Origin of the sequence: Streptomyces lucensis JCM 4490 (assembly GCF_014650035.1) — a bacterium.
Lineage (GTDB): Bacteria > Actinomycetota > Actinomycetes > Streptomycetales > Streptomycetaceae > Streptomyces > Streptomyces lucensis.
This window is the reverse complement of sequence record NZ_BMUE01000009.1, coordinates 1-56574: the sequence shown is the minus strand read 5'-3', so window position 1 is coordinate 56574 and position 56574 is coordinate 1. Positions and strand designations below refer to the sequence as shown.

The following is a 56574-nucleotide window of genomic DNA, read 5'->3' as shown; positions in this document are numbered from 1 at the left end:
ATCACCGCCAGGCCCGCGAGGACCGAGAAGCCGGCGTAGATGGCCTGGTCGCGGCGCGCGGGCATGTCGAGCAGTTCCAGCAGGAAGGTGCCCGTTCCGCCGTACATGCCGGCGACGAGGGCGGCGACCAGGGCACTGGCCTGGCCGAAGACGACCGCGCGGGCGGCCATCAGGGGGTCGACGCCCTTCGCGCCCGGCCGGCGCTCGCGCTGCGCCTTGAGGCGGGCGCGCAGGGAGATCGCCGTGGCGAGCAGCACCACCGCGATCAGGGCGAGGACGACGGGTGCGGCCAGGGGGACGCTGGGGAGTGTCCCGATCGAGTTCCAGAGGCGGGCGCCCGCCCAGGACAGGACGCCGGCCACGACGAACACGCCGGCCAGCACCCTGATGCGCAGCTCTCTCACGGTGTCCCTTCAGTTCCCCCGGACCATCACCGGATCGTGGTCGTCTCGACCTTAACGATTACTCGGGCAGCCGGAGTTCCAGGTCCGCGCGTGCCTCGACGCCCTCCCGGGTGACGGCCGCGAGGAGATCGGCCACGGTGCCGCGGCCGGGCAGCTGGGCCTCCGGGTCCACGTCGTGCCAGGGGGCGAGCACGAAGGCGCGTTCGTGGGCGCGTGGGTGGGGCAGGGTGAGGTGCGGATCGTCGGAGGTGACGCCCGCGTAGGCCACGATGTCGACGTCCAGGGTGCGCGGCCCCCAGCGCTCGTCGCGGACGCGGTGGAAGGCCTCCTCGACGGCGTGCGCCCGCTCCAGCAGGGAGGACGGGGGCAGGGTGGTCTTCAGCAGGACGACCGCGTTGAAGTACGAGGGCTGACTGCCGGGCTCGACGCCCCAGGGCTCGGTCTCGTAGACGGGGGAGACGGCCTTGACGCGGACGCCGGGGGTGTCCTCCAGGGCGTCGACGGCACCCTGGAGGGTCTCCAGGCGGTTGCCGAGGTTGGCGCCGATGGAGATGACGGCCCACTTGGGGTTGCTCAGCGTGGTGTCGGCGGCGTCGACCTGCTCGAGGACCGAGGCGGGCACCGGCTGGACGGTCGGGTCGCTGTGACCCTGGGTGAAAGGTCGGGTCATACTCGGCTCCGGGTGATGGTGACGGTCACGTCGTCGAAGGGCACGGTGATCGGCGCGTCCGGCTTGTGGACGCAGACCTCGACCTCGTGGACCCCTTCGTGCTTCAGGCAGGTCTGGGCGATCCGCTCGGCGAGTGTCTCGATGAGGTTGACCGGCTCGCCCTCGACAACGGCCACGACCTCCTCGGCCACGATGCCGTAGTGCACGGTTCTCGCCAGGTCGTCGTCGGCCGCGGCCGGCCGGGTGTCCAGGCCGAGCACGAGGTCGACGATGAAGGTCTGGCCCTCCTCGCGCTCCTTGGGGAACACACCGTGGTGCCCGCGGGCCTTGAGGCCGCGCAGCGCGACACGATCCACGCGAATCACTCCTGCAATCGTCGGGAACGACCGGTCGGCACCGCGTGCGGGCGGTACACCGGCCTCAGTCGAATCTACCTGCGGGCACCGACAGGGCCGGGCCGCGGGGGCCGTGGGCCCGGCCGCGATCCGGAGGGTTCACTCCGCGTTTCCCCAGGGGAGCCCGGGGGCGTCACGGGGTGGTAGCCGCTCATACCCGGCGGTAGGTGATTCCAACCACTTCGTTGACCCGGTCAGGCGAGGGGCTCGTCGTCCGGGTTCACGCCGTTCACCCCGCCGTTGTCGTCGTCGCCGTCGTCGTCGGTCTCCGCCAGGACGGGGGAGGCGTGGTGCGACCAGAGCTTCCAGCCGGTGGGCGTGCGCCGGAAGACGTTGGTTGCGACGACGAGCTGGCCGACCAGCGGACCCAGATCCGAGCCGTCGGCGGGGGCGGGGCCGCCGCTGAGGATGTTCTCGGTGCAGGTGACCAGCGCGGTGTCGCCGGTGACGGAGACGTGCACGTCGGTGAGGAAGAACTGGATGTAGTCGGTGTTGGCCATGATCAGGGCGTACGACCTGAGGACCTCGCCGCGGCCGGTGAGCACGGGCCAGCCGGGGTGGACGCAGGAGATCACCCCGGTGTCCGCCGGATCGTGGTACTCCTCGTCCACGCCCAGGTCGGAGGGGCTGAGCCAGAGCGTGGAGACCTCCTCGAAGTCGCCGCGCTCGAGTGCCTCGTAGAAGGCGGTGTTGGCGGCCTCAACCTGCTCGACGTCGGTGTGGGGGGCGCTCACCGGGTTCCTTCCGCCCCGCGCTCGTCCGGCGTGGCCGGCGCGGCCGTGCGCGCCCCTTCCACGGCCCGGGCGACCCGTACCGCGTCCGCGGTGGCGCGTACCTCGTGGACGCGCACCGCCCACGCGCCGGCGTGGGCCGCGAGCGCGGAGACGGCGGCGGTGGCGGCGTCGCGCTCCCTGGCCGGTGGGGGCGATCCCTCCGGCCCGGCCAGGACCCGGCCGAGGAAGCGCTTGCGGGACGCGGCGACCAGCAGGGGGTGGCCGAGGGCGCGCAGGCGGTCGAGGTGGGCGAGGAGGGTGAGGTCGTCACCGGCCTCCTTGGAGAACCCGAGACCGGGGTCGACGACGATGCGGTCCGCGGCGACGCCGCCGTCGAGGACGGCGTCCACGCGCGCGCGCAGTTCGTCCGTGACCTCGGCGACGACGTCCTCGTAGACGCCCTTGACGTTCCCGCCCTGGAGGAAGCCGCGCCAGTGCATGACGACGAACGGGGCGCCGGCGTCGGCGACGACCGGGATCATGGCGGGGTCGGCGAGGCCGCCGCTGACGTCGTTGACGAGGACGGCGCCGGCCGCGAGGGACTGCTCGGCGACGGAGGCGCGCATGGTGTCGACGGAGACGACCACACCCTCGGAGGCGAGCCCCCGGACCACGGGGATGACGCGCCGCAGTTCCTCGGACTCGTCCACACGGGTGGCGCCGGGGCGGGTGGACTCGCCGCCGACGTCGACGAGGTCCGCGCCCTCGGCGACGAGGCCGAGGCCGTGTTTGACGGCGGCGGTGGTGTCGAACCAGCGGCCGCCGTCGGAGAAGGAGTCGGGGGTCACGTTCACGACCCCCATGACGGCGCACCGGTCCCATGCCGGAAGGCCCGTCACCCGGCCGCGCCCGCTGAGGTTGTTCATACGTTCAGCGTAGGCCCAGGAGGGCGCCGGGATCGCGCGGCGGCCCGGGCGGAAGCCCCGGGCCGGAGAGGGTGGGTCTTCCGCCCGGGCCGGTCCTGGGGGCCGCGGGCCGCGCTGGGCGCGGGGTCCGGCTCTTTCCACGCCGGGCCGCTCGGACGTCTCGTTCGGCCCTCGTCAGGCCGCTCGGACGTCCCGTTCGGCCACGGCGTGCGCGCACGGGCGCTCGGCGGCCGCCCGGCGCCGGCGCAGGAAGCGCGGGATCGGCAGGGCCAGGTCGACGAAGCCCTCCGCCTGCATGGCGGCGAAGCCGATGCGGGGCAGGTCGGCGGAGGCCCGGTAGACCACGAAGCGGGGTTCCCAGCGCGGCTGGAACTTGGCGTTGAACTTGTACAGCGACTCGATCTGGAACCAGCGCGAGAGGAACACCAGCAGTCCGCGCCAGGCGCGCAGCACCGGACCGGCGCCGATCTTCTCGCCGCGTGCCAGGGCGGAGCGGAACATCGCGAAGTTGAGCGAGATCCGGGTGATGCCGAACCTGGGGGCGGCCTGCAGGGCGGCGACGATCAGCAGTTCGTTCATGCCGGGGTCGGCGCTGCGGTCGCGGCGCATCAGGTCCAGCGAGGCGCCGTCCGCGCCCCAGGGCACGAAGTGCAGGATCGCCTTCAGGTCGCCGTACTCGCCGGGCTCGTCGTCCTGCTTGTGGGCGGTGGCGATCAGGCAGTCGGCGTCGGCGGGGTCACCGATGCGGCCGAGGGCCATGGAGAAGCCGCGCTCGGTGTCGGTGCCGCGCCAGTCCTCCGCCGCCCGGCGGATGCGCCACAGTTCGGGCTCGCCGAGATCACGGATGCGCCGTACCCGGGTTTCGTAGCCGGCCCGCTCGATGCGCTTGACCATCTGTCGGACGTTGCGCATCGCGCGTCCGGCGAGCGAGAAATCCGCGACGTCCACCACCGCCTCGTCGCCGAGTTCCAGGGCGTCCAGGCCGGTCTCGCGGGTCCACACCTCGCCGCCGGTCTCGGAGCAGCCCATGACGGCGGGGGTCCAGGAGTGGGCCTTGGCCTCGTCCATGAAGCGTTCGATGGCGCCGGGCCAGGCCTCGACGTCGCCGATGGGGTCGCCGCTGGCCAGCATCACGCCGGAGACGACGCGGTAGGTGACCGCGGCCTTGCCGCTGGGGGAGAAGACGACGGCCTTGTCGCGGCGCAGCGCGAAGTGGCCGAGGGAGTCGCGGGCGCCGTGCCTGGCGAGCAGGGCGCGCAGCCTGGACTCGTCCTCCTCGGTGAGGCGGGCGGCGGGGTGTTCGGGACGGAAGGCCAGGTAGATGGTGGTGACGGCGGTGATCCAGCCGAGGGCGCCCAGGGAGAAGGCGACGGTCCAGGAGGTGTTGCCCTGGTAGTCGACCGGGCCCTCGAAGCCGAACAGTCCGTAGACGACGTGCGTCAGCCGGTCGGCGAGGCTCGGGTCGCCGACGGTCCGGTTGGGGTGGACGTTGACGATGACGAGTCCCAGGCCGAGGGAACCGGCGCTCATCAGGACGAAGTTGGCGAGCGCGCGCCAGCGGCTGCGCGGGTCGGGCAGTGCGGCGAACTCGGTCCGGTGACGCAGCAGCGGTATGAGGAGCGCGACCGCGATGAGCACGCCGAGGACGGAGTGCCGGTAGGCGAACTGCGCCGCGGCGCCGGCCGGCAGGAGTACGACGGCGGCGCGCCACGCCCGGCGCTTGCGGCGCTTGAGTCCGTGCGCCAGCAGCAGCAACAGCACGCCGGCGCTGAGCGAGAGTGCCGCGGCGAAGGGCCCGAAGGAGCCGGGCAGCACCTCGGCGATGGCGTGCATGCGGCTGTGGCGGAAGCGCGGGAACACGCCCGCGGCGATGTCGAGGAGGCCCACGACGGCTGCCGCCCTGCCGACCAGGGCGGGGACGGCCTCGGGGCGCGGGCCGCGCAGGATGCGCCGCGCCCGGCTTGATCGACCCGGAACCTCGCCCGACATTTCCCCATCTATCCTGACAGACATCGCATCCCGTAGTTCTGCGAGAGACCTTGAACCCGGGCCCGGTCGGGCATCCGGCGACATTGCGCCCTCTAGGACGGTGTCTCGGGGAAAGAGGTTCACTCCCCATCGGAAAGTCGGGTCAAAGGCAAAGGAAAGCCCCGGGCAAGCCCTTGCGAAGAAGTGTGGGCGCGGTACGGGCGGAAAGCGCAGGCAGGTAACAGCCCATGGGTCTCACGAGCAACAACATGCTGGTGCTGGCGATGGCGGTCGCCGCCGTGCTGTTCGTCGGCACGGTGTGGCTGTGGCCGCGTCTGGCACGGCAGAACTGGCGCACCGTCAGTGGACGGGTCGGCCTGCTGCTGGCCACCCAGGTGGCGCTCTTCGCGTGCGTCGGGCTCGCCACCAACCAGGCCTTCGGCTTCTACGCCAGCTGGGCGGACCTGTTCGGACAGGAGACCGAGCAGGGGATAGTGGTCGACCACTCGGCCAACGGCAGTTCGGGCGGCCCACTGCAGGTGGTCTCCTCGTTCGGCGTGCCGGGTGCGCCCGACGCGCCGCCGGAGACGGGCGGGCGGGTGCAGAAGGTCGACATAGTGGGCCGTACGACCCGCCTCGTCGCTCCGGCGTACGTCTACCTGCCGCCGGAGTACTTCCAGCCCCGGTACCGCACGCGTACGTTCCCGGTGGCCGTCGTGCTGACCGGGTACCCGGGCACGGCGGAGTCGCTGGTGGACAAGCTGAACTACCCGCGTACGGCACAGCAGCTGGCCAAGGACGGGCGGATGCAGCCGATGATCCTGGTGATGCTGCGGCCGACCGTGGCTCCGCCGAGGGACACCGAGTGCGTGGACGTCCCCGGCGGCCCGCAGGCGGAGACGTTCTTCGCCAAGGACCTGCCGGAGGCCGTGCTCGCGCACTACCGGGTCGGCAAGCGCCCGGGCAGCTGGGGTGTCATCGGCGACTCCACGGGCGGCTACTGCGCGCTCAAGTTCGCCATGCACCACCCCGACGTGTACGCGGCCGGCGCGGGCCTGTCGCCGTACTACAAGGCGCTGCTCGACCCCACGACCGGTGACCTCTTCCACGGTGACAGGAACCTGCAGAACCATGCCGACCTGTGGTGGTTCGTCAAGCACCGGCCGGCCCCCGACACCTCGCTGCTCGTCACCAGCAGCAAGGTCGGCGAACACAACTACAAGTCCACCCTGAACTTCATACAGGGTGTGCAGGCCACGAACCTGACCCGGATCTCGTCGATCATCCTCCCCAGCGGCGGGCACAACTTCAACACCTGGCGGCGCGAGATCCCACCGGCGCTGCAGTGGCTCAGCGGGCGTCTCACCGACCGCTGAGCCGTCCCGCCCTGACGCCCCGTGAAGGCCCGCGACGCCGCGGTGTTTTTGCGGGGCGGGTTTTTGCGGGGCGGGGGTCCGCGAATCGCCTACGCGCGGTAAGTTTCTGGCCATGCCACGTGGACGCCACCGCCATTCCCCGCCTCTGCACCGGCTGCTGCCCCCTTCGGTGATCGCCGGTGTCTCCGCCGTCTGCGCGCTGGGTCCCTGGGTGTTCTCCGAGGCCACGGTGTTGCGTGCCCTGGCCGGCGCCGCCGCGGCGACCGCGGCCGCCGGCGCGGTCGTGATGCGCCGCTGGGACACCCAGGCGGGCAAGCAGGTCGCGGACCTCACCCGCGCGCGTGCCAGCGACGAGTGGCGGTACGAGGAACGGGTCGCCGAGCTGGAGACCGATCTGGAGGAGTCCCGCGAACTGCGGGTGAAGCTGGAGCAGCGGCTGCGTGCCAAGCGGACGGAGCTGGCCGGCCTGCGCAACGAGCACGCGGCCCTGCTGCGCCGCTACGCCACCGCGGAGACCCAGCGCGCGAGTGCCCTGGAGGGGCGGCGCCTGCTGGAGATCGAGGCCGCCGTGCCCGCGCTGCCGCCCGCGCGGAGCGCCGAGCGGGAGGCGATCGAGGCGGCCCCCGCCGGTGCCCCGGCCGCCGCGGGCGCCGAAGCCCCGGAGGACGCCGGGACTTCCGAGGGCTCCTCGGGCCCGGGGAGCGCCGAGGACACCCCGAAGGCCTGTGCCGTGTTCTCCCCCGAGGGGTCCCGGCTGTACCTGCGGGCCCTGACGGCCCTCGCCCGGTTCGGACAGGACCCCGCGACCGGGACCGCCACCGACGACGCCGCCACCACCGCCTCCGGCGACGCCGGGACCACCTCCGGCGACGCCGGGGCCGCCCGGCCCGAGGCGGCGGACCGGCCGGACGCCCCCGACGGGGAGACGGCGGAACCCGGCGCCGTCGCCAAAGGAGAAGGCGCCGCGGACGGCGTGAAGAACGGGTCCGACGCTCCCGCCCGAGGAGAGGGCGGTGTGCCGACCGCCCGGAAGGGCGAGGACGAGGCCGTTTCGGGGGACGAGGAGCGGGTGCGGACCGCCGCCGCCGACGAGCACGCGCGCGGGACCGCCACGACGGTGCCCGCCGAGCCCGCCAAGACCGCGGGACAGCCGCCCGCCGGGCACTTCACGGTGCCCACCGCGGTGGCCGTCGTCCCGGCGGCGCCCGCGCGGCGCCCGGTGGTCGAGGGCGGTTTCGACTTCTTCGGCACCCAGAAGAGCGCACCCGCGGCCGCGCTGGACTCCGTGCAGAACGAGGACCTCGCCGACGTCGTCGGCCAGGAGGCCCTCGCCGTGCACAAGGCCGAGCGGGAGGCCGCGTTCAAGCCCGCCGACGAGCGGTCCCGCGGGATCGGCCAGGTCATCGACCTGACCGCGCACGACGAGACCGAGCAGATCGACGTCCAGGGGCTGCGCAGCGCGGCCTCCTGAACCTACGCGCAGCGGTACCCGCCACGCACCGGGCCCGGCCTTCCCGAGCAGGGAGCCGGGCCTTCGTGCGTCAGCCGGTCATCCAGCGGTCCGGGCGGGCGTTGCGGCGGCCGGTACGGGAGCGCTCCGCCTGCTCGCGCAGCAGCCGTGCGGCCTCCCCCGCGTCCCGCAGCCGGGCCGTGACGGTCTTGCCGGCCCCGGTGTCCACGTGCACGTCGGCGAGCCCGTTGCGGCGCTCCCAGGGCCCCTGGGTGAGCCGTACGCTCTGCACCTTGGCGTGCGGAACCAGGGAGAGCCTGCGGCACAGCAGGCCGCCGCGGGTGACGAACACCGCGCCGGTGACCGCGAGGAGGTGTCCGCGCCACCACATCGGCACGCACCACCGGGCCCGCCGTGGCGGCCGCGACAGCTCGTGCGGCACCGTCACGCCGGGCAGCACGCGCGCGACGACCGACTCGGCGAGCGAGCGCGGGGCGACCGGGATCAGCACCGAGTTCTCGGACCCGGCCACGTCGAGCTCCACCCGGACCCAGTCCAGCCGCCGCCACAGCAGCGGTTCCACGATCCGCACGGTCTGCACCCGGCCGGGCGGCACCGTCTCGTGCGCACGGTCGAGCAGCCCGTGGTCGATGCGCAGCCCGTCCGGGGACTCGCTCACCGACCAGTCGAACTCGGAGACGAACCGTCCCGCGCTGCTCGCACCGGCCCCGCCGAGCAGCGGCACGGCGGTCGCGAGGACCGTCCACAGGCTGTGGGTGGTGAGCCACAGCACGGTCGGCACGACGATCGCGGCGGCCAGCGATCCCCAGGTGGCGCCCGTCAGTGCCAGGGCGCGGGCCAGCTCGCGCGGGGGCACGCGCACCAGCTCGCGCGCCGGCGCCTCGCCCACTTCGCGCGCCGTCTCGGGCGCGAAACCGGCGGCGCGCGCGAGCAGCTCCGCGCGCAGGGCACGTGCCTCCCGCTCGCCCAGGAAGGCCAGCTCGTCCTTGTCGTCGGCGCCGACGACGTCGATCCGCAGCTTCGCGACACCCGCCACGCGCGCGAGGAGCGGACGGGAGACGTCCACGGCCTGGACGCGCTCCAGCCGGATGTGCGCCGTGCGCCGGAACAGCAGCCCGGTGCGGATGCGCAGTTCGGTGTCGGTGACCGCGAAGTGCGTGAACCACCAGGACAGGAAGCCGTAGAGGCCGGCCACCGGCACCACCACCGAGAGGCCCAGCAGGAGCATCGTGGTGGTCAGCCGGGCCAGCTGCTCCTGGGCCCCGTTCGGGTCGTGCACCGCCCAGCCGGCCAGCACGGCGACCGGCGCCCACGCCCGGCGGAAGGGCGTGACCGGGTGCAGCCGGCGCTCGGTGACGGGCGGGCGCTCCGGTATGTCCCCGCCGGGGCCCGGGGAGGTCACAGGCCCGCCGATCGGGCCTCGCCCAGCTCGGTGAGCCGGTCGCGCAGCCGCTCCGCCTCGGCCGGGTCCAGGCCGGGGATCGTCGCGTCGGTCGCCGCGGCCGCCGTGTGCAGCTGCACGGTGGCCAGCCCGAAGCGCCGCTCCACGGGCCCGGAGGTCACCTCCACCAGCTGCATCCGCCCGTACGGCACCACCGTCTCCTCGCGCCAGAGCACCCCACGGCTGATCAGCAGGTCGTCGGCGCGCTCGGCGTACCGCCACGAGCGCCAGTTGCGTTCCAGCAGCCGCCAGCCCCACGCGGCGAGGGCGGGCGGCAGCAGCGCGAGGGCCGCCCACGCGGGCCCCGCCAGCAGGCCCAGCAGCAGCCCCGCGGCGACCGCGAGCACCCCTGTCCACACCAGCACCAGCAGGCGGCGCACGCGCAGCAGGGCCGGCTGCACCCCCCGCCACACCGGCTCGTCCGCCGGTGTCCCCGTCTCTTCCCGGCTCCCCGTTTCCATGGGACCAGCGTACGTAGGGGAAACTGGGGCCATGACTCCTACGACGGAGACCACGGTCGGGATCGGCGGCGCCGCGGAGAGCACCGACATGGTGCTCAACATCGGGCCCCAGCACCCGTCCACGCACGGCGTGCTGCGGCTCAGGCTCGTGCTGGACGGGGAGCGCATCGTGCACGCGGAGCCGGTGATCGGCTACATGCACCGCGGAGCCGAGAAGCTGTTCGAGGCGCGCGACTACCGGCAGATCATCATGCTCGCCAACCGCCACGACTGGCTGTCGGCCTTCTCGAACGAGCTGGGCGTGGTCCTGGCCGTGGAGCGGATGCTCGGCATGGAGGTCCCCGAGCGGGCGGTGTGGACGCGCACGCTGCTCGCCGAGCTGAACCGGGTGCTGAACCACCTGATGTTCCTCGGCTCGTACCCGCTGGAGCTGGGCGGGATCACGCCGGTTTTCTACGCGTTCCGGGAGCGCGAGGTGCTCCAGAACGTCATGGAGGAGGTCTCCGGCGGGCGCATGCACTACATGTTCAACCGCGTCGGCGGCCTCAAGGAGGACCTGCCGGCCGGCTGGGCAGCACGCGCGCGTGCCGCGGTCGCCGACGTGCGCTCCCGCATGGACGTCTTCGACGACCTGGTGCTCGGCAACGAGATCTTCCGGGGGCGCACGCGCGGGGTCGGAGCGCTCTCGCCCGAGGCCGTGCACGCCTACGGGGTGAGCGGGCCCATCGCCCGCGCCTCGGGCGTCGACCTCGACCTGCGCCGCGACGAGCCGTACCTGGCGTACGGCGACCTCCAGGACACCCTCAAGGTGGTCACCCGCGCCGAGGGCGACTGCCTCGCCCGCTTCGAGATCCTGCTGGAGCAGACCCACAACGCGCTGTACCTCGCGGACGCCTGCCTCGACCGGCTCGCGGAGCTGGCGCCGGGCCCGATCAACCAGCGGCTGCCGAAGGTGCTGAAGGCACCCGAGGGACACACGTACGCCTGGACCGAGAACCCGCTCGGCATCAACGGCTACTACCTGGTCAGCAAGGGTGAGAAGACCCCGTACCGGCTGAAGCTGCGCTCGGCGTCGTACAACAACATCCAGGCCCTGACCGAGCTGCTGCCGGGGACGCTGGTGGCGGACATGGTGGCGATCCTGGGCTCGATGTTCTTCGTGGTCGGGGACATCGACAAGTAGGCGGGCGTCAGGCGCCGGACCCGGCGAGCGGGTCGGGGATCCCGGCCGGCTGGACCAGCCAGCCGAAGTCGCCGAGGCCGCCCGGGGCGGTGAGTTCGGCCGCCTCCCCGGCACCGGCGAGGGCGCGCACGTAGGCGGCGGGGTCCGTGGAGGCCAGCGCGAGCGGCGGGCGTGCGCCGGTGATGTCCAGGGCGCGCAGAGCGGCGCGCTGGGTGAGCAGGCGCGCGGCGGGCAGCGTGCGCGCCGCCGGGCCGCCGGGCGTGGCCGGCGGGCTCGCGGGCGCGTGGGCCGCGGCCGCGCACGCGTCCAGGGCCACGTGGGCCGTGATGTCGCAGGAGCCGTCCGGGACGGGAGCCGTCTCACGGCCTTCCCGGAAGCCGGTGAGCGTCCCGAACGGGGGGCGTGCGCCCACGGCGTGCGCGTAGTCCACGGCCACGGCGAGGCCGCGCACCACCCGCTCGACGGCGGACGCCCAGGCCCGGTCCCGGGGCAGCCCGATCTCCGCCCGCAGCCCCTCCTCGGCCGGCAGCGGCCACCAGCGCGCCAGCCAGTCCGCGTCCTCGCCCGACACCGGCTCCCCGAGCCGCTCGGAGCCGTCCGGGGCGACGAGCACCAGCCGGGGCACGCCCGAGGCGTCCACCTCGACGACGTCCACGGGCACGTTGTCCAGCCACTCGTTGGCGAACAGCAGTCCGGTGACCGCCTCCGGGGGCTCGTCCAGCCAGCTGATCCGCCCGTCCAGGCCGGCGGGGCGGCCGGCGATCTCGACGGCGTGCACCCGCGCGCGAGCGGCCACCTCCGGAGGCAGGACGGCGAGCACCCCGGCGGCCAGCTCGCCCCGCCCGGCCCCCATGTCAACGAAGTCGAGGGCCTCAGGCCGCCCCAGCGCCTCGTCGACCCGGCACAGCAGCCGGGCCACGGCCCCCGCGAACAGCGCCGAGGCGTGCACAGAGGTACGGAAGTGGCCGGCCGGACCCTCGGGCCGCCGGTAGAAGCCGCCGGGCCCGTACAGGGCCGCTGCGGCCGCCGTGCGCCAGCCGCACCGGCCGCGCTCGCCGCTCGGACTCCCGGCCGTCGTCCCATCCGTCACCGCACCAGACTAGGCGCACAGGTGATCACCTCCTCCACCTTGGGGAGTACGTGCGCCGGGCGCGGATCGGCCCTCCGGTTGACCCCTGCACACATCCGGTTTCCCTACGCTGGGTTACGTGCAGCGCCTCTACGACTTCCTCCGCCGCCACCCGACCTGGGTCGACACCTTCTGGGCCGTCGTCCTGCTCGGGCTGTCCGCGCTGAGCGTGGTCAGTCTCCGAGGGGTGCGCGGTCACCACGGGAGCCTCGCCGCCGGAATGGCCGTGTCCACCGTCCTGTGCGTCGTCGTCGCGCTGCGCCGCCGCTTCCCGGAGGCGATGCTGCTGCTCGCCCTCGCGACCGGCCTGGTCCAGCTGGTCCTGGACGTCGAGTCGACCGTCGCCGACTTCGCGATGCTGGTGATCACCTGCACGGTCGCGGCGGTCGGCGCGCACTGGGCCTCCCGGCTCGCCCTCGCCGTCAGCCTGTGCGCGGCCGTCGTTGCGCAGATCCGCTGGCCGGCCGAGCACACCGGCTTCCTCGGGCAGGCGGCGATAGCCGCCTTCCAGACGGTGCCCTTCGCCCTCGCCTGGGTGCTCGGCGACTCCATGCGCACCCGGCGCGCCTACTTCGCGCAGCTGGAGGAGCGCGCCGCCCGTCTGGAGAAGGAGCGCGAGGCGCAGGCCAAGGTCGCGGTCGCCGCCGAGCGCGCCCGCATCGCGCGCGAGCTGCACGACGTCGTCGCGCACAACGTGTCGGTGATGGTCGTGCAGGCCGACGGCGCCGCCTACGTCCTCGACGCCGCCCCCGACCAGGCCAGGAAGGCCCTGGAGACGATCTCCTCCACCGGCCGCCAGGCCCTCGCCGAGATGCGCCGCCTGCTGGGCGTGCTGCGCACCGGCGAGCACCAGGAGAGCGGGGAGTACGTCCCGCAGCCCGACGTCGAGCAGATCGACGAGCTCGTCGAGCAGTGCCGCACCTCGGGTCTCCCCGTCGACTTCAAGGTCGAGGGCACCCCGCGCCCGCTGCCCAGCGGCGTGGAGCTGACCGCGTACCGGATCGTGCAGGAGGCGCTCACCAACACGCGCAAGCACGGCGGCCCGAACACGGGTGCGAGCGTCCGGCTGGTCTACTTCGACGACGGACTCGGCCTGCTCGTCGAGGACGACGGCAAGGGGGCGCCGCACGAGCTGTACGAGGAGGGCGGCGCCGACGGGCAGGGGCACGGCCTGATCGGCATGCGCGAGCGGGTCGGCATGGTCGGCGGCACGCTGGACGCCGGACCGCGCCCGGGCGGAGGATTCCGCATCAGCGCGCTCCTGCCGCTCAAACCGGCGCACTGACGTCCGTACGTGCCCGGTGGGGCGCCCGTCACGCCCCGGTCGTGACACGCTTCGGACCGCACCCCTGATCGTCCGCCCCGACCGCCCCCCTTGTCCGCCCGCCCCGAACGAAAGAGACCCGATGCCGATCCGCGTGATGCTCGTCGACGACCAGATGCTGCTGCGCACCGGGTTCCGGATGGTGCTCGCCGCCCAGCCGGACATGGAGGTCGTCGCGGAGGCGGGCGACGGCGTCGAGGCCCTCCAGGTGCTGCGGTCCACCGCGGTCGACGTCGTCCTGATGGACGTCCGCATGCCGAAGCTGGACGGCGTGGAGACGACCCGGCGGATCTGCTCCGGGCCGAACCCGCCGAAGGTGCTGATACTGACCACGTTCGACCTGGACGAGTACGCCTTCTCCGGGCTCAAGGCGGGCGCCTCGGGCTTCATGCTCAAGGACGTGCCGCCGGGCGACCTGCTGGCCGCCATCCGCGCCGTGCACAGCGGTGACGCGGTGGTGGCGCCCTCCACCACCCGGCGCCTGCTCGACCGCTTCGCGCCGATGCTGCCCTCCGCCGGCAAGGAGCCCCAGCACAAGGAGCTCCAGCGGCTCACCGACCGGGAGCGCGAGGTGATGGTGCTGGTCGCGCAGGGCCTGTCGAACGGCGAGATCGCGGCCCGGCTGGTGCTGAGCGAGGCGACGGTGAAGACCCACGTGGGCCGCATCCTGACGAAGCTCGGCCTGCGCGACCGGGTGCAGGTGGTGGTGCTGGCCTACGAGACGGGCCTGGTGCGGGCGGGCGGCCACGGCTGACGGCTCCCGCACCGGGAGCGCCCGGCGCGCACCGGGCCCCGGCCGACCGCCGGGCCCCGTCCGGCTACGCCTGATCCGGCAGCCGGTCCACGAATTCCCGCACGGCCGCGCGGACGTCGTCGGGCGTCCATTCCAGGCCGTCGGCACGGACGGCGACCTCCGTGCACGCGATGCCGGGCGCCGCGTCGTGCCAGGGGTTCGCGAAGAGCATCACCGCCGTCTCCTCGGCCTGGCGCACGGCGGCCTCGGCCACCGCGTCGGCCCCGTACGGCAGCCAGACCTGGAACTCGTGCGTGTGCGGCACCTCGGGGTGGACACGCGCCCAGGGCACCCCGGCCGCGGCGAATCCCTCGCGCAGCGCGGCCGCGACCACGCGCGCGTGCCGCACGTACTCGGGCAGCCGGGGCAGCTCGCGGTCCAGCCCGACGAGCGCGGACAGCGCGGTCGGGAACTGCTGGAAGATCTGGCCGCCGTACCGGTGCCGCCAGGTCCGCGCCTCCTCGATCAGCGTCTTCGGACCGGCGAGCGCGGCGCCGCCGAAGCCGTCGAGGGACTTGTAGAACGACACGTAGACGGTGTCGGCGAGGGCCGCGATCGCGTCCAGCGGACGTCCGAAGTGTTCGGTGCACTCCCACAGCCGCGCGCCGTCGATGTGCACCACCGCGTCGCGCTCCCGCGCCGCCTCGACGACCTCGGTCAGCTCCTCCCAGGTGGGCAGCACGAAGCCGGCGTCCCGGAGCGGCAGTTCCAGCATCAGGGCCCCGAAGGGCTCCTCGAAGTCGCGTATCTCGGCTGCCGTGGGGTGCCGATGCCCGCCGCCCACACCGACCGGGCGCAGGCCGCTGACCTGGCTGAAGGCCTGCCGTTCGTGCACCGCCGGGTGGGCGAGCGGGTGCAGCGCCACCGTCGGGTTGCCGGTGCGGGCCGCCCAGCAGCGCAGGGCCACCTGCTGGGCCATCGTGCCCGTGGGGAAGAACGCGGCGGCCTCGGTGCCGAGCAGCGCGGCGACCCGGTCCTCAAGGGCGGCCACGACCCGGTTGCCGTAGATGTCGGCCGGTTCGTCCAGGTCGTACGCCTCGGCCGCCGCCTCCGGCAGCCGGGCGAGGCGCTCGCGGAGCGTGCCGCCCCAGCTCGCGCGCGACAGAGTGCGCCGCACCTGCCGCTGGGCGGCCGCGCGCCGCTCCCGCAGCCCCTCCTGCCGTGTGCGTCGCCCGTCCTGCCCGGTGCCCTGCTCAGCCATGTCCGTCATGCCGCGGATCATGCCGTGCCGGACCGGTCCGGGGCACCGGGATTTCCGCCCGGCGGAGCCGCCCGGACGGCGTGGCGTAACCCACAGCCTGTGGACGGCCGGCCGCCGCCGGACCGGATAGCGTTAACATGACGAGAAATCGTCCGGTACCCAGAGCGGACTGGAACGGGAAGGCCTCCGTCGCGTGAGTACAGTCCACCAGCCAGACCTCAAGGACCGCCCCGCGCGGCTCGCCGTCGGCGTCGTCGGCGCCGGCCGGGTGGGCCCCGCGCTGGCCGCGTCCCTCCAACTCGCCGGGCACCGCCCGGTGGCCGTCTCCGGAGTCTCCGACGCCTCCCGCAGGCGGGCCGGTGCGATGCTCCCGGGCGTGCCGCTGGTGTCCCCCGCCGAGGTCCTCCAGCGCGCCGACCTGGTGCTGCTCACCGTCCCCGACGACGCCCTGCCCGGCCTGGTCGCAGGGCTCGCCGAGACCGGCGCGGTACGGCCGGGACAGCTGCTCGTGCACACCTCCGGCCGGTACGGCACCAGGGTCCTCGATCCCGCCCTGCGCGCGGGCGCCCTGCCGCTGGCGCTGCACCCGGCGATGACCTTCACCGGCACCCCGGTGGACGTGCAGCGCCTCGCGGGCTGCTCCTTCGGCGTCACCGCGCCCGGGGAGCTGCGCCTGGCCGCCGAGGCCCTGGTCGTCGAGATGGGCGGCGAGCCGGAGTGGATCAGCGAGGAGAACCGCCCGCTCTACCACGCGGCCCTCGCGCTCGGTGCCAACCACCTGGTCACCCTGGTCGCCCAGTCGATGGAGCTGCTGCGCACGGCCGGCGTGACGGCGCCCGACCGGATGCTCGGCCCGCTGCTCGGCGCCGCACTCGACAACGCCCTGCGCTCCGGCGACGCCGCCCTCACCGGGCCCGTCGCGCGCGGGGACGCCGGAACGGTCGCCGCGCACGTCACCGAGTTGCGCAGGCACGCCCCGCAGACCGTGGCCAGCTACCTGGCGATGGCCCGCGCGACCGCCGACCGGGCGCTCGCGCACGGGCTGCTGAAGCCCGAACTGGCCGAGGACCTGCTCGGGGTACTCGCCGACGGGGACGACGGCCCGAGCGGCACCGACGGCATCGACGGCACCGAGGGGAACGACCGATGAGCACCGCCCTGCTGAGCACCGCCGAGGAGCTGCACGCGCGCGTGCGCCACGGCCGCCGGGCCGTCGTGATGACCATGGGCGCCCTGCACGAGGGGCACGCGACCCTGATCCGGGCCGCGCGTGAGATCGCCGGCCCGGACGGCGAGGTCGTCGTCACGGTCTTCGTCAACCCGCTGCAGTTCGGCGCGGGCGAGGACCTGGACCGCTACCCGCGCACCCTCGAAGCCGACCTGAAGCTCGCCGGGCAGGCGGGCGCGGACGCCGTGTTCGCCCCTGCCGTCGACGAGGTCTACCCGGGCGGCGAACCCCAGGTGCGCGTCTCCGCGGGCCCCATGGGCGAGCGGCTGGAGGGCGCCTCGCGGCCCGGCCACTTCGACGGGATGCTCACCGTCGTCGCCAAGCTGCTGCACCTCACCCGGCCCGACGTGGCCCTGTACGGACAGAAGGACGCCCAGCAGCTGGCCCTCATCCGGCGCATGGTGCGGGACCTGAACTTCGGCGTCGAGATCACCGGCGTACCGACCGTGCGAGAGGAGGACGGGCTCGCCCTGTCCAGCCGCAACCGCTACCTCTCGCCCGACGAGCGCCGTACCGCCCTCGCGCTGTCCCGGGCGCTGTTCGCCGGACGCGACCGGCACGCCGCGCAGGAGGCGCTGCGCGCGCGGGCGCGGGAAGTGCCCTCCACGAAGGCGCGTGCCGAGGCCCTGAGCGCCATAGGGGAGTCCCGCGCGGCGGCCGACGCCCACGCGGTGGCCACGGCCGCGCCCGGCGGTCAGGCGGCCGTACGGGCCGCCGCCCGCCAGGTCCTGGACGAGGCCGCCCGCTTCGACCCGCCGCTGCGGCTGGACTACCTCGCACTGGTGGACCCCGCGGACTTCAGCGAGATCGGCGACGGCTTCACCGGCGAAGCCGTCCTCGCCGTCGCCGCCCGGGTCGGCACGACCCGGCTGATCGACAACGTCCCCCTCACCTTCGGATCCCTCGGAGCCGCCTCGTGACCAGCACAGGCATACGACTGCACGCCCCCGCCCCCGGGTGGCACATCACGGCGGACGTGGTCGTCGTCGGCTCCGGGGTGGCCGGCCTGACCGCGGCCCTGCGCTGCGAGGCCGCCGGGCTCACGACGGTCGTGGTCACCAAGGCCCGCCTGGACGACGGCTCGACCCGCTGGGCGCAGGGCGGCATCGCCGCGGCCCTCGGCGAGGGCGACACCCCCGAGCAGCACCTGGCGGACACCCTGGTGGCGGGCGCGGGCCTGTGCGACGAGGAGGCCGTACGGATCCTCGTCACCGAGGGTCCCGACGCCGTGCGGCGGCTCATCGACACCGGCGCCCACTTCGACGAGTCCTCGGAGGGAGAGCTGGAACTCACCCGCGAGGGCGGCCACCACCGGCGCCGGATCGCGCACGCGGGCGGCGACGCGACCGGCGCCGAGATCTCCCGCGCACTCGTCGAGGCCGTACGCGCCCGTGGTCTGCGCACCGTCGAGAACGCGCTCGTGCTGGACCTGCTCACCGACGCCGAGGGCCGCACCGCCGGCGTCACCCTGCACGTCATGGGGGAGGGCCAGCACGACGGCGTGGGCGCCGTGCACGCCCCCGCCGTGGTCCTCGCGACCGGCGGCATGGGCCAGGTGTTCTCCGCGACCACCAACCCGTCCGTGTCGACCGGCGACGGCGTGGCGCTGGCGCTGCGCGCGGGCGCGGAGGTCAGCGACCTGGAGTTCGTGCAGTTCCATCCGACCGTGCTGTTCCTCGGCGCGGACGCGGAGGGGCAGCAGCCGCTGGTCTCGGAGGCGGTGCGCGGCGAGGGCGCCCACCTCGTCGACGCCGACGGCGTGCGGTTCATGACCGGGCAGCACGAGCTGGCCGAGCTGGCGCCCCGGGACATCGTCGCCAAGGGCATCATGCGGCGGATGCAGGAGCGGGACGCCGAGCACATGTTCCTCGACGCCCGGCACTTCGGCGCCGAGATGTGGGAGCACCGCTTCCCGACCATCCTGGCCGCCTGCCGCGCCAACGGCATCGACCCGGTCACCGAGCCCATCCCGATCGCCCCGGCCGCCCACTACGCCTCCGGGGGCGTCCGCACCGACGCGCGGGGCCGGACGACCGTCCCCGGGCTGTACGCGTGCGGGGAGGTCGCCTGCACCGGCGTGCACGGCGCCAACCGGCTCGCCTCCAACTCCCTCCTCGAGGGTCTGGTCTACGCCGAGCGCATCGCCGCCGACATCGCCTCGGCCCGCGAGGAGGACGGCCTCCACGCGCGCGTGCCCGCACCGGTCCCGGATCCCGGGCGGCCCGCCCACCCGCTGCTCGCCGCCGAGTCGCGGTTCGCCATCCAGCGGATCATGTCCGAGGGCGCGGGCGTGCTGCGCTCCGAGGAGTCCCTCGCCAAGGCAGCGGACCAGCTCCAGCGACTGCACGGCGAGGCCCGCGACGCGCTCGACGAGAACGGCAAGACCTCCGAGCCCGGCGTCGACACCTGGGAGGCCACCAACCTCCTGTGCGTGGCCCGGGCCCTGGTGGCCGCCGCCCGGCTGCGCGAGGAGACCCGCGGCTGCCACTGGCGCGAGGACCACGCCGAACGCGACGACAGCGGCTGGCGCCGCCACATCGTCGTACGGCTCGGTCCGGACCGGTCGCTGGCCGTGCACACCACCGAGACCGCAGACTTCCCCCCTGTCCGGCAGAACCCGCGCCCCCAGGAGCAGTGACAGACGTGAGCACCGACGACCTTCCCCTCGCCCCGACCGGCGGCTGCGGTGACGGCTGCGCCTGCGGCGCGGAGGGCGACGAGGAGTACCTGGAGTGCGGGCTCGACCCCGCGCTCGCCGAGCTGCTGGCCGCCGCGGGACTCGACCCACTGGAGGTCGAGGACATCGCCAACGTCGCCATCCAGGAGGACCTGGACGGCGGCGTGGACGTGACGACCGTCTCGACCATCCCCGAGGACGCGGTGGCGACCGCCGACTTCACCGCGCGCGAGGCGGGCGTCGTGGCCGGCCTCAGGGTCGCCGAGGCCGTGCTCTCCGTGGTCTGCACGGACGAGTTCGAGGTCGAGCGGCACGTCGAGGACGGTGACCGGATCGAGGCCGGGCAGAAGCTGCTGTCGGTCACCACGCGCACGCGTGACCTGCTGACCGCCGAGCGCAGCGCCCTGAACATCCTGTGCCGGCTGTCCGGCATCGCGACCGCCACGCGCGCGTGGGCGGACGCGCTGGAGGGCACCAAGGCGCGCGTGCGCGACACCCGCAAGACGACGCCGGGCCTGCGCTCGCTGGAGAAGTTCGCCGTGCGCTGCGGCGGCGGCGTCAACCACCGCATGTCGCTGTCCGACGCGGCCCTCGTGAAGGACAACCACGTGGTCGCCGCCGGCGGCGTAGCCCAGGCCTTCAAGGCCGTACGGGAGTCCTTCCCGGAGGTGCCGATCGAGGTCGAGGTCGACACCCTGCACCAGCTGCGCGAGGTGGTGGACGCGGGCGCCGACCTCATCCTGCTGGACAACTTCACGCCCGGCGAGTGCGAGGAGGCCGTCGGCATCGTCGCCGGCCGGGCACTGCTGGAGGCGTCGGGCCGGCTCACCCTCGCCAACGCGCGCGCGTACGCCGCGACCGGCGTGGACTTCCTGGCCGTCGGCGCGCTCACCCACTCCTCGCCGATCCTGGACATCGGCCTGGACCTGCGCGAGGCGGAGTAACGGCCATGCTGCTCACGATCGACGTCGGCAACACGCACACCGTCCTCGGCCTGTTCGACGGTGAGGACATCGTCGAGCACTGGCGCATCTCCACGGACGCGCGCCGCACGGCGGACGAGCTGGCGGTGCTCCTGCAGGGCCTGATGGGCATGCACCCGCTGCTCGGCGAGGAGCTGGGCGACGGCATCGACGGCATAGCGATCTGCGCGACCGTCCCCTCGGTCCTGCACGAGCTGCGCGAGGTCACCCGACGCTACTACGGCGACGTACCCGCCGTGCTGGTGGAGCCGGGCGTGAAGACGGGCGTCCCGATCCTCACCGACAACCCCAAGGAGGTCGGCGCCGACCGGATCATCAACGCGGTCGCCGCCGTCGAGCTGTACGGCGGTCCGGCGATCGTCGTCGACTTCGGTACGGCGACGACGTTCGACGCGGTCTCCGCGCGAGGGGAGTACGTCGGCGGCGTCATCGCGCCCGGCATCGAGATCTCCGTGGAGGCGCTCGGCGTCAAGGGCGCCCAGCTGCGCAAGATCGAGGTGGCCCGGCCGCGCAGCGTGATCGGCAAGAACACCGTCGAGGCCATGCAGGCGGGCATCGTGTACGGCTTCGCCGGGCAGGTCGACGGCGTCGTCAGCCGGATGGCGCGGGAACTGGCCGACGATCCGGACGACGTCACGGTGATCGCCACGGGCGGGCTCGCGCCGATGGTGCTGGGGGAGTCCTCGGTGATCGACGAGCACCAGCCGTGGCTGACGCTGATCGGCCTGCGGATGGTGTACGAGCGGAACGTCGCCCGCCTGTGAGGTGACCGGCGCCCCGGCCGGGTGGTGGCCCCGGCCGGGGGAAGCGCGGGAGCGACACGCGACCGCACGACATCCGTTTCCGTCGCTTTTGTCCGATTAGCGATAGCGTCACCGCATGCCCACGCCCTACGGATCCCGCGGCGGCATGGCGTTCGGTGTGGAGGAGCTGCGTGTGCTCCGCCGCGCCCTCGCCCTCGCCCTTCACCCCGGCCGAGCGTCCGCCGAGGACGTCCAGGACTGCCTGCGCCTCGCCGAGTCGCTCGACGAGGCGATGACCGAGAGCGCAAGGCTGCGCGCCTTCCTGGTGGCCGACCTCGGGCGCTATCGGGCCGCGCTGCCGGGGACCGCCACCGGCTACTTCGCCCTCCTGGAGGAGGCGCTGGGCGCCGGGCACCGGCCGACACCGGACGACCTCGCCGCCCTCCGGGCGCTGCGCGGCAACCGCGTGGCGGCGGCCCTGCTGGACCGCTGCCAGCTACTGGCCGAGCAGGACGTGAGGGCCCGGTTCGCGCAGGGCGGGCGCAAGGTGCCCGCACCCGCCGTGCCGCCCGCCCGCACCCGCCTGCTGGCACTGGCGGGCGGCGCGGGGCGGTCGGCGGCCCACCAGGCCGGTGAGCCGCGGAAACCCGCGCAGAAGCCGCCTGCGCCCCCCACGCCGGCACCCCCGGAACGCCCCGCGGCGGAGCCGCCCGCGCCGAAGCGGCCGGTACCGACGCCGGGAGAGGTGTTCCCCCGCCGTAAGCCGGCGCCTCCGGCGGATCCGCCCGACAGCTCCCGCCTGGCCGCCGGCTGAATCCCCGCCCCCGGCTCGGCCGCCGGCCGCCGCCCTGGCCTCCCGGCCTGGTCGATGGCCGCCGCGCCGGCCCCCCGGCGGGGTCGTCGGCTGCCGGCCGGACGGGCTCTGGCAGCCGACCGCCGCCCGGTCTGGTCGTCGGCTGCCTCCCGGCCCCCGCCCTGCCCGCCGGCCGAAACACCGGCCCCCGCCCTGGTCGCCGGCCGAAACACCGGCCCCGCCCTGGTCGCCGATCGAAATGCCGGCCCCCGTTCCCCGCTCGGCTGCGCCGTCCGGCCTCCCACTCCCCGCCCTCAGGGCACCTGTCCGGGCGCCCGGGCGGGTTGGACGGGAGTGCCCCGGGGCCTTGGGGCGGAGGTGCGTGGCTACTCTGGTGGCATGGACTACGTCGCCGCGCTCGTGCCCCCGGTCGTCATGGCCGCCTTCTTCATCGGTGTGGTCAGGGTGATCGTCAAGACTCAGGGCGGGGCCGCCAAGGCCAAGGAGGACGCGGCCGTGGACGCCGCTCTCGCGCGCGCCGAGGGCGCCCACCAGGCTTCCGCCGGCGGCGGCCAGATCTGAGCTCACGGCGCCCCGCAGGGCGCACCACGGCGGTGTCCAGGGGCCGCCACGCGACACGCGGCGCCGACGACCGCGCGCCGGTCCGCCCGCACGGCTTCGCGCGCCCACCCCTCCCGCCGTCCTCGCCCTTTTTGCACGTATTCGTCGGATTGGTGCGTCCGGCACGCCATTGCCGGGATCTCCCACTATTGTTCTGAGTTGTGCCTCGCCCATTGGGAGAACTCGAAGACGCGGTCATGACGCGGGTGTGGAAGTGGAACCGCCCGGTGACCGTTCGGGAAGTCCTGGAAGACCTGCAGCAGGAACGCTCCATCGCGTACACCACCGTGATGACGGTTTTGGACAATCTCCATCAGAAGGGCTGGGTGCGCCGCGAGGCGGAAGGGCGGGCCTATCGATATGAGGCCGTCTCCACGCGGGCCGCGTACGCCGCCGCCCTCATGAACGACGCCTGGTCCCAGAGCGACAACCCGGCCGCCGCTCTCGTCGCCTTCTTCGGGATGATGAGCGAGGAACAGCGCCAGGCGCTCAGGGACGCCGTACGCATCGTCCAGGGACCCGAGGAAACACGGGAACCCGCCGAAGCCCGGCAAGAGGAGATCCCCGCCCCGACGGAGGAGAACCCCGGCTCGGCGGAGGACGGCGACGGGCGATAGCGTCCGCTCATGTCAGCGCAGCGTCCCGAAGTCCCCGCAAAAGCCGTCACCGTCCGGCGGGCCCGGACCGGCGATGTCCCGGCCGTGCGCCGCCTCCTAGACGACTACACCCGTGACCGCATCCTGCTCGACAAAGCCACGGTCACGCTTTACGAGGACATCCAGGAGTTCTGGGTCGCGGAACGCGACGACAACGCCGAGGTGGTCGGCTGCGGTGCGCTGCACGTCATGTGGGAGGACCTCGCGGAAGTCCGCACCCTGGCCGTGAAGCCCGGACTCAAGGGCGCCGGCGTCGGCCACCGGCTGCTGGAGAAGTTGCTGCAGACCGCACGCTGGCTCGGCGTTCGCCGGGTTTTCTGCCTGACCTTCGAAGTCGACTTCTTCGGGAAGCACGGCTTCGTCGAGATCGGCGAGACGCCGGTCGACACCGATGTGTACGCGGAGCTGTTGCGTTCCTATGACGAGGGCGTCGCGGAGTTCCTCGGTCTCGAACGAGTGAAACCGAACACCCTGGGCAACAGCCGGATGCTTCTGCATCTGTGATCGTCATTGCCGGTGCCTCTATGTCCGAAACGCGCACGTTTCCGGGCGGAGCCGGTCCGCCGGGTCTCTCCCAGGGGTTTGTGTTTTTCCGGCAAAAGCGGTTTGCTTTCCGACGTACTGCAGTACTGCATATAACAGGGGCGGCGAAACGGCGGACGCCGCAGACCCCCTCACCCCGAACGTTATCGATGAAAGGAAATCCGGTGGCACAGAAGGTTCAGGTCCTTCTTGTCGACGACCTCGACGGCGGCGAGGCGGACGAGACCGTGACGTTCGCGCTGGACGGGAAGACGTACGAGATCGATCTCACGACTGCCAATGCGGACAAGCTGCGCGGCCTTCTCGACCCTTATGTGAAGGGCGGTCGCCGTACCGGAGGCCGTGCCTCTGGGGGGCGTGGAAAGGCGCGTGCCGCTTCCGGTGGCAACCAGGACACCGCGGCGATCCGCGCCTGGGCGAAGGAGAACGGCTACGACGTCAACGACCGCGGTCGCGTTCCGGCGTCCATCCGCGAGGCCTACGAGAAGGCCAACGGCTGATTTCGCAGCCGGAGCCGGTGGCACCGAACCGCCACCGTGTCCAGCAGCCGCACGAGATCGGGGGCGCTCCCCTCGCGTCCCACGGCCGGCAGGGCCGGCAGCGAGGCATCGGCCTCGCACCCCGGCCCGGGGGGCCGCAGCCACACGGCGGCCCCCTGCACGGAACCCGGACCCTCCCCGAAGCCGCCGGCCACGGCCGGCGCCATGGGAGCCTCCATGGAGCCACCCACCCCGAGGACCTCGAGGTCGAGGGCGACGGCGCTCCATTCCAGCCAGTCCAGCACCCCCGGCAGCTCCTCCGCACTGCCCGCGGCCACCAGCAGCCGCATCCGGTCGCCCCGCAAGGCCACCGGAGAGCCCGGCGCGAGATGCCGGAGCGCACCCGCGCCCGCCTCGGCCGGCACGTCCAGGACGTCGAACCGCACCCCCGTCAGCAGGCGCAGCGGCCGTCCGGGCGCCGTCGCCCAGCCCAGATCGTTCTCGTACCAGCACCTGACCCGGGCGGCCGGGTCGGCCGCGGGAACGCAGGGCGGTTCCGCATCCGGACCGGGGGGCCGACGGGGATGGGGTAACGAGAGGTTCCTACGGACGGAGCCAGCCATGACAAGTGCAACCTCCGAAGTGACCCGCGGGTTACGCTGGGCTCCCGGTCGAACGCACAGAGTGCGGAAAAGGGGGCGCGAGGGGCGCGGGGGAGGCGCAAGGTTGTTCGCCCATAGCGGAGTGCACAGGGGCGCGCGGCATGGAGTGTCAGTCCCGGCGGGTAAGACATGCCTAGTGGGAGGGGGCGACACGCAGCGCGGGACGTCTCACGTTCGCCATCGGCGTACTGGCGACTGGGGTAACTGTCTGGCCTGCGGGAACATCGTCTCGCACCATCGGGTTGGAGCAGATGTCGGCGTCAGGGGTCAGGAGGCCATCGACGGTGTCGGCAGTTGGAATGAGCGGTCCCCGCTTGCGGGACTAAGCTGCGGAAGGACAGGGAGGGGAAGTTCCCCCCACTGCCTGACCGCTCTGAGGAGCGATTAACGATGTTCGAGAGGTTCACCGACCGCGCGCGGCGGGTTGTCGTCCTGGCTCAGGAAGAAGCCCGGATGCTCAACCACAACTACATCGGCACCGAGCACATCCTCCTGGGTCTCATCCACGAGGGCGAAGGTGTCGCCGCTAAGGCCCTGGAGAGCCTCGGCATTTCGCTTGAGGCGGTCCGCCAGCAGGTGGAGGAGATCATCGGCCAGGGCCAGCAGGCCCCGTCCGGGCACATCCCCTTCACCCCCCGTGCCAAGAAGGTCCTGGAGCTGTCGCTCCGCGAGGCCCTTCAGCTGGGCCACAACTACATCGGCACGGAGCACATCCTGCTCGGCCTGATCCGCGAGGGCGAGGGCGTCGCCGCCCAGGTCCTCGTGAAGCTGGGCGCAGACCTGAACCGGGTGCGGCAGCAGGTCATCCAGCTGCTCTCCGGCTACCAGGGCAAGGAGACCGCCACCGCGGGCGGCCCGGCCGAGGGCACGCCCTCGACCTCTCTCGTCCTGGACCAGTTCGGCCGGAACCTCACCCAGGCCGCCCGTGAGTCCAAGCTCGACCCGGTCATCGGGCGCGAGAAGGAGATCGAGCGGGTCATGCAGGTGCTGTCCCGCCGCACCAAGAACAACCCGGTGCTGATCGGTGAGCCCGGCGTCGGCAAGACCGCCGTCGTCGAGGGCCTCGCCCAGGCCATCGTCAAGGGCGAGGTGCCCGAGACCCTCAAGGACAAGCACCTCTACACCCTCGACCTGGGCGCCCTGGTCGCCGGCTCCCGCTACCGCGGTGACTTCGAGGAGCGCCTGAAGAAGGTGCTCAAGGAGATCCGCACCCGCGGCGACATCATCCTGTTCATCGACGAGCTGCACACGCTGGTCGGTGCGGGTGCCGCCGAGGGCGCCATCGACGCGGCCTCCATCCTGAAGCCGATGCTGGCCCGCGGTGAGCTGCAGACCATCGGTGCGACCACCCTGGACGAGTACCGCAAGCACCTGGAGAAGGACGCCGCCCTGGAGCGCCGCTTCCAGCCCATCCAGGTCGCCGAGCCGTCCCTGCCGCACACGATCGAGATCCTCAAGGGTCTGCGTGACCGTTACGAGGCGCACCACCGCGTCTCCATCACGGACGAGGCCCTGGTCCAGGCCGCCACCCTGGCCGACCGCTACATCTCCGACCGCTTCCTGCCCGACAAGGCGATCGACCTGATCGACGAGGCCGGTTCCCGGATGCGCATCCGCCGGATGACCGCTCCGCCGGACCTGCGCGAGTTCGACGAGAAGATCGCCGGCGTCCGCCGGGACAAGGAGTCCGCGATCGACTCGCAGGACTTCGAGAAGGCCGCCTCCCTGCGCGACAAGGAGAAGCAGCTCCTGGCCGCCAAGGCCAAGCGGGAGAAGGAGTGGAAGGCCGGCGACATGGACGTCGTCGCCGAGGTCGACGGCGAGCTGATCGCCGAGGTCCTCGCCACGGCCACCGGCATCCCGGTCTTCAAGCTGACCGAGGAGGAGTCCAGCCGCCTGCTCCGCATGGAGGACGAACTCCACAAGCGGGTCATCGGCCAGGTCGACGCCGTCAAGGCGCTGTCGAAGGCGATCCGCCGTACGCGCGCCGGCCTGAAGGACCCGAAGCGTCCGGGTGGTTCGTTCATCTTCGCCGGCCCGTCCGGTGTCGGTAAGACCGAACTGTCCAAGGCGCTCGCCGAGTTCCTCTTCGGTGACGAGGACGCCCTGATCTCCCTCGACATGTCGGAGTTCAGCGAGAAGCACACCGTGTCGCGTCTCTTCGGTTCGCCCCCCGGCTACGTCGGGTACGAAGAGGGCGGCCAGCTGACCGAGAAGGTCCGCCGCAAGCCGTTCTCCGTCGTCCTGTTCGACGAGGTCGAGAAGGCCCACCCGGACATCTTCAACTCGCTGCTGCAGATCCTGGAGGACGGTCGCCTGACCGACTCCCAGGGCCGGGTCGTGGACTTCAAGAACACGGTCATCATCATGACGACCAACCTCGGCACCCGGGACATCTCCAAGGGCTTCAACCTCGGCTTCGCGGCCGCGGGCGACACGAAGACCAACTACGAGCGCATGAAGAACAAGGTCCAGGACGAGCTCAAGCAGCACTTCCGGCCCGAGTTCCTCAACCGCGTCGACGACGTGGTCGTCTTCCCGCAGCTGACGCAGCAGGACATCCTGCGGATCGTCGACCTGATGATCAGCAAGGTGGACGAGCGCCTGAAGGACCGGGACATGGGCATCGAGCTCTCCCAGTCCGCCAAGGAGCTGCTGTCCAAGAAGGGCTACGACCCGGTGCTGGGTGCCCGGCCGCTGCGCCGCACGATCCAGCGCGAGGTCGAGGACACGCTCTCGGAGAAGATCCTCTTCGGCGAGCTGCGCCCCGGTCACATCGTGGTCGTGGACACCGAGGGCGAGGGTGAGTCGCAGACCTTCACCTTCCGCGGTGAGGAGAAGTCCGCGCTGCCGGACGTCCCGCCGATCGAGCAGGCGGCCGGCGGTGCCGGACCGAACCTGAGCAAGGACGCGTAAGCGTCGGGGCGATCCCACGAGAGGGGCCGGTGCCTTCGGGCACCGGCCCCTCTCGCGTGCCTGGGCAGCGGCCTACGACAACTGGCCGTCGTAGTCGGGCAGTTTGAACGTCTTCTCGGCGTGGCCGCCCGAGAGGTCGGTGGCGCTGTTGCCGATGTTCGCGATGATCTTGTAGCCCTGGTTCTCGATGCCGACGCGCTGGGCGGTCTTGTAGGCGGCGACGTCCTTGAAGAGGTCGACCAGGCCACGGACGTACAGGCCTGACACCTCGTAGCCGTCGTGCTCGAGGTTGTACTCGGTAGGCCAGTAGACGATGCCCGGGCGGGCGGTCACGAAGAACAGCTTGACGCCGTGCTCCTGGGCGTAGCGGGCGACGTTCAGGACGGGCTTGTTGGCCGGCTGCGGGTAGCTGAAGCCGAAGTCGGTCTCCAGCGTGGTGTTGTCGATGTCGAAGACGATCGCCTGCTTCTCGCCCGGTCCGGCGGCGGCGATGCGGGCCTTCAGGTAGGGCAGGGCCTGGTCCATCACCGTCTGGCAGTCGTGCTGCCAGGTGGCGTAGTCGACCTTCGCGGAGGAGCTGCTCGTGGTCGCGGCCTCGGCCGGGGCGGCCAGTGCGGCCAGGGAGGCCACGGAGACGGTGGTAACGGCCATACGGCGCGCCCAGGGGCGTCGGGTCATCGGTGGGGGGTCCTCTCACGTCGGTACGCGTGCGTGCCTGAATGTCAGGGGCATGATCTGAGGTGAGGGTGGCGCGAGGGGAACCGTAGGGTTACCGACGGGTAGTCGCATAGGGGTCTGCGTCACATTTCTTCGGAACGGTGAGGGCGCGGGTCACTTTTCCGGAGGCTTTTCGAGGCCTGGGTCACATATGCCCGGACAAGCCCGAAGAGGCCTGGGTCACAAAACCCCTGCGCCGCGAATGGCCTGGGTCACACAAGTCGGCCGCAAAGCGAGAGGCCTGGGTCACATTGCGAGGCCGGGGCGGTGACATGGGGCACAGGCGAAATGTCCGGTACTACAGTGATTAGTGCAGGGATAAACGCGACAAAGTACGCATATACCGGAAGTCGCTCATGAAACGGCCAGCTCAGGGCGCCAGGGCTCTGTGGTCTATATGTCAAGAAGTGGGTGATTTCCCGGACTTCTACTAGGAAGTGCCGTAGAACACCCCCTTTGTGGCGGGTTGGGGTGTCGGGTTACCAATGAATGGCCGCCGCGGTGAATGTCTGTGCGCCGAGCGGTCCATTTGTTCCCGACTCCCACGAGGTCCACATGTTCCAGCGCGTCACGTCCCGTTCTTCCCGTACGTCCTCGCTCCGCAACCGTGTGACCGTCATGGCCGCCGGAGTCGGCGCCGCGGCCGTGCTGGGTACCGGGGTCGCGAGCGCCGCCGCGCCGTCCGCCACTTCCTGGGTCGACCCGGTGAAGAAGTACACGCTCTCCGCCAGCTTCATGCAGGCCGGCAGCCACTGGGTCGCCAAGCACAGCGGCCAGGACTTCGCCGTGCCGACCGGCACCGACGTCAACGCCGCGCACGGCGGCACCGTCGTCAAGGCCGGCCCCAACGGCGCCGGTGACGGCCCCGCGTACGGCAACGCCGTCGTCATCAAGCACGACAACGGCACCTACTCGCAGTACGCGCACCTGTCCCGGATCGACGTCAAGATCGGCCAGGTCGTCAAGACCGGCCAGCACATCGCCCTGTCGGGCAGCACCGGCAACTCGACCGGTCCGCACCTGCACTTCGAGATCCGTACGACCCCGAACTACGGCTCCGCCGTCGACCCGGTCGCCTTCCTGCACGCCAAGGGCGTGAAGGTCTGATCCACGGGGTCGTGATCCCCGCGTGACCGCCCAGGGCCTGTCCTTCCGGACAGGCCCTACCTGTTTCCCCGGGCGTGCTCGTGCGCCTGTTCGATCAGGCCCAGGGCGACCTCGAGAACGGCCTCGCGCTTCTTCACCGGGTCGCCTTCCAGGTCCTGCATGACGAACATCCCGGCGTGCAGCGTGAACATCGCGCTGACGGAGCGCACCTGGTCCACCAGGTCCGCCGCGGGATCTATGAGGATGTCGCGCAGTCCGCGCATCCGGTCCTTGAAGGAGTCGCCGATGCGCAGCTCCCGGACCGTCGCCTGGTTCTCCTGCATGAAGCGGAAGAGTGGTTCGGCGCCGGCGAGCGCCTCGCTGTAGCGCCGGACGAGCTCCTGCTTGGTCTCCAGGGTGGGCGGCTGCTGCCGGCCCCACTCGATCAGGTCCTCGATCGGCTTCGTCAGGTCCTCGAAGAGGCTGACGATGATCTCTTCCTTGGTCTTGAAGTGGTAGTACAGGGCCGCCTTGGTGACGTCGAGACGCTCGGCGATCTCGCGCAGCGAGGTCTTTTCGTACCCCTGCTCCGCGAAGAGTTCGAGCGCCACGTCCTGGATGCGCTGGCGGGTGTTGCCGCGGCGCTGTTGCTTGGTGCCGTCCATGGTGCCGCCCATCCTCGTACTCCTCGCGCTCCCACGGAAACTTACTTGACGCCCGGCTAGTAGCGGGTTACCTTCCCAGTGTAGTGAACTAGCCGGGCGGCAAGTAAGTGCCAGCCGCAGGGGGAGTGAGAAAACGATGGCGGACACAGTCGGCGGCGTCACCGAGGGCAAACAGCCCAAGAGCGTGCGCGTCGTCCTGCTCGCACTCATGATCGCGATGATGCTCGCGATGCTGGACAACATGATCGTCGGTACGGCGATGCCGACGATCGTGGGCGAGCTGGGCGGCCTGGAGCACCTGTCCTGGGTGGTCACCGGGTACACCCTGGCCACCGCGGCCTCGACCCCCATCTGGGGCAAGGTCGGCGACATGTTCGGGCGCAAGGGCGCCTTCCTCAGCTCGATCGTGATCTTTCTGATCGGCTCGGCGCTGAGCGGCATGGCCCAGGACATGGGCCAGCTGATCGCCTTCCGCGCCGTGCAGGGTCTGGGCGCCGGCGGTCTGATGGTCGGCGTCATGGCCATCATCGGCGACCTCATACCGCCGCGTGAGCGGGGCAAGTACCAGGGCATGATGGCCGCCGTCATGGCGCTGGCGATGATCGGCGGTCCGCTGGTCGGCGGCACCATCACCGACAACTGGGGCTGGCGCTGGGCCTTCTACATCAACCTGCCGCTCGGCGCGGTCGCGCTCGCGCTGGTCACCGCCGTGCTGCACCTGCCGAAGAAGCGGGCCAAGGCGGGCATCGACTACCTCGGCGTGCTGCTGCTGACCGTCGGCATCACCTCCATCGTCCTGGTCACCACCTGGGGCGGCACCGAGTACGCCTGGACGTCCGCGCGGATCATGGAGCTGATCGGCATCGGCGTGGCCGCGCTGGTCGGGTTCGTGTTCTGGCAGACCAAGGCCGCCGATCCGGTCGTGCCGCTGCACATCTTCCGCAGCCGCAACTTCACCCTGATGTCCCTGATCGGCTTCATCACCGGCTTCGTGATGTTCGGCGCCACGCTCTTCCTGCCGCTGTACCAGCAGGCGGTTCAGGGCGCCTCCGCGACCAACTCCGGTCTGCTGCTGCTGCCGATGCTCGGCGCGATGCTCGTGACCTCGATGGTCGCCGGCCGGGTCACGACCAACAGCGGCCGCTACAAGGCGTTCCCGATCGCCGGTGGCGCGCTGATGATCGTCGGCCTGTACCTGCTGTCGCTGATGGACACGGACACCACCCGGCTGACCTCCGGCATCTACATGGCCGTGGTCGGCGCGGGCATGGGCTGCCTGATGCAGATCACCATGCTGGTGGCGCAGAACAGCGTCGAGATGAAGGACATGGGTGTGGCGTCCTCGTCCACCACCCTGTTCCGGACGCTCGGCTCCTCCTTCGGTGTGGCCATCATGGGCGCGCTGTTCAACCACCGGGTCCAGGACGTGATGGCCGAGCGGGCCGGCGCGCTGGGCAAGAACATCACGGAGAAGTCGGCGCAACTGGACGCGAAGAGCCTGGAGAAGCTGCCAGCGGCGGCGCGGGAGGCGTACCAGCACGCGGTGTCCTCCGGTACCCACTCGGCGTTCCTGCTGGGTGCGGCGGTCGCCGTGCCGGTGCTGATCATGGCGTTGTTCGTCAAGGAGGTGCCGCTGCGCAGCGGGCCGCAGAAGCCGGCGTCCCCGCAGGACGGCGACGACGTGGCACCGGTGCAGGTGATCGAGGCGGTCTGAGTCCCGCCCGCCAGAAGCGAAGGAAGACCCCCGGTCGGTGTCCGCCCCCGGGGGTCTTCCCCATTCAGCCTGTCCCGCGCCGGCTTCCGGGTCCGTCCAGTGGCTGTCCTCCCGGTCCGCCCCGTGGCCGCCCCCGGCCGGTTCGCGGCCGGCCGGGCGGGCGCCGGGCCTGCGCGGGTCAGCGTCCGTTCCCCTGCCGCGGCAGCGTCGGGTAGCTCCCGGTGCTGGTCGGCGCGTGCTCCGGCAGCCACAGCACGGCCACCGCGCCCTCCGCCGGGACGCCGACGGGGGTTCCGGCGGGCTGCACGTTGCGGAACGTGAGCCGGGCGCCCAGGACCCGGGCCTGGCCGGCCGCGATGGTCAGCCCCAGCCCGTGCCCCTGACCGGCGCGGTCCTTACTCCCGGTGCGGAAGCGGCTCGGCCCCTCGGCGAGCAGTTCCGCCGGGAAGCCGGGCCCGTGGTCGCGCACACGGATGACCCGGCCCTCGACGGTCACCTCGATCGGTGGCCGGCCGTGCCGGGCCGCGTTGGCCAGCAGGTTGAACAGGACCCGCTCCAGGCGCCGGGGGTCGGTGGTGACCTCCGACTCGTGGACCACCCGCACGGTGATGTCCGGGTCCTTCGCGGCGACCCGGCGGGCGACGAACTCGCCCAGCATGATGTCCTGCAGCTCGGCCCGCTCCGAGGCCCCGTCGAGACGGGCCACCTCCAGCACGTCCTCGACGAGGGTGCGCATGGCCTTGGCCCGGTCCAGCACGAGTTCGGTCGGGCGGCCGGGCGGCAGGAGCTCGGCGGCCGTCAGCAGACCCGTCACCGGGGTGCGCAGCTCGTGCGCGATGTCGGCGGTGACCCGCCGCTCGGCCTCCAGCCGCTGCTTCAGCGCGTCCGCCATGGCGTCCACCGCGAGCGCGAGATCGTCGGTCTCGTCCCGTACGACCCCGCCGATGGCCTCCCGCACCCGGACCTCGGTCTCGCCCTTGGCGACCCGGCCCGCGGCGGCGGCCGCCTTGCGCAGCCGCCGGGACAGCTGCCCGCCGATCAGCACGCCGAGCGCGCTGCTGCCGAGCACGACCGCGACGGAGCCGATGACCAGCGCCTGGTCGAGGTCCTTCATCACGTCGGTGGAACGATCCGGCATGTTGCTGTGCAGGGACAGCACGTGCCCGTCCTTCGCCGGCACGGCCGCCCAGATGTCAGGTCCTTCGCCGTGGTCGCTGACGTCGCTCGCCCTGCGGCCCTGTTCGACCTTCTCGCGCAGCGTGGCCGGCAGCTCGGGGTCGTCGACCTTGATGTTGGGGAAGTTCGGCCGCCGGTTCAGCTCGTAGTTGCGCTGCGCTATCTGGACGCGCTGGTTGGCCAGGTCGCGTGCGTTGTCGAGCATCGAGACCCGGGCCGCGTTGTGCACGACCAGGCTCAGCACGATCGCCACCAGCCCGGAAACCGCCGCGATCGCCGCGCTGAGCTTCCATCTGAGCCCGGTGTGCAGGCCCGCGCGCTCCATGCGCCGGACCGGGTACCGGAGGATCCCCCGCATGCCGTCGCCCCGTTCAGGCCTTGAGCTTGTAACCGAAGCCGCGGACCGTCTCGATCCGGTCCTGGCCGATCTTCTGCCGCAGCCGCTGCACGTGCACGTCGACGACCCGGGTGTCCCCGCCCCAGCCGTAGTCCCACACCCGTTCCAGCAGCTTGTCACGGGAGAGCACGGTGCCCGGCGCGGAGGAGAACTCCAGCAGCAGCCGCATCTCGGTCGGGGTGAGCGCGACCGGCTGCCCGGCCCGGCGCACCTCCATGCCCTCGGTGTCGATCTCCAGGTCCCCGAAGGCCAGCACCCCGCCGGTCACCGCGTCCGCGGCGGCCTCGGCCTGCGCGCTGCCGCCCGCGTGTCCGAAGCGCCGCAGCACCGCCCGGATCCGCGCGACCAGCACGGCGCCGTCGAACGGCTTGGTCACGTAGTCGTCGGCGCCCGCCTCCAGGCCGAGGACGACGTCGATGGAGTCGGCACGGGCCGACAGCATGATCACCGGCACCGTCGACTCGTCCCGGATGCGGCGGCACAGGCTGACCCCGTCCAGACCGGGGACCATGACGTCCAGCAGGGCGATGTCGGGACGGTCCGCCCGGAACGCCTCCAGGCCCGACAGCCCGTCGGGCATGGCCGTGACCGCGAAGCCGTCCCGCTCCAGCGCGAGCTGGGTGGCCTCGCGGATGACGTCGTCGTCCTCGACGAACAGGACATGGGTCTGGTCTGCCATCCCGGTGCTCTCAGTCCTCGTTGTGTAGGTGTGCGGTGGGGGGAGGGGAGGGGTCAGCCGTCCGGCACGGGCGTCGCGTCGCCGCCGCTTCTGCTGTAGTACGTGTCGTGCCTGTTCCACTCGGTGAACCGGCCCGCCTTCCACCTGTACGTGATCACAGTCTCCCGGGACGGGTTGAACACCTGATCGTCCGTGTCGTACACCTGCTTGGTCACCGTCAGGTCGGTACCGTCGATCTCCGAGAAGACCGGAGAGTCCTCCGCCTTGAACACGTTCTCGTACGTGCCCCCGACGTCCCGGTACACGTACGTGCCGACGCCCACCCAGTCACTGCAGGCCGACACGTTGATCAGGACGTCGCTGACGGATCCGCCGGTCAGATCGCCGTAGGTGACCTCGATCGGGTAGTCGTCGCCGCTGCACGGCTTCAGCTCCCGCTTCACGGTCGAGGAGACCGTCGGGTCCTTCTTGATCAGCGAGACCGCGTCGACCTGCCGATTGCCGGTCGTCGGGCTCGGGCTGGGCGAGGCGATGGCGCCCGCCCCCGCAGACGCGTGGGCCGGGCCCTCGTCCCGGGCCCCCGTCCCGCCCGTGCCGCACGCGGCGACGAAAAGGGCGATGGCGGCGAACGCGACCCCCACCGCGATCACCGCCTGCGTGCTCCCTCGGATCCCCTCGGACCCGGCCTCTGTCAGGCCGCGCAACGCTCCCGCTCCTCACGCTCCAGCGCGCGTGCGTCCAGATCGCGGACCTCCAGCTCCTCACGGAGCCGGGCGAGCGCCCGGTGCAGCGTGCTCTTGACCGTACCGGCCGACATGCCGAGGGCGGCGGCCGTCTCCTCTGTGGACATCTGCTCCCAGTGTCGCAGCACCACGACACTGCGCTGCTTCGGAGCGAGGACTTTCATGATGTCCATCAGCAGGGCCCGGTCGGCGTGCTGCTCGGTGGAGTCCTCCACACAGGCGTCCGGCAGCTGCTCGGTCGGAACCTCCTCCAGCTTGCGCGCCCGCCACCACTCGGTACGGGTGTTGATCATGACGCGGCGCAGGTAGGCGTCGGCGAGCCGCTTGTCGGCGATGCCCTCCCAGCGGCCGTACGTCCGCACGAGCGCGGTCTGCAGCAGGTCCTGGGCGTCGACGGGGTCCGGGACCAGCCGGCGGGCGCTGCGCAGCAGCGCGTCCTGCCGGGTGCGCACGTACTCCTCGAACCCGAGCACCTCACCCTGCGTCATGATCAACCGCCTCCGCTCCCCGTTGCCCCGGTGCACTCCCGGAGTCCTGCTGTCCCTTGCCCCGTGGTCTGCCGGGCACGGGGAAGAAACTACGGAGCGGTTGTCACGGGGCTGTGCGGACCAGCCTGCGGCCATCAATCGGCTGTCCGTCGGTTGTGTAACGGAAGTAGGAACGGGGTAAAGGGACTTGCCTCTATGTCCCTTTTCGTGGCGGATTGCCGAGCCGTAGGGCCTGCAACGGACCTCCGGTGACTGTGACTTGGCTGTACGTCAGCCCAGCGGCAGCCGGTACAGACCGCCCGCCAGCGGCTCCACCAGGCCGTCGGTGACGAGCCCGTCGAGCGCGCGGGCGCGCTGCACCGGCTCGTGCCACACCCGGTCCAGCACCGTCTGCGGGACCGGCGCGTGCGCCTCCCGCAGCACGGCGAGCAGCTTGCCGCGCACCTGCCGGTCGGTCCCGGCGTACGTCTGCCCGCGGCGCGGCGGACCCGCGTGCTCCGGCTTGCCCGCGAGCCGCCAGGCGCACTGCGCGGCGATCGGGCACCGCGCGCAGTCCTCGTTCTTCGCCGTGCACACCAGCGCGCCCAGCTCCATGGAGGCGGCGGCCCAGCGGGCGGCGGTGCGCTCCTCCTCCGGCAGCAGCTCGCGGGCCAGGCGCCGCTCGGCGGCCGTGGTCGCGTTCGGCGGGTACTGCACCCCGGTCACCGCCCGGGCGAGGACCCGGCGCACATTGGTGTCCAGCACCGGGTGCCGCTGCCCGTACGCGAACGAGGCCACGGCGGCGGCCGTGTACTCGCCGATCCCGGGCAGCGCGAGGAGCTGGGCGTGGTCCGTCGGCACGTCCCCGCCGTGCCGTTCCGTTATGGCGGCCGCGGCGCCGTGCAGCCGCAGGGCCCGGCGCGGGTAGCCGAGCCGGCCCCAGGCGCGCACCGCCTCGCCCGGAGCCTCCTTCGCGAGGTCGGCGGGGCGCGGCCAGCGGGCGAGCCACTGCTCGTAGACGGGCAGCACCCGGCTGACCGGGGTCTGCTGGAGCATGAACTCGCTGACCATCACACCCCACGGGCCCGCCTCCGGGCGGCGCCAGGGGAGGTCGCGGGCGTGGGCGTCGAACCAGGCGATCACGGGGGCGTGGAGCTTCTCAGTCATGGCGTTCCGATCCTGCCACGGGTCGGGGGGCCTCGTGCGTGACGGCGAGGTCACCTAGCGTGGCGACCGGCGAAGAGGCGTGCCGCTCACGGCAGTTACCGGAATGATGATCCGGAAAAGTTGTCGTTCGCGCGGCGGGTGACGCGAGCAAGCGTCACGATCTCTCGTACAGTTTGCGCCGTGGGATCTCTGCGCAATCCGGTCGGGCCGCTTCCCTCCTCCATCTACTGGCGTCGGAGGGCCGTACTGCTGTCCGTGCTCGCCCTGTTGGCGCTGGTGGTCACGTGGATCGTCACCGCCGGCGGCGGGGGCGGCAGACAGAACGCCGACGGGTCCAACGGCAAGAACCCCACGCACACCATCACGCCGGGGCCGACCCCGTCCGGGTCGGCGATCAGCCAGCACCCCGGCGGGCGCGACGAGTCGGGCGGCCAGGACACCGGCGGAAGCGGTTCCGCGGCCGGCGGCGACGGCAAGGGCTCGGACGGCGGCTCCACCGGGTCCGGTGGTTCGGGCGACGGCTCCGGTCCGGACTCCGGTGGTGGCGGCGTCGTCGGCAGCGGCGACGTCGGCATCGGCGACACGGTCCCCGCGTCCTCCGGCCTGCCCGAGTGCACGCCGGGCGCGGTGACGCTGAGCCTGCGCAGCAGGCACAACTCCTACTCGCCGGACCAGACGCCGACGTTCGAACTCACCGCGAAGAACACGTCGTCCACTGCCTGCAAGGTCGATCTGGGGCCCAAGAACGCGGTGTTGACGGTCACCCCGGCGGACGGCGACGACGCGTACTGGTCGTCGTCCGACTGCCCCAAGGGGGCGGGCAGCCTGGTGTTCGGGGTGGGCGCGGGCAAGAGCATCACGTACACGGTGACGTGGGACCGCAAGCCGAGTGCCGCCCAGTGCGCCACGCCCTCCAAGGGGGCGGCGAAGACGGGCACGTACCTGCTGGAGGCGAAGGCCCCCGGCTTCGGCAAGCTCCGCGCGTCGTTCGTGCTGGCGGCGGACTGAGTTCCGCCCTCCCACGGGGCGCGGTGCGCCGCGCGACGGGCCATGACGGACCCGCGGCCGTCCCACGGTCATCCGGGCCGGACGGCCCGCGGCCGGCGCGGTGTCAGACGTACCGCTCGAGGATCGAGGACTCCGCCAGCCGCGACAGGCCCTCGCGCACGCTCCTCGCCCGGGCCTCGCCGACCCCGTCCACCGTCTGCAGGTCGTCCACGCTCGCGGCTAGCAGCTTCTGCAGGCCGCCGAAGTGCTCCACCAGGCGGTCGATGATCGCGCCCGGCAGCCGCGGCACCTTCGCCAGCAGCCGGAAGCCCCGCGGGGACACCGCCGAGTCCAGGGTCTCGGGGGAACCGGTGTAGCCCAGCGCACGCGCCACCGTGCCCAGTTCCAGCAGCTCCGCGTGGCTCAGGGCGTCCAGCTCGGACAGCGCCTCGTCGACCGTGCGCGAGCGCTTGGCCGTCGGCTCGGGGACGTAGTCCCGGACGACCAGCTCGCGGTCGGGCTCGACACCGGCGATCAGCTCCTCCAGCTGGAGGGCGAGCAGCCGGCCGTCCGTGCCCAGTTCGACCACGTACTCGGCGATCTCGGTGGCGATGCGCCGGACCATCTCCAGTCGCTGGGCGACCGCCGACACGTCCCGGACCGTGACCAGGTCCTCGATCTCCAGCGCCGACAGCGTGCCCGCGACCTCGTCGAGGCGGAGCTTGTACCGCTCCAGGGTGGCCAGCGCCTGGTTCGCACGGGAGAGGATCGCCGCCGAGTCCTCCAGGACGCGGCGCTGGCCGTCCACGTACAGGGCGATCAGGCGCATCGACTGGGAGACCGAGACCACCGGGAAGCCGACCTGCTTGGAGACCCGGTCGGCGGTCCGGTGCCGGGTACCGGTCTCCTCGGTGGGGATGGTCGGGTCCGGGACCAGCTGGACGCCCGCGCGCAGGATCTTCGACAGGTCCGAGGACAGCACGATGCCGCCGTCCAGCTTGCACAGCTCCCGCAGCCGCGTCGCGGCGAACTCGACGTCCAGGACGAAGCCGCCCGTGCACATCGCCTCGACCGTCTTGTCCGAGCCGAGGACGATGAGCCCGCCGGTGTTGCCGCGCAGGACCCGCTCCAGGCCGTCACGCAGGGGCGTGCCGGGAGCCACGGCGCTCAGCGAGGCGCGCATCAGGCGATCGGAGCCGGCGCTCCCACCGGACTTTCCGGGAGCTGCTGCCCGGTCGTTGGCTGCCACTGCACTCCTCCGGTCGCAGGTTCTGTGGCGCTCCCGCGTCCGTGCTCTGTTCGCACGGACGGGCGAGACCAGGGCAAAGTCTACCGGCGGTCCTCGGCCTCCCGTGGGGCCTCTCGGCGACGGGAGCGCGGCAGCACCCGCAGCGCGTCCCCCATGTCGGCGACTTCCAGGACCTTCATGCCGGCCGGCACCTTGCCGGGGTCGGTCGGCACCAGCGCGTGCGTGAAGCCCAGCCGGTGCGCCTCGGCGAGCCTGCGCTGCACGCCCGTGACCCGTCTCACCTCGCCCGCCAGACCCACCTCGCCGATGGCCACCAGGTTCTTCGGCAGCGGGGTGTCACTGGCGGCGGAGGCGAGCGCGAGGGCGACGGCGAGGTCGGCGGCCGGCTCCGACAGCTTCACCCCGCCGACCGTCGCGGAGTAGATGTCCCGCTTGCCGAGCGCGCTGATCCGGCCGCGCTGCTCCAGCACCGCCAGCATCATCGACACCCGGGAGGTCTCCAGGCCCGAGGTGGTCCGGCGCGGGGAGGGGATCTGCGAGTCGACGGTCAGCGCCTGCACCTCGGCCACCAGCGGGCGGCGGCCCTCCAGGGTGACGGTCAGGCAGGTGCCCGGGACCGGCTCGGCACGCCGGGTGAGGAAGAGGCCGCTGGGGTCGGCGAGGCCCGTGATGCCCTCGTCGTGCAGCTCGAAGCAGCCGACCTCGTCCGTGGCGCCGTAGCGGTTCTTCACGCCACGCACCAGGCGCAGGCGGGCGTGCCGGTCGCCCTCGAAGTGCAGGACCACGTCCACCAGGTGCTCGAGGAGGCGCGGCCCGGCGATGGCGCCGTCCTTCGTGACGTGGCCCACCAGCAGTGTGGACATGCCGCGCTCCTTGGAGGCGCGGATGAGGGCGCCCGCGACCTCCCGGACCTGGGCCATTCCGCCGGGCGCCCCCTCGATCTCGGGGGACGCCACCGTCTGCACCGAGTCGAGGATCAGCAGGGACGGCTTGACCTCGTCCAAGTGACCGAGCACCGCGGACAGGTCGGTCTCGGCGGCCAGGTAGAGGTGATCGTCGAGGGCGCCGATGCGGTCGGCGCGCAGCCGCACCTGGCTCGCCGACTCCTCACCGGTGACGTAGAGGGTGCGGTGCTCGGAGCTCGCCGACTTGGCGGCCACGTCCAGCAGGAGGGTGGACTTGCCGACGCCGGGCTCGCCGGCGAGCAGCACCACGGCGCCCGGCACGAGGCCGCCGCCGAGCACCCGGTCCAGCTCCGGCACACCGCTCGAGCGGGCGGTGGCCTGCCGCCCGTCGACCTGGCCGATGGGCAGCGCGGAGCTGGTCACGCGGCCCGGCGCCGTCGTACGCACGGCGGGCGCGCCGTACTCCTCGACCGTGCCCCAGGCCTGGCACTCGGGACAGCGGCCGAGCCACTTGGCCGTCTGCCAGCCGCACTCGGTGCAGCGGTAGGACGGGCGGTCCTTGGTGGTCTTGGTACGGGCAGCCATACGGAAACCGTAGCCGGGCGCACTGACAACGGGGCCGGGGGCCGTGCGCGGCCGGCCCGGAACCGGCCACCGCCCCCACCGGTCACGCTTCGGAACGAAGCGTTCCTGGCCCGTACGAGGGATCGTTTCACCCGTTATGACGGATCGTTTCACCCATACGGATTAAATGTGCTCAAGGTTCCGGAACGGGCACTCCGCCGCCGCCTACGGTCGCACGGGTGATGAGCAGCAGTCCGGAGACGACGACCCGCACCACCGGCGCCCACCGGGCGCACCGCGAGGCGCGGGACCGTGCCGCCGCGCGCGCCGTCGCCCGGCGGCCGCCGGCGAGCTACGAGCCCTACGTGGACGGTCTGTTCACCTACTGCCTGTCGGTGCTGTGCGACCACGACGCGGCCACCGCCGCCCTCGGCGACGTCCTCGCCCTGGCGGAGCGGCGCGGGCACCGCGTTCCGGAGACCGGCGACCGCAGGGCCTGGCTGTACGCGCTGACCCGCTGGGCGTGCCTGCGCAAGCTCGCCGAGGCCAAGCAGAAACGTCAGGCCACCCACGCGGCGGGCCGTACGGCGGCCGGGACGGCGACCCCCGACACCTCCGTCGCCCCGGAGGTCCAGGAACAGCGGCGCCGCGAACTCGCGCTGCTGGCCTGGCCGGAGGCGGCCGGCACCAGCCCCGAGCAGCGCGAGGCCCTCGAACTCGCCGTCCGCCACCGCCTCGCCCCGCACGAGGTCGCCGCCGTCCTCGGCATGGAGCCCGCCACCGCGCGCGAGCTGCTCGCCACGGCCGCCTGCGAGGTCGAGCGCACCCGCGCCGCCCTCGCCGTCGTGGAGACCGGGGGCTGCCCGAGCGTCGCCCACCTCACCGGGGACAGCCGGCTGGTCCTGAGCACCACGCTGCGCCGCGAGCTGGTCCGGCACGTCGACGACTGCCCGCGCTGCCGCCGCACCGCCGAGCGCGCCGCCCCCGGCCGCTGGCCCGGTGCCACGGTCACCCCGGCCGAGCTGCCCGTCCTGGAGGCCCCCCGGACGGTCCTCCACGCGGCGCTCGCGCACCATCCACGCGCGCGGGGCGCGGCCGTGCCCCGCTTCGACCGGCGCGGCTTCCCGATGGACCCCAAGGACCGCGCCGCCCGCCGGGACCGGCTGCGCGCGCGTGCCGTCACCACGACCGTCGTCGCCACGGTCGTCGCGGCGCCCGTGCTCGCCCTGTGGGCCGCCTACCGGGGCGCTTCGACGGGGGAGGACGACGGCCGCTCGGCCACCGCGCGCGAGGCACAGGGCCCCGACGCCCTCGGCGGCGACACGGCGGGCGGCTACGAGAACGCGGGCAACGCCCGCCTGAAACCCGGCATCCGCCCCGGCAAGAACGGCAGGCCGGACGTCTCGGTCGAGGTCGTGAGCGTCAACGGCACCGGTGAGAAGGGCGCCGCACAGCTCGCGGTCAGCGCGTCCGGCGACGGCGACACCACTTCGATCACCCTCACCGCCTCCGGTGACTCCCCGGTCCGCTGGTCCGCGTCCACCTCGGCGGGCTGGCTCTACCTCAGCCGGTCCGCCGGAACCCTCCGCCCCGGCGAAACGGCGACGATCAAGGTGTACGTCGACCATCTGCGCGAGCCCTCCGGTCACTGGCGCGCACAGGTGGCGCTCTCCCCGGCCGGCTCGGTGGTCACCATCGACGGCTACGGCACCGCACCGAGCCGCCCCACACCCCGCCCGTCGGCCCCCGCCCCCGACCCGACCCCGTCCGGCACGCCCCCCACCACCCCGCCCGCCAGCCAGTCACCCCCCGCACCGGACCCCTCCTCCCCCTCCCCCGACCCGACCCCGACCGACTCCACGCCACCGTCCCCGTCCACACCGGACGACCCCACACCGGACCCGTCCACTTCCCAGCGGTGACCGTTCCGGAAGGGGGACGGAAAGACAGGCGAGGACGGACCGGGCTGCCGGATGGGGTACCGGAGCTTCGGCGGGAGCGGAGCGAGAGCCGCCACCGGACACTGGCCCGCAGCGGCTCCGGCGGGGCTCATGGGAGGCGGAGGCGGCTGCCGGGCGGTGGTTGGCCGTGGTTCCGGCGGGGCTCATGGGTAGCGGAGGCGGCTGCCGGGCGGGGGATCACCGCACCCCCGTCGGGTTGGGGGGAAACGTGGGAGCGCGTTGGGCGGGGGATCACCGCAGCTCCGTCGGGCCCGTGGGAAACGTGGGAGCGCGTGGGCGGGGTGAGTCCGCCAGGCCGTGCGGCCGGGGCCGCGGGGGCGAACCCGCGGGGTGGCCTCTCAGCCGACCGAGACGGGTGGGCGGGTGGGAAGAGAACGGGCCCGCTGGACCCACGGCGCCGGACCGGCCAGGTCGAACGCCCCGCCGGCCCTACGGCGCCGGCGGCGGATCCGCGGGGTCCGCCGGATGCGGAGCGACCAGCGGCAGCCGCGACGCCAGTCGCTGCTCGCACAGCTCGACCAGACGGTCGTAGCCGGCCTTGCCCATCAGCTCGGTCAGCTCGGCCCGGTAGGAGACGTACACCGGCTCCCCCGCCCCGTGCGCAGAGGTCGCCGACGTGCACCACCAGTGCAGGTCGTGGCCGCCCGGACCCCAGCCCCGCCGGTCGTACTCACCGATGGACACCTGCAGCACGCGCGTGTCGTCGGGCCGGTCGATCCAGTCGTACGTCCGCCGGATCGGCAGCTGCCAGCACACGTCGGGCTTGGTCTCCAGCGGCTCCCGGCCCTCCCGCAGCGCGAGGATGTGCAGCGAGCAGCCCGCGCCGCCCGCGAACCCGGGCCGGTTCTGGAAGATGCAGGACCCCTGGAAGGGCCGCGTCTGCCGGGACCCCTCCTCGTCCTCGGAGACCCAGCCGTCGCGCGTGCCCTCGGCGTGGTGCTGCCAGATCTCCGGGGTGAGCCGTGCCACGTGCCCGGCGACCCGCTTCTCGTCGTCCTCGTCGGAGAAGTGGGCGCCCAGCGAGCAGCACCCGTCGTCCGCGCGGCCCGCCTGGATGCCCTGGCAGCCGCTGCCGAAGATGCAGTTCCAGCGAGAGGTCAGCCATGTCAGATCACAGCGGAAGACCTGCTCCTCGTCCGCGGGATCAGGGAACTCCACCCAGGCGCGGGCGAAGTCGAGCCCCTTCTCGTCGCTCACCTTCGACCGCTTGGGGGATTTGGCGCTCTTGCGAACCTTGTCCGCCTTTTCGGTTTTCCCGGAGTTCGCCTGCTTCGTCTTTGGCACCCATCCAGGGTAAGTGGCCGGAGCCCGATCCGGGGACCGGGAAGGGACGTTCTGGCAGTAGCGTTCCGTACATGAGACTCGGTGTCCTGGACGTGGGATCGAACACGGTGCATCTGCTGGTGGTGGACGCGCATCCCGGTGCGTGCCCGCTGCCCGCGCATTCGCACAAGGTCGAACTCCGGCTCGCCCAACTGCTCGACGACAGCGGCGCCATCGGCGACGACGGCATCGAGAAGCTGATCGCCGTCGTGCGGGACGCGCTCCAGGCGGCCGAGGACAAGGGCGTGGAGGACCTGCTGCCGTTCGCGACCTCGGCGGTGCGGGACGCCGTCAACGCCGACGACGTCCTCGCGCGCGTGGAGGCCGAGACCGGCGTACGGCTCCAGGTGGTCACCGGCGAGGAGGAGGCCCGGCTCACCTTCCTCGCGGTCCGCCGGTGGTTCGGCTGGTCCGCCGGGAAGCTGCTGGTTCTGGACATCGGCGGCGGATCCCTGGAGATCGCCTTCGGCATGGACGAGGAGCCGGACGCCGCCGTCTCCCTCCCGCTCGGCGCGGGCCGCCTCACCGCCGCCTGGCTGCCCGGGGACCCGCCGGACCCGGAGGACGTCCGGGCACTGCGCCGCCACGCCCGTGCGGAGATCGCCCGCACGGTCGGCGAGTTCAGCCGCTTCGGCACCCCCGACCACGTGGTCGCCACCTCCAAGACCTTCAAGCAGCTCGCCCGCATCGCCGGCGCCGCCCGCAGCGCCGAGGGCCTGTACGTCCAGCGCGAGCTCAAGCGCGAGTCCCTGGAGGCCTGGGTCCCGCGCCTGGCCGGCATGACCACGGAGCAGCGCGCCGAGCTCTCCGGGGTGTCCGACGGCCGGGCCGGCCAGCTGCTGGCCGGCGCCCTGGTGGCCGAGGGGGCGATGGACCTGTTCGGCGTGGAGAGCCTGGAGATATGCCCCTGGGCACTGCGCGAGGGCGTGATCCTGCGCCACCTCGACCACATGGACTCCGACTAGGCCCCAGAGGGTGTCTCGCGCCCGCCGTGAGACGCGCGGTGCCCGGGCACCCGGCCGGCGGCCCCGGCACCTGCCGCACCGCACCCGAACCGCGCACGACGCACCCCCGCGCCCGTGCCCGGTACCCGCCCCGGCCGCCCATGGCGAAGGTCACAACGGCCAACGGACACCCGTCGCCCGGGCCACCCCACCCCGTAAGGTGACGGAGTGGCTGAACCAAGGGACGTGCGCGTGGCGCTGTCGACCGCCTCCGTGTATCCGGAGTCGACGGCGACGGCCTTCGAGATCGCCGCGCGCCTCGGCTACGACGGCGTCGAGCTGATGGTGTGGACCGACCCGGTGAGCCAGGACGTCGACGCGCTGCGCCGCCTGTCGGACTACCACGGCGTCCCGATCCTGGCCGTCCACGCCCCCTGCCTGCTGATCACCCAGCGCGTCTGGTCCACCGACCCGTGGGTCAAGCTCCAGCGGGCCCAGGCGGCCGCCGAACGGCTGGGCGCCTCGACCGTCGTCGTCCACCCGCCGTTCCGCTGGCAGCGGCAGTACGGCCGGGACTTCGTCGACGGCATCTGGCGGATGGCGAACGAGACGGACGTGCGGTTCGCCGTCGAGAACATGTACCCGTGGCGCTACCGCGACCGCGAGATGCTCGCCTACGCCCCCGACTGGGACGTCACCCAGCACGACTACCGGCACTTCACGATCGACCTCAGCCACACGGCGACGGCCCGCACCGACGCCCTGGACATGATCGACCGCATGGGCGACCGCCTCGGCCACGTCCACCTCGCCGACGGCCGGGGCTCCGCCAAGGACGAGCACCTCGTGCCCGGCCGCGGCACCCAGCCCTGCGCCGAGGTGCTGGAGCGCCTCGCGCTCACCGGCTTCGACGGCCACGTCGTGATCGAGGTCAACACCCGGCGGGCGATGTCCAGCGCCGAGCGCGAGGCGGATCTCGCCGAGGCCCTGGAGTTCACCCGCAAGCACCTGGCCTCGGCCGCACGGGTACGGGGACGATGAGCGAGCCCACGGCGCGGCGGCGGGGCCGCCCCCCGCGCACCGAGTCCGCCGGCACCCGCGACCGCATCCTCGCCGCGGCCCGCGAGGAGTTCTCCGAGCGCGGGTACGAGAAGACGTCCGTACGCGGGATCGCCAAGGCCGCCGGCGTGGACTCCGCGCTCGTCCACCACTACTTCGGCACCAAGGAGCAGGTCTTCGAGGCGGCTGTCGAGGTCGCCTTCGCACCCGCGCTGAACGCCCCGAACACGCTGGCCGAGGGCCCGCTGGACGGGGTGGGGGAGCGGCTGACCCGCTTCGTCTTCGGCGTCTGGGAGAACCCCACGACCCGTACGCCCCTCCTGGCGATCCTGCGGTCCGCCGTGAACAACGAGACCGCCGCGGCGGTCTTCCGCCGCCTGGTCGCCGCCCAGCTGCTGCGCCGCATCGCCGCCCAGCTGGACCTTCCGGACGCGGAACTGCGCGCCGAGCTGGCGGCCGCCCAGGTGGTGGGCACGGCGATGATGCGCTACGTGATCAAGCTGGAGCCCCTGGCGTCCGTGGACCTGGAGCTGATCATCGCGCGTGTCGCGCCGGTCGTCCAGGGGCATCTGACGCGCCCCTGAACGGGACGGTCCGTGGAACACGCGTCCCGCATTCCGGACAACCATGTCCAGTCCTTGGAGCGGCGGCGTACGCTCGTAACGAGTCAGAACTCTCTGGCAGAAGGTCTTCGAAGGAGCGAGCGACGATGCCCGAGCTGAGGTCCCGCACAGTCACCCACGGCCGCAACATGGCGGGCGCCCGCGCCCTGATGCGCGCCTCCGGTGTACCGGGCGCGGACATCGGCCGGAAGCCGGTCATCGCCGTCGCGAACTCCTTCACCGAGTTCGTGCCGGGCCACACCCACCTCCAGCCGGTCGGCCGGATCGTCAGCGAGGCGATCACGGAGGCGGGCGGCATCCCGCGCGAGTTCAACACCATCGCCGTGGACGACGGCATCGCGATGGGCCACGGCGGCATGCTCTACTCGCTGCCCTCCCGCGAGCTGATCGCGGACTCCGTGGAGTACATGGTCGAGGCGCACTGCGCCGACGCCCTGGTGTGCATCTCCAACTGCGACAAGATCACCCCGGGCATGCTGATGGCCGCCCTGCGCCTGAACATCCCGGCCGTCTTCGTCTCCGGCGGTCCGATGGAGTCCGGCCGCGCCACGCTGGTCGACGGCACGGTCCGCACGCTCGACCTGGTCGACGCGATCTCCGACGCCGTCAACGACAAGATCTCCGACGAGGACATCCTCCGCATCGAGGAGAACGCCTGCCCGACCTGCGGCAGCTGTTCCGGCATGTTCACCGCCAACTCGATGAACTGCCTGACCGAGGCCATCGGCCTCTCCCTCCCCGGCAACGGCTCGGTCCTCGCCACCCACACCGCCCGCAGGCAGCTGTACGTCGACGCGGCCCGCACGGTCATGGACGTCACCCGCCGCTACTACGAGCAGGACGACGACACGGTCCTGCCGCGGGGCATCGCCACCATCCAGGCCTTCGAGAACGCCATGGCCCTGGACATCGCGATGGGCGGCTCCACCAACACGATCCTGCACCTGCTCGCCGCCGCCCAGGAGGCCGGCGTCCCCTTCGGCCTGGAGCAGATCGACGCCGTCTCCCGCCGCGTGCCCTGCCTCGCCAAGGTCGCGCCCAACGTCGCGAAGGACCGCACGTACTACATGGAGGACGTGCACCGCGCCGGCGGCATCCCCGCCCTGCTCGGCGAGCTGCACCGCGCGGGCCTGCTCAACGAGGACGTGCACGCGGTGCACAGCCCGTCCCTGGCGGACTGGCTGAAGACCTGGGACGTGCGCGGCGGCTCCCCGTCCCCCGAGGCCGTCGAACTGTGGCACGCGGCCCCCGGCTGCAAGCGCTCCGCGGAGGCCTTCTCCCAGTCCGAGCGCTGGGAGGCCCTGGACGACGACGGCGAGAACGGCTGCATCCGCTCCGCCGAGCACGCCTACTCCAAGGACGGCGGCCTCGCGGTCCTCAAGGGCAACCTGGCGGTCGACGGCTGCGTGGTGAAGACCGCCGGCGTCGACGAGTCGATCTGGACCTTCGAGGGCCCGGCCGTGGTCTGCGAGTCCCAGGAGGAGGCCGTCCAGCGGATCCTCACCCAGGAGGTCAAGGAGGGCGACGTCGTCGTCATCCGCTACGAGGGCCCCAAGGGCGGCCCGGGCATGCAGGAGATGCTGTACCCGACCTCGTACCTGAAGGGCCGCGGCCTCGGCAAGTCCTGCGCCCTGATCACCGACGGCCGCTTCTCCGGCGGCACGTCCGGCCTCTCCATCGGCCACGCCTCCCCGGAGGCGGCCTCCGGCGGCACCATCGCCCTGGTGCGGGACGGCGACCGCATCCGCATCGACATCCCGAACCGCACGATCGAGCTGCTGGTGGACGAGGCCGAGCTGGCCCGCCGCGACCAGGAACTCGACGGCGCGTACGCCCCGAAGGACCGCGACCGCAAGGTCTCCGCCGCCCTGCGCGCCTACGCGGCGATGGCGACCAGCGCGGACAAGGGCGCGGTGCGCGACGTCGGCAAGCTCGGCTGATCCGCCGCAGCGAAGGGGCCGCCTCCACCGGGAGGCGGCCCCTTCGCCGTCTCACCAGTGCGACGGCTCGCGCCCGTCCACGGCGAACACGGTGCCGTCGGGGGCGGTGGCGTAGAGCCGGCGGCCGGCCATGACCGGCGCGGGCGGCGCCCCCACCACCCCGGCCGGGCGGCCGCCGAGGCGGGCCCGGGTCTGCCCGACCAGCTTCCCCTTGCCCGCGTCCGCGGCGAGGAGCCGTCCGTCGGCCGAGCTGAAGTACACCCGCGTCCCGTCGGTGACCGGCGCGGAGCCCCGGCTCACACTGGTCTCCAGGCGCCACACCTGCCTGCCGGCGTCCATGTCCACCGCCACCAGGGAGCCCCCCGCGCCCAGCAGGTGGACGCGCTGCCCGCGCACCGTGGCCTGCGCGTCGTCGACCGCCACCGGGAGCCTCACCCGGCGGGTCTCCTTCGTCGCCGGCACGTAGCGGACGACCTCTTCGGCGGCCCCGTAGACGCTGTCGACGGAAAGGAAGAACAGCGCACCGTCCCCGGCGCCGAACAGGCGCAACGTTCCGCCCAGCCGGACGTCCCAGCGGGTCCGCCCGGTGCGCGGGTCCACCGCGGCCACCCGGGTGCCCGACCCGTCGCCGGACGTCCAGGTGGCGTAGGCCGCCCGGTCACCCGGGAACGACTGGAAGGCGGGGGCGCCCCGGCCGGGGAAGGAGCGGTGCCACTCGGTGCGGCCGGTCGCCGCGTCCACCCCGCTGACCGTCCCGTCCGCCCCCGTGAGCAGGGCCGTCCCGCCCGCGTACCGGACCGTCGTGCCCGCGGGCAGCCGCCGGTTCCAGACCTCGCGGCCCGAGCCGGGGTCGAGAGCCGTCAGCCGGGACCCGCCGCCGGTGCCGGGGTGGACGAGACCGGCCGACACGACCGGCGCGCTCGTGGCCGGCGCGGAGACGGAGTGGCGCCACAGCACGGTGCCGTCCGTCGGGGACATGGCGAACACCAGGCCCGGCTCGGCACAGAACAGTTTCTCCGCCCCGTACGAGCAGCGCGGCACCCCGCCGCCCTTGGCGGCCGGTTCCGCCGTCCAGGGATCGAACGCGGCCGGCACCGTCCGCGGACTCTCCTCCCGCGCCGCGTCCCGGCCGCCGAGCAGCTGGACCGAGGCCACGGCGCCGAGCACGGCCAGGCACAGCACCGAGGCACCCACGGCCGCCAGCCGCCGCCCCCGGCGCTTCACGGGCCGCCGTTCGGGCTGTGCGGCACCGGCCTCCGGCTCCCGTTCCTCCTGGCTCGTGCGCTGGGCCGGTATGAACGCCTGGGTGTCGTAGGAGGCGGCCACCGACCTCAGCTCGCGCATCAACTCGTCGGGCGTCGGCCGCTCTTCGGGCTCCTTGGCCAGGCAGCGCAGCACCAGCGGCGCCAGGCTCTCCGGCACCCCGGTCAGGTCCGGCTCGTCGTGCACCACCTGGTACGCGACGACATAGGGGCTGTCGGAGTCGAACGGCCCCCGCCCCGTGGCCGCGTGCACCAGCACCGACCCGAGGGCGAAGATGTCCGCCGCCGGCCCCACCTCCCGCGGCCGCCGGAACTGCTCGGGCGCCATGAACGGCGGCGTGCCGATCAACTTGCCGGTCTCGGTGCGCAGTTCGCTGTCCTTGGGCCGGGAGATGCCGAAGTCGATGACCTTCGGCCCGTCCTCGGCGAGCAGTACGTTGCTCGGCTTGAGGTCCCGGTGCACCACCCCCACCCGGTGGATGTCGCGCAGCGCCTCGGCCAGCCCGGCCATCAGCCGCCGCAACCGGGCGGGCTCCATGGGACCGTTCCGCTTCACCTGGTCGGAGAGCGTCGGTCCGGGAATGAACAGCGTGGCCATCCACGGCCGTTCCGCCTCCGGATCGGCGTCCACGACGGGCGCGGTGAAGGCGCCGCTCACCCTGCGGGCGGCGGCCACCTCCTGCCGGAACCGGCCCCGGAACTCGGGATCCCTGGCGAACTCCGCGTGTACGACCTTCACCGCGAGCTTCAGCCCCGAGGTGCTGCGGGCCAGGTGGACGACCCCCATGCCGCCGGACCCCAGACGGGACTCCAGACGGTAGTGACCGGCGTACTCCGGAAGTTCCGCTTCCGCATCCGTTCCGGTGCTGCGCTGTGGCGCCATGGACCGCCCCCCGTGCTCATCGTCGGCGCGCGACGCACGGAGCCTAGTCGATGACTCGTACGAGACGGAGGCGGCTTGCTAGCGTCTGCGTGCGAGTCGGGCACCGGTTCTTGGCCGCCCGTCTCCACTGGATCGAAGGAGCCCCGTGACGGTCACGGGGCAACGGGGGAGGCTCACTCATGTCTGTCGAGCACGTCGAAGAAGCCGGCGGGACCGGAACGCAGGAGTCCGCCGCGGCGGCCGTCACCACGGAGGCCCTGCGCTACTACTCGGTCGCCCCGGGCGTCCGCCTGAACGTCCGCAGCGGCCCCGGCACGGGGTACGCCCTCGTCCGTGTCCTGGCTGAGGGCGCCAAGGTCCACATCTACTGCCAGACGCCGGGCACCACGGTGACGGGCCCGTACGGCACCTCGAACATCTGGGACAACATCAGCAACGGCGAGTACGTCTCCGACGCCTACGTCCACACGGGCGCCGACGGCTACGTCGCCTCCCGCTGCATCCTCTGACGTCCGGCCCGCGCCCCACCCCAGCAGGGAGCCCGCGCCCGTCCGGAGCCATAATCGTCCCGTGAGCGACGAGACCGGCACCCCGGACACCCCGGCGGGCTCCCCGGGCGGCGGCCCCCGCCCCGAGCCCCTGCGCTTCTTCGGCACCTCCTGGGTGAACCACGACAACGGCTACGCGGCCCGCCGCGCCGGCGTCGCCGCAGGCTCCCTCGCCGCGGCCGCCGCCTCCTGCCTGGTCCTGCGCTTCGCCTACGAGGGCATCCGGATCGCCGACACCGGCTCCTTCGTGACCGTGCTGGTCATCGCCATGTTCGCGATCTGCAGCGCGCTCGCCTTCCGCAACACCTGGGAGGGCTTCGGCAAGCGGCACGACCCGCAGCGCCAGGCCTCCCTGCGCGGCCTGCTCGCCATCGGCTTCGTCGGCTCCCTCCTCGCCTACTTCTTCCGCTCCCTCACCGAGGCCCCGGGCGAGAGGCTGCACCGCGAGGAGTACGGGAAGGCCCGCGAGGACCACGAACGCCGCACCACCCGCCGCACGGGCAACCCGTCGAAGAGGAAGCGGCGCCGGTAGGCCGTGTCCGCGAAGCCGCGTCGTTCGCCCGCAGGACGGGCGTCGCGGCGCAGGCGCGACTTTGCGGACACGGCCGAGGCCCGTCCGGCAGGCCCTGGCGGCCACGGACACGGCACCCGCCGGCCACGGACACGGCACCCGCCGGCCACAACTCGCTGTCGCCGCGTACCGTTCCCCGGCCACCATGGCCGCATGACCACCACCCGGCCGCCCGCTGACCCGCAGCCCGCGCACGCCCTGCGCGCCCGCTCCTTCGACTCCGCCGCGGCCCAGTACGCCGCGAACCGCCCCGCCTACCCGCCCGCCCTCTTCGACGCCGTCGAGGAGGCGGCCGGCCGTCCGCTGTCCGGCGCCCGGGTCGTGGACGTCGGAGCCGGCACCGGCATCGCCACCGCCCTCCTGCACGCCCGGGGCGCCGATGTCCTCGCCGTGGAGCCCGGCGACGGCATGGCGGCCGAGTTCCGCCGCCGCCTGCCGCACATCCCGCTCGTCCGGGGCAGCGGCGACGCGCTCCCGGTCGCCGACGCCCGCGCCGACTTCCTCACCTATGCCCAGGCCTGGCACTGGACCGACCCGGCCCGCTCGGTGCCGGAGGCGCTGCGGGTGCTGCGGCCGGGCGGTGCGCTGGCGCTGTGGTGGAACACCGACGCCCTCGACGTCGACTGGATCGCCGAGGCCGCCGACCGCACCGGCCGCTTCCTCGGTGTGGACATCGCCGCCGAGAAGCGCAAGGCCGGTGAGCGCACGGACCGGGCCGACCCCAGCGGACGCCTGGACTTCACCCGCCGGCAGGTCCGCTGGAGCCGCCGCGTCCCGGTCGACACCCACCTCGCCAACATCGGCAGCCACTCCGCCTTCCTGGTCACCTCCGAGGAACGCAGGACCGCCTTCCTGGAGGAGGAGCGCACCCACGTGCTGAAGGTCTTCCCCGACGGCGTCGTCGAGGAGACGTACGACGTGCTCCTGCTCGTCGCCACCAAACCCTGACCCCGGCTCCCCGCCGGTGAGCGGCGGTCGGGCGGCGTCCCGGCCGCCGCTTCGGCATGCCCGGCCCCTTGACGTCGCCCATGCCCGGACACATTATTCATCACATGATGAATTCCGAGTCCGACCCACCGGTCCCCGGCCCCGCGGCCCCCGCCGTCCATGCCGTCCATGCCGTCCACGCCGAGGCCCTCACCGTCGTCCGCGGCCCCCGCACGGTCCTGCACGACCTCCGCTTCACCGTCCCCCGCGGCCAGATCACCGGCCTGCTCGGCCCCTCGGGCTGCGGGAAGTCGACGCTCATGCGCTCCGTGGTCGGCACCCAGGCCAAGGTCACCGGCACCCTGAACGTCCTCGGTCACCCGGCCGGCCACCCGGTCCTGCGCAGCCGCGTCGGCTACGTCACCCAGGCACCCTCCGTGTACGACGACCTGACCGTCCGCCAGAACCTCGACTACTTCGCCGCGATCCTCGACCCGGGACGCGCCGCCGCCCGGCGCCGGAGCGACCACGTCGCCCAGGCCATCGCCGACGTCGGCCTGACCAGCCACGCCGGCGCCCTCGCGGGCAATCTCTCCGGCGGCCAGCGCAGCCGCGTCTCCCTGGCCGTCGCCCTCCTGGGCGCTCCCGAACTCCTCGTCCTGGACGAACCGACCGTCGGCCTCGACCCCGTCCTGCGGCGCGACCTGTGGAACCTCTTCCACGACCTCGCCGCCACCCGCGGCACCACCCTCCTCGTCTCCTCCCACGTCATGGACGAGGCCGAGCGCTGCCACCGCCTCCTCCTCATGCGCGAGGGCGGGATCCTCGCCGACGACACCCCCGAAGCCCTGCGCGCACGCACCGGCACCGACACGGTCGAGGCCGCCTTCCTGCACCTCGTGGACCAGGCCGCCACGGCGGACCGCACCAAGGAGACCACCCGATGAGCACGACCACCCCCGCGCCCGGCCCCGCGCCCACCGGCACCTTCAGCGCCGCCCGCACCACCGCGACCGCCGCCCGGGTCCTGCGCCAGCTCCGCCACGACCCGCGCACCATCGCCCTGATGCTCCTCGTCCCGTGCCTGATGCTGGTCCTGCTGCGCTACGTCTTCGACGCCAGCCCCCGCACCTTCGACAACATCGGCGCATCCCTGCTCGGCGTCTTCCCGCTGATCACGATGTTCCTGGTCACCTCCATCGCCACCCTGCGCGAACGCACCTCCGGCACCCTGGAACGCCTCCTCGCCATGCCCCTCGGCAAAGCCGACCTCATCGCCGGCTACGCCCTCGCCTTCGGCGCCCTCGCCGTCGTCCAGTCGGTCCTCGCCACCGGCCTCGCACTGTGGCCGCTCGGCCTCGACGTCACCGGCTCCCCCTGGCTGCTCCTCCTCGTCGCCCTGCTCGACGCCCTGCTCGGCACGGCCCTCGGCCTGTTCGTCTCCGCGTTCGCCGCGTCGGAGTTCCAGGCCGTCCAGTTCATGCCCGCGGTGATCTTTCCCCAGCTCCTGCTCTGCGGCCTGTTCACCCCCCGCTCCGACATGCACCCCGTCCTGACGGCCGTCTCCGACGTCCTGCCCATGTCGTACGCCGTGGACGGCATGGACGAGGTGCTCCTCCACACCGACATGACCGCCACCTTCGTCCGCGACGTCGCGATCGTGGCCGGCTGCGCGCTGCTGGTCCTGGGGCTCGGCGCGGCGACCCTCAGGCGCCGCACCGAATAGGCACCCCCACACCCGGCCGCCGCCGTGTCCCGTCTGCCGGACAGCGACCCCCCGCCCCGCGGGGCCGGTGCGAGGATGAGCGCATGAGCCAGAAAGTCGCAGTCCTCGGCACCGGCAAGATCGGCGAAGCCCTGCTCAGCGGAATGATCCGGGCCGGCTGGGCACCCGCCGACCTCCTGGTCACCGCCCGCCGCGCCGAACGAGCCGAAGAGCTCCGCACCCGCTACGGAGTGACCCCGGTCGGCAACACCGAGGCCGCCAAGACCGCCGACACCCTGATCCTCACGGTCAAGCCGCAGGACATGGGCGCCCTCCTGGACGAGCTGGCCCCCCAGGTGCCCGCCGACCGCCTGGTCATCAGCGGAGCCGCCGGCATCCCCACCTCCTTCTTCGAGGAACGCCTGGCCGCGGGAACCCCGGTCGTCCGCGTCATGACCAACACCCCCGCCCTCGTCGACGAGGCCATGTCGGTCATCTCCCCCGGCAGCCACGCCACCGAGCGGCACCTCGCCCACGCCGAGGAGATCTTCGGCGCCGTCGGCAAGACCCTCCGCGTGCCCGAGGGCCAGCAGGACGCCTGCACCGCACTGTCCGGCTCCGGCCCGGCGTACTTCTTCTACCTGGTCGAGGCCATGACCGACGCCGGCATCCTGCTCGGTCTGCCCCGCGACAAGGCCCACGACCTCATCGTCCAGTCCGCGATCGGCGCCGCCGTGATGCTCCGCGACAGCGGCGAGCACCCCGTCAAGCTCCGGGAGAACGTCACCTCCCCGGCCGGTACGACGATCAACGCCATCCGCGAACTGGAGAACCACGGCGTACGGGCCGCCCTCATCGCCGCCCTCGAAGCCGCCCGCGACCGCAGCCGCGAACTGGCCTCCGGCAAGAAGGACTGAGGCGGGCCCACGGACCTCGCGGACCCGTCCCGGCACCGGGAGCGGCCGACGCCGCCCCGGTACCGGGCCTTCTAGCGGCCGGCCGCGACCGGCGCCGCCTCGGACACCGGCGGCAGCAGCCCGATCGCCCGGTAAGCGGCGTCGACGGTCGGCCGGGCCATCGCCCGTGCCCTCTCCGCACCGTCCCGCAGCACCCCGTCCACATGAGAGGGATCCGCGCACAGCTCACGGTGCCTTTCCTGCACGGGCCGGAGGACCTCGACCACCGCCTCCGCCGTGTCCTTCTTCAGGGCGCCGTACGACTGGTAGGCGCCGGCCAGGGCCGCCGGCTCGCCGCCCGTGCACGCCGCGAGGATGTCCAGCAGGTTCGCCACGCCCGGCCGTGTCTCCCGGTCGTACACGACCTCCCGCCCGCTGTCCGTCACCGCCCGCATGACCTTCTTGCGCACCACGTCGGGCTCGTCGAGCAGATAGACGATCCCGGGGCCCGAGTCCTCGGACTTCCCCATCTTCGACGTCGGGTCCTGCAGGTTCATCACCCGCGCCGCGACCTCCGGACCGGTCGCCTTCGGCACCACGAACGTGTGCCCGTACCGCTGGTTGAACCGGACCGCCAGGTCCCGCGCCAGTTCCACGTGCTGCACCTGGTCGTCCCCGACCGGCACCTCGTCCGTGCCGAAGGCCAGGATGTCCGCCGCCATCAGCACCGGATACGTCAGCAGCGACAGCCGCACGCTGCCGCCGCGCTCCCGTTCCCGCGCGGACTTCTCCTTGTACTGGATCATCCGCCGCATCTCACCGTCGGTCGCCACGCACTCCAGCAGGTACGACAGCCTCGTGTGCTCGTCGACGTGGCTCTGCAGGTACACGGTGCACACCTCCGGGTCGAGCCCGGCCGCCAGCAGCAGCGTCGCCCCCTGCCGGCTGAGCCTGCGCACCCGCGCCGGATCGTGGTCGACGGTCAGCGCGTGCAGGTCCACGATGCAGAACAACGAGTCGGCCCGGTACTGGTCCACATCGGCCCAGCGCCGCATGGCCCCCAGGTAGTTCCCCAGGGTCACGTGCCCGGTCGGCTTGATCCCGCTGAAGACCCGTGTCATCTCCACTCCACCTCCTGATCGGGACCGCCGCTCCTGCGGCCGGCCCCCGGAGTCCGGAGGAGATACGAGAACGGCCGCCGAAGCGGCGGCCGTTGAGTGCATACGTGAGTACGGCCGCCGTCAGGCGGCCCACCAGAGCTGGGTGCACGTACGCGTGTTCACGTGCTCCAGGGTAGCCCTCAGGGGGGCACTCGGGGCGTGAGTTGACACGCCCCGGGACGATCCGTAGTGTTCTCCGGGTTGTCCGACGTGAGCGCCGACTCCGGTCGGTCCCCGGACAGCCATTCCGCAAGTCCCACCAACGATCGACGCTCCGGTGTCGGCTGTTTCGGCGTGCGCATTTGCGAAATGAGGAATCCACGTTCGAAAGGACGCGGGCCCCGATTAGCTTCGGGGGCCGGGAATCCGCTAAAGTCTCACTCGTCGGAACGGCCCAGCGGCCGGGAAGACAAACCCCCCTGACTGGGAGTCAGACGCCGAGAGGATCTGATAGAGTCGGAACCGCCGGAAAGGGAAACGCGAAAGCGGGAACCTGGAAA

53 protein-coding genes (1 of these 53 only partly in view) are annotated in these 56574 nt (G+C 72.7%); 30 read left to right on the top strand and 23 right to left on the bottom strand.

What is annotated here, in order from left to right:
- From IE177_RS21115 to IE177_RS21090, 6 genes are all read right to left on the bottom strand, one after another.
- Positions 1–404, bottom strand: the 5' portion of a protein-coding gene (locus IE177_RS21115; RefSeq protein ID WP_190016933.1) for a DUF3180 domain-containing protein. Its footprint begins 85 nt before the window's first position; the window shows 404 of its 489 coding nt (coding positions 1–404); the start codon lies at positions 402–404; its stop codon lies beyond the left edge, outside the window.
- Between the two features lie 58 nt (positions 405–462).
- A complete protein-coding gene (gene folK / locus IE177_RS21110; protein ID WP_190016932.1) occupies positions 463–1074 on the bottom strand; it encodes a 2-amino-4-hydroxy-6-hydroxymethyldihydropteridine diphosphokinase in 612 nt (203 codons plus the stop codon).
- Entirely contained in the window at positions 1071–1430 is a 360-nt protein-coding gene (gene folB / locus IE177_RS21105) for a dihydroneopterin aldolase (RefSeq protein WP_190016931.1), read from the bottom strand. Before folB ends, folK begins: the two co-directional genes overlap by 4 nt.
- A 233-nt stretch (positions 1431–1663) precedes the next feature.
- Complete coding sequence (locus tag IE177_RS21100; protein ID WP_190016930.1) at positions 1664–2203, bottom strand: nuclear transport factor 2 family protein; 540 nt, start codon at positions 2201–2203, stop codon at positions 1664–1666.
- Positions 2200–3108, bottom strand: a complete 909-nt coding sequence (gene folP, locus IE177_RS21095; protein WP_190016929.1) for a dihydropteroate synthase — start codon at positions 3106–3108, stop codon at positions 2200–2202. Before folP ends, IE177_RS21100 begins: the two co-directional genes overlap by 4 nt.
- A 174-nt stretch (positions 3109–3282) precedes the next feature.
- On the bottom strand, positions 3283–5097 hold the full coding sequence (locus IE177_RS21090; protein WP_190016928.1) for a phosphatidylglycerol lysyltransferase domain-containing protein: 1815 nt from the start codon (positions 5095–5097) through the stop codon (positions 3283–3285).
- Positions 5098–5324: 227 nt separating this feature from the next.
- Between IE177_RS21090 and IE177_RS21085 the strand changes: the two genes are divergently transcribed.
- Entirely contained in the window at positions 5325–6452 is a 1128-nt protein-coding gene (locus IE177_RS21085; protein WP_190016927.1) for an alpha/beta hydrolase-fold protein, read from the top strand.
- Between the two features lie 112 nt (positions 6453–6564).
- Positions 6565–7923: a hypothetical protein gene (locus IE177_RS21080; protein ID WP_190016926.1), complete on the top strand. Its 1359-nt coding sequence runs from the start codon at positions 6565–6567 to the stop codon at positions 7921–7923.
- A gap of 70 nt (positions 7924–7993) precedes the next feature.
- On the opposite strand, the gene IE177_RS21075 is transcribed toward IE177_RS21080, so the two are convergent.
- Both IE177_RS21075 and IE177_RS21070 read right to left on the bottom strand, forming a co-directional pair.
- Positions 7994–9337, bottom strand: a complete 1344-nt coding sequence (locus IE177_RS21075) for a PH domain-containing protein (RefSeq protein WP_506005061.1) — start codon at positions 9335–9337, stop codon at positions 7994–7996.
- Positions 9322–9858 (bottom strand): PH domain-containing protein, encoded by a 537-nt coding sequence (locus IE177_RS21070; RefSeq protein WP_506005059.1) that lies wholly within the window; start codon positions 9856–9858, stop codon positions 9322–9324. The genes IE177_RS21075 and IE177_RS21070 overlap by 16 nt, the downstream gene beginning before the upstream one ends.
- On the opposite strand from IE177_RS21070, the gene IE177_RS21065 reads away from it, so the two are divergent.
- Entirely contained in the window at positions 9857–11008 is a 1152-nt protein-coding gene (locus IE177_RS21065) for an NADH-quinone oxidoreductase subunit D (RefSeq protein WP_190016923.1), read from the top strand. The two genes, IE177_RS21070 and IE177_RS21065, sit on opposite strands and share 2 nt — an antisense overlap.
- 7 nt (positions 11009–11015) lie before the next feature.
- Here IE177_RS21065 and IE177_RS21060 read toward each other — a convergent pair whose 3' ends face one another.
- On the bottom strand, positions 11016–12098 hold the full coding sequence (locus tag IE177_RS21060; RefSeq protein WP_190016922.1) for an SAM-dependent methyltransferase: 1083 nt from the start codon (positions 12096–12098) through the stop codon (positions 11016–11018).
- A gap of 118 nt (positions 12099–12216) precedes the next feature.
- Between IE177_RS21060 and IE177_RS21055 the strand changes: the two genes are divergently transcribed.
- Together IE177_RS21055 and IE177_RS21050 are read left to right on the top strand one after the other, a co-directional pair.
- The gene (locus IE177_RS21055; protein ID WP_190016921.1) at positions 12217–13422 is read left to right on the top strand and encodes a sensor histidine kinase; all 1206 of its coding nucleotides are present in this window, start codon (positions 12217–12219) and stop codon (positions 13420–13422) included.
- A gap of 121 nt (positions 13423–13543) precedes the next feature.
- Positions 13544–14215: a response regulator gene (locus tag IE177_RS21050; RefSeq protein WP_190016920.1), complete on the top strand. Its 672-nt coding sequence runs from the start codon at positions 13544–13546 to the stop codon at positions 14213–14215.
- A gap of 64 nt (positions 14216–14279) precedes the next feature.
- On the opposite strand, the gene IE177_RS21045 is transcribed toward IE177_RS21050, so the two are convergent.
- Positions 14280–15464 carry a threonine aldolase family protein gene (locus IE177_RS21045; RefSeq protein ID WP_190016919.1) on the bottom strand — a complete coding sequence of 395 codons (1185 nt, stop codon included), beginning with the start codon at positions 15462–15464 and terminating at the stop codon, positions 14280–14282.
- Between the two features lie 184 nt (positions 15465–15648).
- Between IE177_RS21045 and IE177_RS21040 the strand changes: the two genes are divergently transcribed.
- From IE177_RS21040 to IE177_RS20995, 10 genes are all read left to right on the top strand, one after another.
- On the top strand, positions 15649–16605 hold the full coding sequence (locus tag IE177_RS21040) for a Rossmann-like and DUF2520 domain-containing protein (protein WP_190016918.1): 957 nt from the start codon (positions 15649–15651) through the stop codon (positions 16603–16605).
- Positions 16602–17603, top strand: coding sequence for a pantoate--beta-alanine ligase (panC, locus tag IE177_RS21035; protein ID WP_190016917.1), 1002 nt, complete (start codon positions 16602–16604; stop codon positions 17601–17603). The genes IE177_RS21040 and panC overlap by 4 nt, the downstream gene beginning before the upstream one ends.
- Entirely contained in the window at positions 17600–19321 is a 1722-nt protein-coding gene (locus IE177_RS21030; protein WP_190016916.1) for an L-aspartate oxidase, read from the top strand. Before panC ends, IE177_RS21030 begins: the two co-directional genes overlap by 4 nt.
- Positions 19322–19326: 5 nt before the next feature.
- Positions 19327–20304: a carboxylating nicotinate-nucleotide diphosphorylase gene (gene nadC, locus IE177_RS21025; RefSeq protein WP_190016915.1), complete on the top strand. Its 978-nt coding sequence runs from the start codon at positions 19327–19329 to the stop codon at positions 20302–20304.
- Between the two features lie 5 nt (positions 20305–20309).
- A complete protein-coding gene (locus IE177_RS21020; protein WP_190016914.1) occupies positions 20310–21107 on the top strand; it encodes a type III pantothenate kinase in 798 nt (265 codons plus the stop codon).
- A 145-nt stretch (positions 21108–21252) separates the two neighbouring features.
- A complete protein-coding gene (locus IE177_RS21015) occupies positions 21253–21900 on the top strand; it encodes a hypothetical protein (RefSeq protein ID WP_190017112.1) in 648 nt (215 codons plus the stop codon).
- Between the two features lie 378 nt (positions 21901–22278).
- Positions 22279–22461, top strand: a complete 183-nt coding sequence (locus tag IE177_RS21010; RefSeq protein ID WP_190016913.1) for a hypothetical protein — start codon at positions 22279–22281, stop codon at positions 22459–22461.
- 236 nt (positions 22462–22697) lie between these two features.
- Positions 22698–23117, top strand: coding sequence for a BlaI/MecI/CopY family transcriptional regulator (locus IE177_RS21005; protein WP_229816190.1), 420 nt, complete (start codon positions 22698–22700; stop codon positions 23115–23117).
- Between the two features lie 9 nt (positions 23118–23126).
- A complete protein-coding gene (locus IE177_RS21000) occupies positions 23127–23660 on the top strand; it encodes an amino-acid N-acetyltransferase (RefSeq protein ID WP_190016911.1) in 534 nt (177 codons plus the stop codon).
- Between the two features lie 203 nt (positions 23661–23863).
- Positions 23864–24199, top strand: a complete 336-nt coding sequence (locus tag IE177_RS20995) for a histone-like nucleoid-structuring protein Lsr2 (protein WP_190016910.1) — start codon at positions 23864–23866, stop codon at positions 24197–24199.
- Here IE177_RS20995 and IE177_RS20990 read toward each other — a convergent pair.
- Positions 24178–24801 carry an SCO3374 family protein gene (locus tag IE177_RS20990; RefSeq protein WP_190016909.1) on the bottom strand — a complete coding sequence of 208 codons (624 nt, stop codon included), beginning with the start codon at positions 24799–24801 and terminating at the stop codon, positions 24178–24180. The genes IE177_RS20995 and IE177_RS20990 overlap by 22 nt on opposite strands.
- A 429-nt stretch (positions 24802–25230) precedes the next feature.
- On the opposite strand from IE177_RS20990, the gene IE177_RS20985 reads away from it, so the two are divergent.
- Positions 25231–27756, top strand: coding sequence for an ATP-dependent Clp protease ATP-binding subunit (locus tag IE177_RS20985; protein ID WP_190016908.1), 2526 nt, complete (start codon positions 25231–25233; stop codon positions 27754–27756).
- A 72-nt stretch (positions 27757–27828) separates the two neighbouring features.
- Here the strand turns inward: IE177_RS20985 and IE177_RS20980 are convergent, their stop codons facing one another.
- Positions 27829–28434: an HAD family acid phosphatase gene (locus tag IE177_RS20980; RefSeq protein ID WP_190016907.1), complete on the bottom strand. Its 606-nt coding sequence runs from the start codon at positions 28432–28434 to the stop codon at positions 27829–27831.
- 594 nt (positions 28435–29028) lie between these two features.
- Between IE177_RS20980 and IE177_RS20975 the strand changes: the two genes are divergently transcribed.
- Complete coding sequence (locus tag IE177_RS20975; RefSeq protein ID WP_190016906.1) at positions 29029–29580, top strand: M23 family metallopeptidase; 552 nt, start codon at positions 29029–29031, stop codon at positions 29578–29580.
- A 56-nt stretch (positions 29581–29636) separates the two neighbouring features.
- Here IE177_RS20975 and IE177_RS20970 read toward each other — a convergent pair whose 3' ends face one another.
- Positions 29637–30236: a TetR/AcrR family transcriptional regulator gene (locus IE177_RS20970; protein ID WP_190016905.1), complete on the bottom strand. Its 600-nt coding sequence runs from the start codon at positions 30234–30236 to the stop codon at positions 29637–29639.
- Between the two features lie 124 nt (positions 30237–30360).
- Here IE177_RS20970 and IE177_RS20965 point away from each other — a divergent pair, with 124 nt between their 5' ends.
- Positions 30361–31938, top strand: coding sequence for an MDR family MFS transporter (locus IE177_RS20965; RefSeq protein ID WP_190016904.1), 1578 nt, complete (start codon positions 30361–30363; stop codon positions 31936–31938).
- Between the two features lie 178 nt (positions 31939–32116).
- Here the strand turns inward: IE177_RS20965 and cseC are convergent, their stop codons facing one another.
- The 5 genes from cseC to IE177_RS20940 all read right to left on the bottom strand — a co-directional run bounded on the left by cseC (position 32117) and on the right by IE177_RS20940 (position 36567).
- Complete coding sequence (gene cseC / locus IE177_RS20960) at positions 32117–33472, bottom strand: two-component system sensor histidine kinase CseC (protein WP_190016903.1); 1356 nt, start codon at positions 33470–33472, stop codon at positions 32117–32119.
- A 13-nt stretch (positions 33473–33485) separates the two neighbouring features.
- Entirely contained in the window at positions 33486–34190 is a 705-nt protein-coding gene (cseB, locus tag IE177_RS20955; RefSeq protein ID WP_190016902.1) for a two-component system response regulator CseB, read from the bottom strand.
- A gap of 53 nt (positions 34191–34243) precedes the next feature.
- Complete coding sequence (locus IE177_RS20950; RefSeq protein WP_190016901.1) at positions 34244–34894, bottom strand: hypothetical protein; 651 nt, start codon at positions 34892–34894, stop codon at positions 34244–34246.
- Positions 34882–35421: a SigE family RNA polymerase sigma factor gene (locus tag IE177_RS20945; protein ID WP_190016900.1), complete on the bottom strand. Its 540-nt coding sequence runs from the start codon at positions 35419–35421 to the stop codon at positions 34882–34884. Before IE177_RS20945 ends, IE177_RS20950 begins: the two co-directional genes overlap by 13 nt.
- Before the next feature lie 270 nt (positions 35422–35691).
- A complete protein-coding gene (locus IE177_RS20940; RefSeq protein ID WP_190016899.1) occupies positions 35692–36567 on the bottom strand; it encodes an HhH-GPD family protein in 876 nt (291 codons plus the stop codon).
- 180 nt (positions 36568–36747) lie between these two features.
- Between IE177_RS20940 and IE177_RS20935 the strand changes: the two genes are divergently transcribed.
- Complete coding sequence (locus IE177_RS20935; protein ID WP_190016898.1) at positions 36748–37575, top strand: hypothetical protein; 828 nt, start codon at positions 36748–36750, stop codon at positions 37573–37575.
- A gap of 103 nt (positions 37576–37678) precedes the next feature.
- Here IE177_RS20935 and disA read toward each other — a convergent pair whose 3' ends face one another.
- Both disA and radA read right to left on the bottom strand, forming a co-directional pair.
- Positions 37679–38803 carry a DNA integrity scanning diadenylate cyclase DisA gene (gene disA / locus IE177_RS20930; protein ID WP_190016897.1) on the bottom strand — a complete coding sequence of 375 codons (1125 nt, stop codon included), beginning with the start codon at positions 38801–38803 and terminating at the stop codon, positions 37679–37681.
- An 80-nt stretch (positions 38804–38883) separates the two neighbouring features.
- The gene (gene radA, locus IE177_RS20925; protein WP_190016896.1) at positions 38884–40293 is read right to left on the bottom strand and encodes a DNA repair protein RadA; all 1410 of its coding nucleotides are present in this window, start codon (positions 40291–40293) and stop codon (positions 38884–38886) included.
- A gap of 221 nt (positions 40294–40514) precedes the next feature.
- Here radA and IE177_RS20920 point away from each other — a divergent pair, with 221 nt between their 5' ends.
- Positions 40515–42194, top strand: coding sequence for a BACON domain-containing protein (locus tag IE177_RS20920; RefSeq protein ID WP_373305134.1), 1680 nt, complete (start codon positions 40515–40517; stop codon positions 42192–42194).
- Positions 42195–42662: 468 nt separating this feature from the next.
- Here the strand turns inward: IE177_RS20920 and IE177_RS20915 are convergent, their stop codons facing one another.
- A complete protein-coding gene (locus IE177_RS20915; RefSeq protein ID WP_190016894.1) occupies positions 42663–43517 on the bottom strand; it encodes a DUF3109 family protein in 855 nt (284 codons plus the stop codon).
- Positions 43518–43588: 71 nt separating this feature from the next.
- On the opposite strand from IE177_RS20915, the gene IE177_RS20910 reads away from it, so the two are divergent.
- From IE177_RS20910 to ilvD, 4 genes are all read left to right on the top strand, one after another.
- A complete protein-coding gene (locus IE177_RS20910) occupies positions 43589–44521 on the top strand; it encodes a Ppx/GppA family phosphatase (protein ID WP_190016893.1) in 933 nt (310 codons plus the stop codon).
- 207 nt (positions 44522–44728) lie between these two features.
- Complete coding sequence (locus tag IE177_RS20905; RefSeq protein ID WP_229816189.1) at positions 44729–45541, top strand: sugar phosphate isomerase/epimerase family protein; 813 nt, start codon at positions 44729–44731, stop codon at positions 45539–45541.
- Complete coding sequence (locus tag IE177_RS20900; RefSeq protein ID WP_190016892.1) at positions 45538–46143, top strand: TetR/AcrR family transcriptional regulator; 606 nt, start codon at positions 45538–45540, stop codon at positions 46141–46143. The genes IE177_RS20905 and IE177_RS20900 overlap by 4 nt, the downstream gene beginning before the upstream one ends.
- Positions 46144–46268: 125 nt before the next feature.
- Positions 46269–48122: a dihydroxy-acid dehydratase gene (gene ilvD / locus IE177_RS20895; protein WP_190016891.1), complete on the top strand. Its 1854-nt coding sequence runs from the start codon at positions 46269–46271 to the stop codon at positions 48120–48122.
- 51 nt (positions 48123–48173) lie between these two features.
- Here ilvD and IE177_RS20890 read toward each other — a convergent pair whose 3' ends face one another.
- Positions 48174–50267: a serine/threonine-protein kinase gene (locus tag IE177_RS20890; RefSeq protein ID WP_190016890.1), complete on the bottom strand. Its 2094-nt coding sequence runs from the start codon at positions 50265–50267 to the stop codon at positions 48174–48176.
- Positions 50268–50446: 179 nt separating this feature from the next.
- Between IE177_RS20890 and IE177_RS20885 the strand changes: the two genes are divergently transcribed.
- From IE177_RS20885 to proC, 6 genes are all read left to right on the top strand, one after another.
- Positions 50447–50776 (top strand): SH3 domain-containing protein, encoded by a 330-nt coding sequence (locus tag IE177_RS20885; protein WP_190016889.1) that lies wholly within the window; start codon positions 50447–50449, stop codon positions 50774–50776.
- Between the two features lie 61 nt (positions 50777–50837).
- Complete coding sequence (locus tag IE177_RS20880) at positions 50838–51347, top strand: EamA/RhaT family transporter (protein ID WP_190016888.1); 510 nt, start codon at positions 50838–50840, stop codon at positions 51345–51347.
- A 192-nt stretch (positions 51348–51539) separates the two neighbouring features.
- Positions 51540–52334: a class I SAM-dependent methyltransferase gene (locus tag IE177_RS20875; protein ID WP_190016887.1), complete on the top strand. Its 795-nt coding sequence runs from the start codon at positions 51540–51542 to the stop codon at positions 52332–52334.
- 104 nt (positions 52335–52438) lie between these two features.
- The gene (locus IE177_RS20870; protein WP_190016886.1) at positions 52439–53260 is read left to right on the top strand and encodes an ABC transporter ATP-binding protein; all 822 of its coding nucleotides are present in this window, start codon (positions 52439–52441) and stop codon (positions 53258–53260) included.
- Positions 53257–54039 (top strand): ABC transporter permease, encoded by a 783-nt coding sequence (locus IE177_RS20865; protein ID WP_190016885.1) that lies wholly within the window; start codon positions 53257–53259, stop codon positions 54037–54039. Before IE177_RS20870 ends, IE177_RS20865 begins: the two co-directional genes overlap by 4 nt.
- 83 nt (positions 54040–54122) lie before the next feature.
- The gene (proC, locus tag IE177_RS20860; RefSeq protein ID WP_190016884.1) at positions 54123–54935 is read left to right on the top strand and encodes a pyrroline-5-carboxylate reductase; all 813 of its coding nucleotides are present in this window, start codon (positions 54123–54125) and stop codon (positions 54933–54935) included.
- A 71-nt stretch (positions 54936–55006) separates the two neighbouring features.
- On the opposite strand, the gene trpS is transcribed toward proC, so the two are convergent.
- Complete coding sequence (gene trpS, locus IE177_RS20855; RefSeq protein WP_190017110.1) at positions 55007–56035, bottom strand: tryptophan--tRNA ligase; 1029 nt, start codon at positions 56033–56035, stop codon at positions 55007–55009.
- Positions 56036–56574 lie beyond the last annotated feature (539 nt).

Coding starts and splice junctions, on each gene's coding strand:
- folK (WP_190016932.1), bottom strand. CDS start 1,074: ATGACCCGACCTTTCACCCAGGGTCACAGCGACCCGACCGTCCAGCCG.
- folP (WP_190016929.1), bottom strand. CDS start 3,108: ATGAACAACCTCAGCGGGCGCGGCCGGGTGACGGGCCTTCCGGCATGG.
- IE177_RS21090 (WP_190016928.1), bottom strand. CDS start 5,097: ATGTCGGGCGAGGTTCCGGGTCGATCAAGCCGGGCGCGGCGCATCCTG.
- IE177_RS21085 (WP_190016927.1), top strand. CDS start 5,325: ATGGGTCTCACGAGCAACAACATGCTGGTGCTGGCGATGGCGGTCGCC.
- IE177_RS21080 (WP_190016926.1), top strand. CDS start 6,565: ATGCCACGTGGACGCCACCGCCATTCCCCGCCTCTGCACCGGCTGCTG.
- IE177_RS21065 (WP_190016923.1), top strand. CDS start 9,857: ATGACTCCTACGACGGAGACCACGGTCGGGATCGGCGGCGCCGCGGAG.
- IE177_RS21070 (WP_506005059.1), bottom strand. CDS start 9,858: ATGGCCCCAGTTTCCCCTACGTACGCTGGTCCCATGGAAACGGGGAGC.
- IE177_RS21050 (WP_190016920.1), top strand. CDS start 13,544: ATGCCGATCCGCGTGATGCTCGTCGACGACCAGATGCTGCTGCGCACC.
- IE177_RS21045 (WP_190016919.1), bottom strand. CDS start 15,464: ATGACGGACATGGCTGAGCAGGGCACCGGGCAGGACGGGCGACGCACA.
- panC (WP_190016917.1), top strand. CDS start 16,602: ATGAGCACCGCCCTGCTGAGCACCGCCGAGGAGCTGCACGCGCGCGTG.
- IE177_RS21020 (WP_190016914.1), top strand. CDS start 20,310: ATGCTGCTCACGATCGACGTCGGCAACACGCACACCGTCCTCGGCCTG.
- IE177_RS21015 (WP_190017112.1), top strand. CDS start 21,253: ATGGCGTTCGGTGTGGAGGAGCTGCGTGTGCTCCGCCGCGCCCTCGCC.
- IE177_RS21010 (WP_190016913.1), top strand. CDS start 22,279: ATGGACTACGTCGCCGCGCTCGTGCCCCCGGTCGTCATGGCCGCCTTC.
- IE177_RS21005 (WP_229816190.1), top strand. CDS start 22,698: ATGACGCGGGTGTGGAAGTGGAACCGCCCGGTGACCGTTCGGGAAGTC.
- IE177_RS21000 (WP_190016911.1), top strand. CDS start 23,127: ATGTCAGCGCAGCGTCCCGAAGTCCCCGCAAAAGCCGTCACCGTCCGG.
- IE177_RS20990 (WP_190016909.1), bottom strand. CDS start 24,801: ATGGCTGGCTCCGTCCGTAGGAACCTCTCGTTACCCCATCCCCGTCGG.
- IE177_RS20985 (WP_190016908.1), top strand. CDS start 25,231: ATGTTCGAGAGGTTCACCGACCGCGCGCGGCGGGTTGTCGTCCTGGCT.
- IE177_RS20980 (WP_190016907.1), bottom strand. CDS start 28,434: ATGACCCGACGCCCCTGGGCGCGCCGTATGGCCGTTACCACCGTCTCC.
- IE177_RS20975 (WP_190016906.1), top strand. CDS start 29,029: ATGTTCCAGCGCGTCACGTCCCGTTCTTCCCGTACGTCCTCGCTCCGC.
- IE177_RS20970 (WP_190016905.1), bottom strand. CDS start 30,236: ATGGGCGGCACCATGGACGGCACCAAGCAACAGCGCCGCGGCAACACC.
- IE177_RS20965 (WP_190016904.1), top strand. CDS start 30,361: ATGGCGGACACAGTCGGCGGCGTCACCGAGGGCAAACAGCCCAAGAGC.
- cseC (WP_190016903.1), bottom strand. CDS start 33,472: ATGCGGGGGATCCTCCGGTACCCGGTCCGGCGCATGGAGCGCGCGGGC.
- cseB (WP_190016902.1), bottom strand. CDS start 34,190: ATGGCAGACCAGACCCATGTCCTGTTCGTCGAGGACGACGACGTCATC.
- IE177_RS20945 (WP_190016900.1), bottom strand. CDS start 35,421: ATGACGCAGGGTGAGGTGCTCGGGTTCGAGGAGTACGTGCGCACCCGG.
- IE177_RS20940 (WP_190016899.1), bottom strand. CDS start 36,567: ATGACTGAGAAGCTCCACGCCCCCGTGATCGCCTGGTTCGACGCCCAC.
- radA (WP_190016896.1), bottom strand. CDS start 40,293: ATGGCTGCCCGTACCAAGACCACCAAGGACCGCCCGTCCTACCGCTGC.
- IE177_RS20920 (WP_373305134.1), top strand. CDS start 40,515: ATGAGCAGCAGTCCGGAGACGACGACCCGCACCACCGGCGCCCACCGG.
- IE177_RS20910 (WP_190016893.1), top strand. CDS start 43,589: ATGAGACTCGGTGTCCTGGACGTGGGATCGAACACGGTGCATCTGCTG.
- IE177_RS20900 (WP_190016892.1), top strand. CDS start 45,538: ATGAGCGAGCCCACGGCGCGGCGGCGGGGCCGCCCCCCGCGCACCGAG.
- ilvD (WP_190016891.1), top strand. CDS start 46,269: ATGCCCGAGCTGAGGTCCCGCACAGTCACCCACGGCCGCAACATGGCG.
- IE177_RS20890 (WP_190016890.1), bottom strand. CDS start 50,267: ATGGCGCCACAGCGCAGCACCGGAACGGATGCGGAAGCGGAACTTCCG.
- IE177_RS20885 (WP_190016889.1), top strand. CDS start 50,447: ATGTCTGTCGAGCACGTCGAAGAAGCCGGCGGGACCGGAACGCAGGAG.
- IE177_RS20875 (WP_190016887.1), top strand. CDS start 51,540: ATGACCACCACCCGGCCGCCCGCTGACCCGCAGCCCGCGCACGCCCTG.
- IE177_RS20870 (WP_190016886.1), top strand. CDS start 52,439: ATGATGAATTCCGAGTCCGACCCACCGGTCCCCGGCCCCGCGGCCCCC.
- IE177_RS20865 (WP_190016885.1), top strand. CDS start 53,257: ATGAGCACGACCACCCCCGCGCCCGGCCCCGCGCCCACCGGCACCTTC.
- proC (WP_190016884.1), top strand. CDS start 54,123: ATGAGCCAGAAAGTCGCAGTCCTCGGCACCGGCAAGATCGGCGAAGCC.
- trpS (WP_190017110.1), bottom strand. CDS start 56,035: ATGACACGGGTCTTCAGCGGGATCAAGCCGACCGGGCACGTGACCCTG.